Genomic DNA, 51824 nt, shown 5'->3' with positions numbered 1-51824 from the left:
CCAAAAGGCTTTGCCCCGGCGTACGGCACTTCGCTGAGGCTCAGTGTTCCCTCGCTACGGTGTCCATCCGGGGGCATCGCCTACGGTTTGCTTCGCTGCACCTCCTCTCGATGAATGCGGCTTCGCCGCACGGCGCTGCGCGCCTACCCCCGGATGAACACCTACGCTCGGCCTGCCGATGGGGCAAAAGATCAAAAGCCAAAGCCAGATCAAGAGCCAGATCAAGTGCCCCTCACCCTAGCCCTCTCCCGGAGGGAGAGGGGACTGATCCAGGTGTTTGGGCGAGGTACACCGACTTGCGATACCGCGTTGAACGTGGATTTTGAGAGGCCCACCATCGGCCCCCTCTCCCTCCGGGAGAGGGCTGGGGTGAGGGGAAGCACCACCACAAATCCAAAGCCGACCACGCCCCGCTCCTCACCACTCAATAGGCCGAGTGTCAGCTCGCCTGCTCTTGATCTTGATCTGTAAGGCGACGTCGGAAGGCTGAGTGGAGGGATTGATCCGGGGGTGGGAGCGCAGCGACCGTTTGGCGCAGCCAAACACAGCGAGAGGAGGTGCAGCGAAGCAAACCGTAGGCGCTGCGCCCGGATCGATCCCGCAGCGAAGGAACCCCGAGCCCCAGCGAGCGGGCCGCACGTAGGAGCAAGCCCTTTTGGTTACTTTTGGGGCGTTTGCCAAAAGTGACCCGCCGTAAGGGCGGAACCCCAAGCAGCCGTTACCGCAGCAACGGATATGCCCCCCAAACCCAATCAATCAATCAATCAATCAATCAATCAACCGAACGCACACTACTCCGATACATAAACACCAAAGCCAGCGCCAAACAAACCATCGCCAGAATCCGCGAGCCAGAAAGCTCAATCGCCGGGTTGCCGAGCCAACCGAAATTATCGATCAACATCCCCATCCCCAACTGCCCGACAATCACCGCCACCGTCGCCACCGCCGTGCCGACCCGAGGCACCGCGCCAACCATGACAATCATGTACACCACACCAAACAACGCGCCGCTGAGCTGCCACTTCGGCACATCAAGCAACCCCACCGAATGCGCCGGCTCGAAAAACAAAATCAGCAACCCGGTCACCACAGCCCCAACGGCAAACGTCAGCAGACTGCTGCGCAACACCCCAACGGATTCACCCAAACGACCATTGATTGCCGCTTGAACACTCAACACCGCGCCTGCCGCGACTACCACGGCCAACAAAATAATCAGACTCATCATCAACCCCGAGCAATCAGAACAAGTGCCGCCACAATCAACCCCAACGCCAGCCAGCGCTCAGCATTGACCTTCTTGCGCACCGCGCCGAACCAGCCGAAATGGTCGATCAACACACTCTTGCCGACCTGCCCGGAGAGGATCGCGATCATCGTCATGGCGATACCGATGTGCGGCGTGGCCAGCGTCAGGACCACCACGTAGATCGGCCCGAGAAAGCCGCCGATCAACTGCCAGCGCGGCAACGTGTTCAGCGCCGGGCCTTTCTGCGGGCCGGCGAATAGAAGCAGCAAAAACAGAATCGCCGAGCCCACACCAAAGATGCTCAACGTCGCCCACAGGTGCCCGACCTGCACACCCAACGGCCCGAGCAATCCCGCCTCCACCGACAAGCCCATGCCCGCCAGGATCACCAGCGGCAGCAGCAACAAGCGCAACCACGACCTCGCCACCGGCGCTTCAACAGCCACTTCATCCAATGTTTGCATAACCAACTTCCACAGATTAACGATGGCGCGGATTATCGGCTGGTGTCGCTGTGCAATAAATGGGAGCATCCGGACAACACCTTTGCGCAACACGCACAGCAGGGCAAACCATGCACGGGCTCAACGAACTCGGATTCAAGGCACTACGACTGTTTGTCGCGGTGCTCGACCACGGCAGCTTTTCCGAAGTCGCACGCCGCGAAGGCGTGGCGCCCTCGTCGATCTCGCGGCAGATCCAGTTGATGGAGCAGGCGCTCAATCAGCAATTGCTCTACCGCCACACCCGCGCCGTCACACCGACCGAGGCCGGGCGCATGCTCGGCCATCATGCGCGGCTGGTGCTGGTGCAATTGGAGGAAGCCGAACAGGCCTTGCAGGAACAGCAAAGCGAACCCACAGGCCTCGTGCGGATCAACGCCCCGGTGGTGTTCGGCCAGCGCCACCTCACCCCGTGGCTCGGCCAGTTGTGCACGCGCTACCCAAAGCTGCAACTGGATATCCAACAGACCGACCATTATGTCGACCCGTTGCAGGAAGGCGCGGACTTGCTATTTCGCATCGGCGCGCTGCACGACTCGAGCATGCAGGCGCGGATTCTGGCGCCGCACCGTTTTCAGGTCGCCGCCAGCCCGGCCTATCTCAAGCACCACGGCACACCGCAACACCCCGACGACCTCACCCAGCACCAGTGCCTGGCCTACAAAGGCGCGGCCGGTCTGCAGCGCTGGTTTTTCCGCCGCGAGGGCGAGGACTGGACGCCCTACTCGGTCAAAGGCCCGATCACCGGTAACCACGCCGACACCCTGACCCAAGCCGCCGAGCAAGGTTTGGGGCTGGTGATGTTTCCGTCGTGGTTGATTGGTGAAGCGGTGCGTGAAGGCACGCTGGTGCCGGTGCTGGGGGAGTATCAGGTGTCGAACAGCCTGGAGCCGCAGCAGATTGCAGTGCTGTGGCCGGGGAGCCGGAGGTTGTCGGTGAAGGTGCGCACGGTGATTGATTTCTTTGTCGAATGCTTTGGTGAAGTGCCCTATTGGGATCTTCCCTAAAAGCTGAAAATCAAAAGCCCCTCACCCTAGCCCTCTCCCCGAGGGAGAGGGGACTGACCGAGATGTCTCGCGCCTTACATCGACCTGAAATATCGAGTCGATTATGGATTCACAGCAGAGCTTTCAGGTCGGCGCATTTCTGCAAATATCCCCCAATCAGTCCCCTCTCCCTCGGGGAGAGGGTTAGGGTGAGGGGCTTTTCAAGCGGTCAGATACGGAACTGGCCAACCAGTTTTCCCAACCGCTGCCCAAGCTCCGCCAAACTACGCGAAGTCTGCGCACCCAACTGCGTTTCATCGGCGACGTTATCCACCGCCACCGCAATCTGATGCACGCTGCGGTTGATCTCTTCGGCCACCGCCGTCTGCTCCTCAGCCGCACTGGCAATCTGCGCGTTCATCGAGTTGATCGTCGCAATCAACGATGCCATCGCATCCAGCGAAGCGCCGGCCTGATTGGCTTGTTGCGAAGTGCCGTCACCGGCCTCGCTGGAACGGCGCATCGCCTCGACCGCTTGCTGGGTGCCAGCCTGCAAGCGATCGATCATGCCCTGAATTTCCTGCGTGCTGATCTGCGTGCGACTGGCCAACGCCCGCACCTCGTCCGCGACTACGGCAAAGCCGCGTCCGGCCTCACCAGCGCGCGCTGCTTCAATCGCGGCGTTCAGCGCCAGCAGGTTGGTTTGCTCGGCAATCGAACGAATCACCCCGAGCACACCGACAATCGACGTCACGTCCTGCTGCAGGCTGTCGAGCGAGACACCGCTGCTGCGAATGTCATCGACCAAGGCATGAATCTGCTTGATGCTGCCAGCCACCACGCGTTTGGCGCTCTGGCCTTCTTCGTCGGTCTGCTGGGCGGCGACGGCGGCGTTCTGTGCGCTCTTGGCGACTTCCTGCGCGGCGGCGGACATTTCATTGATCGCCGTGGCGACCTGGTCGGTTTCGTGGCGTTGACGCTCCATCGCCTGATCCGAGCGCTGCGCCTGATCCGATACCTGCGTCACCAGCCCGGTGAGTTGCGTGGTCATTTCGGTGATCTGCCGCACCAGGCCGTGGATCTTGTCGACGAAGCGATTGAACGAACCGGCCAGTTCGCCGAGTTCATCCTGGCTGGTGATGTTCAAGCGGCGGGTCAGATCGCCCTCGCCTGCGGCGATGTCGTCGAGGTTGGCTTTCATCAGGGTCAACGGACGCAGAATGGTATTGGCCAGCAGCATCCCCGCCGCCGCGATCACCAACAGCACCACCACTGCCACGCCGACGATGCTCAGCACCACGCCTTGCATGCGTTCCTGCACTTGTGCTTCGACCTGTGCGACTTGCGCTTCAATGCCGTCGAGGTTGACCGAGGTGCCGACTGCCATGTCCCACTTCGCCAGGTATTCGGTGTAGCCGAGTTTCGGCACCAGTACCTTGGCATTGCCAGGCAGTGGCGAGCTGTACTGCAGATAGTGCGTGCCGTCCTTCGCCACTTTCACCAGCCCGAGATTGACGTAAACGCCGTTCGGATCGCGGTTGTCCTTGAAGCTTTTGCCCACGCCTTCGGGGTCATTGGCCTTGAACAGGCGCACGGTCTCGGAGTCGTAGCCGAAGAAGTAGCCGTCCTTGCCGTAGCGAATACCCGAAAGCAACTTGATCGCCTGCGCCCGCGCCTCGTTGTCACCCGGCGCGGCCGCGTCGTACAGCGGTTTGATCGTGGTCATGGCCACGGCGACGTAACTTTGCAGAGTGGCTTTGGCATCGCCGAGCAGGCGCTCGCGGGTCTGTTCGACCTCTTTGTGCGCTTGTTCCTGGAGGATGAACAGCGTGGTCAGGCTGATGACCAGCGCAAAGAGCAATACCGGTAGAACGGCAAGGGACAGGACTTTAGCCTTGAGGCTCAGGCGCATTGTGGGAGCTCACTCTTTTGATTTTATTGGCGTGGTTAAAGGCTTTAACGGCACGCCAGATCAAAAGTTGAGCTTCGGTATGAGGATCGTTCCCACGCTCTGCGTGGGAATGCAGCCCCGGACGCTCTGCGTCCAACAACTTGACGCAGAGCGTCACAAGAGGCATTCCCACGCAGAGCGTGGGAACGATCACCCGCGGGGTTCAGAGAACCATCGCGGCCACCCAGCCGAATGCCAGCAGCGGCAGGTTGTAGTGCAGGAACGTCGGCACCACGGTGTCCCAGATATGGTGATGCTGGCCGTCGATGTTCAGGCCGGAGGTCGGGCCGAGGGTCGAGTCCGAAGCCGGCGAACCGGCATCACCCAATGCGCCAGCGGTGCCGACGATGCACACGATCGCAATCGGGCTGAACCCCAGCTGCACGCACAACGGCACGAAAATCACCGCCAGGATCGGTACGGTCGAGAAGGACGAGCCGATGCCCATGGTCACCAGCAAACCCACCAGCAACATCATCAACGCGCCGATGCCCTTGCTGTGATTGATCCATGCTGCCGAGGCTTGCACCAGCGTCTGCACTTCCCCGGTGGCTTTGATCACTTCACCGAAACCGGAAGAGGCGATCATGATGAAGCCGATCATCGCCATCATCTTCATGCCTTCGGTGAACAGATCATCGGTCTCGCGCCACTTGACGATACCGGAGGCCGAAAAGATCAAGAAGCCGACCAGCGCCCCGATAATCATCGAGTCCAGCAGCAACTGCACAATAAACGCGGCGGCAATCGCCACCCCGGCAATCGCCAGGCTCAGCGGGTTGTACTGCACTGCGACCTGTTCGACCTGCTCGATTTTCGCCAGGTCATACACGCGCTTCTTGCGATAGCTGATAAAGGCAATGCCCAGCCCGACCAACATGCCGAACGCCGGAATGCCCATGGCGTGGGTGACATTGATGCCGCTGATGTCGACGCCGCTGCGCGCAACATTCGCCAACAGAATTTCGTTGAGAAAGATGTTACCGAAGCCTACCGGGAGAAACATGTACGGCGTGATCAGGCCGAACGTCATCACACAGGCGATCAAGCGGCGGTCAAGTTGCAGCTTGGTCAGTACATATAAAAGCGGCGGCACCAGCAGCGGAATGAACGCAATGTGGATCGGCAGGATGTTCTGCGAAGCGATCGCCACCACCCACAACAGGCCGATCAGCAGCCATTTGACACTGCCGCCGCCGGTCGCATGCTGGCGATCAACCATGGCCAACGCCTTGTCGGCCAGCGCATGGGCCAGGCCAGACTTGGCAATCGCCACGGCGAAAGCGCCGAGCAACGCGTAGGACAACGCCACGGTGGCGCCGCCGCCCAAGCCGCTGTTGAAGGCCTTGAGCGTGGCGTCGATACCCAGACCACCGGTCAGGCCGCCGACCAGCGCGCCAACGATCAAAGCGATCACGACGTGCACGCGGGACAGGCTGAGAATCAGCATGACGCCGACTGCCGCTATGACTGCATTCATTTCATTTCCTCGAAAAACACTGCGGTGGAAAACCGACCGCCAGACAGAATGAGTCCGCCAATCTTAATCGGCGGATTTGCAAAGAGGGTCTTATTAGAAGGGCGCGCACTGTGCCGCAGCGAACTCCCCTTGTCAAAGCCACGCCCCTGTAGGAGCTGCCGAAGGCTGCGATCTTTTGATGTTGTTTTTAAAGGCAAGATCAAAAGATCGCAGCCTTCGGCAGCTCCTACAGGGTCAACCTGTGGCAATTGTGTTTCAAGGATAAAGAAAGCCGATTTGCGGCCGTTACAGTGCAAAGTCTCAGATATTTATCGAATAAGGACGTCTCCATGTCGCTCAGACAACTTTCCATCCAATGGAAAATCACCTTGCTCGCCGGGCTCTGCCTGGCCGGTATCGTGACCCTGTTGGTCGGTCTATCGCTGTATCGCATGGAGCACAGTTCCGAACTGGTAAAAGCTTCGAGCATGGAAATGCTCACCGAGTCGGCGCAAGCGCGCATCGAGTCGCAAGGTGAAGTGCAGGCCGCCGGCATTCGCCAGCAGTTCATGGACGCCTATCAGTACGGCCACGGTTTCTCGCGGCAGGTGCTGTTCCTGCGCGAACAGGCCGAGAAGCGTTTCCTCGATGCCTTCGACCTGCGCGAAGACATGACCCGTCAGGTCAAATCGGCGCTGCAAGCCAACCCGGACTTGCTCGGCCTGTCGCTGGTGTTCGAAGCCAACGCGCTGGACGGCAAGGACGAACTGTTTGCCGGCCAGGCTGAACTGGGCAGCAACGACAAGGGCCGTTTCGCGCTGTACTGGTCGCAGCCGACCCCGGGCAAAGTCACCTCGATGGCGTTGCCGGAAAGCGATATGGCCGACACCAGCACCGGCCCCAGCGGGCAGGCGGCCAATGCCTGGTTCACCTGCCCGCGCGCCACGCTCAAGCCATGTGTGATCGAACCGTACTTCTATGTCATCGACGGCCACAACGTGCTGATGACCAGCATCGTTTTCCCGCTGATGGTCAACGGCAAAGTCATCGCCTCGCTGTCGGTGGATATCAACCTCAACAGCCTGCAAGCGATCAGCCAGAGCGCGAGCAAAAAGCTCTATGACGGCCAGACCGCCGTGAGCATCATCAGCCCCGCCGGTCTGCTCGCCGGTTACAGCCCGGACGCGAGCAAATTGAGCCAGCGTCTGGATGCCGTCGACAAAGTCAGCGGTGCCGAGTTGCTGAGCAAGCTCGCCTCCAGCAGCAGCGTCAGCAGCCTGCACAGCAACGGCCAGTTGAAAGTGCTCTCGCCGTTCCAGCCGATACCGGGCGGCCCGGCGTGGGGCGTGTTGCTCGATGTGCCTGAGAAAGTCCTGGTCAGCCGCGCCGAAGCGCTCAAGCAACAACTGGACGCGAGCAATAATTCCGGCACGTTGATCGAATTGAGCCTTGGCGTGCTGGCTGCGTTGATCGGCCTGTTGCTGGTGTGGCTGATGGCGCGCAGCGTGACCAAACCGATTCTCGGCGTGGCGCACATGCTCGAAGACATCGCCAGCGGCGAAGGCGATCTGACCCGCCGGCTGGCCTACGACAAGCAGGACGAACTCGGGCAATTGGCCGGTTGGTTCAACCGCTTCCTCGACAAGTTGCAGCCGATCATCGCCGAAGTGAAACGTTCGGTGCAGGATGCGCGCAACACCGCCGACCAGTCTTCGGCCATCGCCACCCAGACCAGCGCCGGCATGGAGCAGCAATACCGTCAGGTCGATCAGGTGGCCACCGCGTCCCACGAAATGAGCGCCACCGCGCAAGACGTCGCGCGCAGTGCTGCACAGGCCGCCGAAGCCGCCAAGGATGCCGATCGCGCCACCCGTCAGGGCCTGACCGTGATCGACCGCACCACCGCCAGCATCGACACCCTCGCCGCCGACATGAGCGCGGCGATGGTGCAGGTCGAAGGTCTGGCCGCCAACAGCGAGAAGATCGGCGCGGTGCTGGAAACCATCCGTGCCATTGCCGAACAGACCAACCTGCTGGCGCTCAATGCGGCGATCGAAGCGGCCCGTGCCGGTGAAGCCGGACGTGGTTTTGCCGTGGTCGCCGACGAAGTGCGCAACCTCGCCCGCCGCACCCAGGAATCGGTGGAAGAAACCCGCCAGGTCATCGAGCAATTGCAGAGCGGCACGCAGGATGTGGTCGGTTCGATGGGCAACAGCCATCGTCAGGCCCAGGGCAGCGTCGAACAGGTGGGCCAGGCGGTGACCGCGCTGCGCCAGATCGGTGATGCGGTGACGGTGATCAGCGACATGAACCTGCAGATTGCCAGCGCCGCTGAAGAGCAGAGTGCGGTGGCCGAGGAGATCAATAACAACGTGGCGACGATTCGTGACGTGACCGAGTCGTTGTCCGGGCAGGCGAATGAGTCGGCGCGGGTGAGTCAGTCGCTCAATAGTCTGGCGAATCAGCAGCAGCGTTTGATGGATCAGTTTCGCGTTTGATTCAAAGGTTGCGGGGTGTCAGCTGGATTCCCCCCTCACCCCAGCCCTCTCCCCCCAAGGGGGGCGAGGGGGAAAGGGAGCCGATCTCCATGTCATTCAAAACCTGAGTTCGACTCGGTATCTCCGGTCACGGGGAGGCTTTCAAGACCTGAGCTCACCCGGCATCTCCGGTTATCGGAAGGCTTTCAAAACCTGAGTTCGACTCGGTATCTCACGTCGGCGTACCTCTCCCAAACAACTCGGTCAGTCCCCTCTCCCTCTGGGCGGTCCGACGTTTCGGGAGGGTTAGGGTGAGGGGCTTCTAAAGGTTCACCGCCGAGGCAACTCGATCACCACCTTCAAGCCGCCCCACTCACTCTCTCCCAACACCAGCAACCCGCCCCAGGTCTCGACAATATCGCGGACAATCCCCAGCCCCAGGCCATGCCCGTGGGTCTGCTCATCCAGCCGCGTGCCCCGGCTGAACACCTCAGTGCGCTGCTCTTCAGGAATCCCCGGGCCGTCATCTTCCACGCTCAAGGCAAAGCCGTCCGTACGTTCGATCACGCTCAGGCGCACTTCGGCATCCGCCCACTTGCAAGCGTTGTCCAACAGATTGCCGAGCAACTCGAGCAAATCCTCACGATCCCACGGCAGCTGCTGCCCTGCCGGCGCGACATAACTCAACGCCAGATGCTCGCCATGAATCATGTTCAGCGTGGCCAGCAATCCCGGCAACTCCGCATCACAATCGAACAACGCACCGGGTAGCGCATCACCGGACAATCGTGCCCGATTGAGCTCGCGATTGAGCCGCTGCTGCACCTGTTCCAGTTGTTCCTTGAGCAGCTTGCGCAGTTCAGGATGGGCATCGAGTTTTTCGCTGGAGGCCAGGCTCAACAGCACCGCCAACGGCGTTTTCAGCGCATGCCCAAGATTGCCCAAGGCATTGCGTGAACGCTTGAGGCTGTCTTCGGTGTGCGCGAGCAAATGGTTGATCTGCGCCACCAACGGTTCCAGCTCCACCGGCACTTGATCGTCCAGCTGTGAACGCTGACCCTGCTGCAATTGCGCGATCTGTTCGCGAGCCTTCTCCAGTGGGCGCAAGGCGCGTCGCACGGTCAATCGCTGCAAGAACAGAATCAACAACAATGCCGCCAGACCGAGCCCTAGGCCGATCTGACGCATGCGCTGGAAGCTCTCGTTGACCGGCGTGTAATCCTGCGCGACGCTGATCGAGATCGACTGGCCCAGTCGCCGATAGTCCGAACGCAGCACCAGCAACTGCTGTCCGTCCGGCCCCAACTGCAGATTGCTGTGCAGCCCGGGATGATCCAGCAGCGGCAGATCCTGATCCCACAACGAGCGCGAACGCCAATGACTGTCGGCAAAATCGATGCGGAAGTAATGCCCGGAAAACGGTCGCTGATAAGCCGGCGACAAATGTCGTTCATCCAGTTGCAAACCGTTCGGGCCACGCACCAGTGCCACCAGCAGACTTTCGCTGTCGTTGCGCAGACCGGCTTCGAGGTAGCGCTGCAAACCGACCTCGAACAGCCACAGACTGGTTTGCGCCAGCACCACGCCGACGATCACCATCACGCTGATCAAGCCCAGGCTCAAGCGGCGCTGGATTGACCTCACGAAGCTTGCCCGCCGAACAGGTAACCCTGGCCGCGACGGGTTTCGATCACGCTTTTGCCGAGCTTGCGGCGCAGGTGATTGACATGCACTTCGAGAACGTTGGAGTCACGTTCGGTTTCACCGTCATAAAGGTGTTCGGCGAGATGGCTTTTGGAAAGGATCTGCTCAGGGTGCAGCATGAAATAGCGCAGCAGGCGGAATTCGGCAGCGGTCAGCTGGATGTCGGCACCATCGCGAATGACGCACTGGCGGCCCTCGTCCAGATGCAACCCGGCAGACTTCAGCGTCGGTTGATTGGCCTGGCCCTTGGAGCGGCGCAACAGCGACTGAATGCGCAAGTACAACTCTTCAGGATGGAACGGTTTGGTCAGGTAATCATCGGCACCGGCCTTCAGCCCTTCGATGCGCTCGGCCCAGGAGTCGCGTGCGGTGAGGATCAGCACCGGGATCGCCAAACCGTTGGCACGCCATTGGGCCAGCACTTCAAGCCCCGGCACCCCGGGCAGGCCGAGGTCGAGAATGATCAGGTCATACGGCTCGCTGCTGCCCTGATACAACGCATCACGACCGTCCGCCAGCCAATCCACCGCATAGCCTTGGCGTTGCAGGCCGGCGAGCAGTTCGTCAGCCAGCGGTACGTGGTCTTCCACCAATAGCAAACGCATCGATCAATCTTCCTTGTCTTTCACAAGTTCGCCGGTAGCGGCCTTCAGGTGCAGCTCGCGGGCCACGCCTTCGGCAGTCAGCAATTCAACTTCATAAATATAGATATCGTGTTTTTCTTCCAGCTCGACTTCCAGCAGCTTCGCGCCGGGATAGCGATCCATCGCCTGCTGCAGCACTTGCTCCAGCGGCAGGATCACGCCCTGCTTGCGCAGATTGAGGGCTTCGTCCGGACCGAGGTCGCGGGCCATCGCCGTCGAGCAAAACAACACCAGCACCCACGCCGTGCGGCGGGTGGCGCGAACATTAACCTTCATTACGTATCCTGATGATCCTTGAGAACCTGCCCGGTCACCGCGTCTAATTCCAGATCCCATTCCAGCCCCTGCGGGTCACGTACCTCGATCTGGTAGATGTACTTGCCGTACTGTTCTTCCAGCTCGGTATCGGTGATCGTCGAGCCCGGATGTTTGCTCAGCGCGGTGGCATTGAGCTTCTCGAAGGAGACGATAGTACCAGCGTCGCGCAGACGCAGGGCCTCATCAGGGCCGAGATCGCGGGCGTGAACGGTGCTGGCAGTGAAGCCGATGATCGCGGCAATGGACAGGGCAGTCAGGGTTTTCATGGTGTCTCCGTATTTTTTATGTGCAGCTTTACGGTGGGCACCTTAGCGATTTGAACTTAACTGAAACTGAATTGCCATCATTGCTCCAGCTCAACATATATCCCCATGTAGGAGTGAGCCTGCTCGCGATAGCGGTGTGTCAGTTAGCACTTATTTGACTGATAAACCGCTATCGCGAGCAGGCTCACTCCTACAAGGTTTTGTAACATGTGCTTATAATTGTTCGCTTGCTAACGATTGAGACCGGTATGACCGCCATCCACATCAAATTCCCCGCCCTCACCCTCAAGGCCGGCCCGCGTGCCATGGCGCGGATTCGGGCGCAGGGCCTGAACGCTGCCGATGTCGGCACCCTGCCCGGCGCCGCTGGTGGGCCGAAGGCTTTGGGCATTCAGGGACTGGATCTGGCATTGTTCGGTGAATGGCTGCCGGGCGCGCCGCGCGAGCGTTCGCTGATCGGTGCCTCGGTCGGCTCCTGGCGTTTTGCGAGTGCCTGCCTGCCGAATGCCGCAGAGGGTATCCGCCGTCTCGGCCAGCTGTACGCCGAGCAGAATTTCAATAAAGGCGTGACCATGGCCGAGATCAGCCAGAGCTCACAGCGCATGCTCAATGACCTGCTCGATGGCCGCGACGAGAGCATCCTCAGCAACGCCGATTACCGTCTGAACATCATGGTGGTGAAAAGTCAGGGTCGCTTGGCCGATGACCATCGCGGTCGCCTCGGGTTGGCGCTAGGGTCGGTGATTGCCGACAACCTGCGCGGTCGCGCACGGCTGTCGCGGCACTTCGAACGGCTGATCATCCACGACCCGCGCTTGGCGCCGCCGGTCAACGCACTCAACGATTTCCCGTCGCGTTTCGTCACGCTCAATGCCGGTAACTTGCGCCAGGCCCTGCTGGCCTCGGGTTCGATTCCGATGGTCATGGAAGGCGTGCGTGATCTGCCGGGCGCCGGTGCGGGAACCTTCCGCGACGGTGGCTTGCTCGACTACCACCTCGACTTGCCCTACAGCGGCGACGGCATCGTGCTCTATCCGCACTTCACCGACCGGGTGGTTCCCGGCTGGTTCGACAAGACCCTGCCGTGGCGCAAGGCCTCGGTGGAGCGCCTGCAGGACGTGCTGTTGCTCGCGCCATCAAAGGAATATCTGGCACGCCTGCCCTACGGCAAACTGCCCGACCGTAACGACTTCAAGCGCTTCATGGGTGATGCGCCGAGCCGGCAGAAATACTGGCACGCGGCGATGGACGAGAGCCGGCGCCTGGGCGATGAGTTCCTCGAACTGACTGCCAATGGTCGCCTCGCCGAGCGCTTGCTGACCCTTTAGTCAGCACGGTCAAAGACAAGCTGGTAAACTCGCCGCCTGCCCGAATCGCTGCGGCGAACGCCATCTGAACAGAGCCGAAATTACCGTGGAAATCTTCAAAGAGTTTACCTTCGAATCCGCCCACCGCCTGCCGCACGTCCCGGACGGCCACAAGTGCGGACGTCTGCACGGTCACTCGTTCAAAGTGGCGATTCACCTCAGCGGCGACCTCGATCCGCACACGGGCTGGATCCGTGACTTCTCGGAAATCAAGGCGATCTTCAAGCCGCTGTACGAGCGTCTGGATCACAACTACCTGAACGACATTCCTGGTCTGGAAAACCCGACCAGTGAAGTGCTGGCCAAATTCATCTGGAATGAAATGAAGCCCTTGCTGCCGGAACTGAGCGCGATCCGTATTCACGAAACGTGCACCAGCGGTTGTATCTATCGCGGTGAATAACGCATCGCGAATTGCCTCTTGTAGGAGTGGTGTTTTGCCAGAGAACAGCCTTCACGGCTGTTTTTTTACGCCTATGCTTTTTGGCTCCCACCCGCCAAGAGGACAGGCCCATGACAGACTGGCTGCTGGATCAGGTCTTTGACTTCAACGGCCGACAGATACGCTACGCCATACGCGGCGACGGCCCGCCGCTGGTGTTCGTGCATGGCACGCCCTTCTCGTCCTGTGTGTGGCATCGGATCGCGCCGCACTTTTTCGCCACGCATCGCGTGCATTACTTCGACCTGCTGGGCTATGGACGCTCCGAGCAACCCGACGCCGATGTCTCCCTCGGCGTGCAAAACCAACTGTTGGCGCAGTTGCTCGACCACTGGAATATTAAAAATCCCGACGTCGTCGCCCACGACTTCGGCGGTGCCACCGTGCTGCGTGCGCATCTGCTCAACAACAAGGATTACCGCAGCCTGACGCTGATCGATCCGGTGGCATTGTCGCCGTGGGGTTCACCGTTCGTGCAGCATGTGCGTCAGCATGAAGCGGCGTTCAGCGGCCTGCCCGATTACATCCAGCGCGCCATCGTGCCGACTTATATTCGCGGGGCGATCCACCGGGATATTCCTGATGACGAACTCGCGCCCTACGTGCGGCCGTGGCTCGGTGATCCGGGGCAAGCGGCGTTCTATCGGCAGATTGCGCAAATGGACGAGCGCTATACCCGTGAGGCCGAAAGTTTGTACCCGACGACTCGCTGCCCAGTGCAGATTCTCTGGGGCGAAGAAGACCAGTGGATTCCCATCGAGCGTGGCCGCGCATTGCACCAAATGATCCCCGGCTCGCAATTCCACGCCATCGCCAACGCCGGCCACCTCGTTCAGGAAGATGCCCCCGAAGCCATCGTTGCCGCCCTGATGCGCTTCCTCTGACAGGCCCCAAATGCCCCTGACACCGATCGTTCCCACGCTCTGCGTGGGAATGCCTCAACGGACGCTCCGCGTTCGGCTTTGGAGTGGGACGCGGAGCGTCCCGGGCTGCATTCCCACGCAGAGCGTGGGAACGATCTAAAAGATCGCAGCCTTCGGCAGCTCCTACATTGGGCTTTAGCGTGTTCAGGTGCACTGTTTTCGCGCCGACTGGCGTGTCTCGTCTATACATAACCCGCGCCATCCGGCATTTGGCACGACCACTGCAACCCTCCCCCGCGTCTCCTCTATTCCAGCAAGGACCGCCCCATGACGCAGCACGCTCCCGGCAACGATTACCCCCTCAGCGAAGTCCCCATGCATGCGCGCAAAGGCCTGGCCTCCACGGCGATGGTGTTACTGGGCTTCACGTTTTTCACCGCGACCATGTTTGCCGGCGGCAAGCTCGGCGTGGCGTTTGGTTTCGCCGAGATGATGGCGGTGATCATCGTCGGCAACCTGCTGCTGGGTCTTTACGCGGCAGGCCTCGGCTACATCGCCTTCAAGAGCGGCCTCAACTCGGTCCTGATGGGGCGCTTCTGCTTCGGCGAAGTCGGCAGCAAACTCAGCGACCTGATTCTCGGATTCACCCAGATCGGTTGGTACGCCAGGGGCACCGCGACCGCCGCAGTGGTGCTTGGCAAATCTTTCGATCTTAACGAAGGCACGGTACTCGGCTTGATGGTGCTGTTCGGTCTGGTGTTCTGTGCCACCGCGTACGTCGGTTATCGCGGGCTGGAGATTCTTTCGTACATCGCGGTGCCGGCGATGATGTTGCTGCTGATGCTTTCGATGTGGGTGGCGACGGTGAAAGTCGGTGGTTTCGAGGGTTTGCTCAGCGTCGTGCCAAGCGGTTCGCTGGACTGGTCAACCGCGATCACCCTGGTGTTCGGCACCTTCGTCAGCGGCGCCACGCAAGCAACCAACTGGACACGTTTTTCGCGCTCGGCAAAAGTCGCGGTGCTGGCCAGCCTGATCGGTTTTTTCATCGGCAATGGCCTGATGGTGCTGATCGGCGCCTACGGCGCCATCGTCTATCAACAACCGGACGTGGTTGAAGTGCTGCTGTTGCAAGGTTTCGCCATGGCCGCGATGGCCATGTTGCTGCTGAACATCTGGAGCACCCAGGACAACACCATCTACAACTTCGCCGTCGCCGGTTGCAACCTGCTGCGCACTGGCCGGCGCAAGACCGTGACCCTCGCCGGCGCAGTGATCGGCACCCTGCTCGCCTTGCTGGGCATATACGACATGCTGGTGCCGTATCTGATTCTGCTCGGCACGGTGATTCCGCCGATTGGCGGGGTGATCATGGCGGACTTTTTCTACCGCTGGCGCGGGCACTATCCGCGTTTGGCCGACGCACGGTTGCCGGCGTTCAACTGGCCGGGGCTCGGGGCCTACGCGGTCGGTACCGTTGCCGCATTCAACTCGCCGTGGGTCGCGCCGCTGGTAGGGATCGCTGCTGCCGCGCTAACGTATGTCATCGTCACCGGCGTGCTCGGCGCTCGTAGCGCGGCCGCGCCACTACAAGACTTATAAAAAAGGATTCGCCTGATGCACATCATCAACGCCCGACTGCGCAACCAGGAAGGTTTGCACCAATTGCACCTTGAAGACGGCCTGATCCGCAGCATCGCCCGGCAGACCGAAGCGCCGACGCTGGGCCCGGAAGACCTCGACGCCGGCGGCAATCTGGTGGTGCCGCCCTTCGTCGAGCCGCACATTCACCTCGACGCCACCCTCACCGCTGGCGAGCCGCGCTGGAACATGAGCGGCACGCTGTTCGAAGGCATCGAGTGCTGGGGCGAGCGCAAGGTCACCATCACCGAAGAAGACACCAAGACCCGCGCCAAGAAAACCATTCAGACCTTGGCAGCGCACGGCATTCAGCACGTGCGCACCCACGTCGATGTCACCGACCCGCAACTCACCGCACTGAAAGCCATGCTCGAGGTGCGTGAGGAAAGCCGCCACCTGATCGACCTGCAAATCGTCGCGTTCCCGCAGGAAGGCATCGAGTCGTTCCGCAATGGCCGCGAGCTGATGGAAGAATCGATTCGTATGGGCGCGGACGTGGTTGGCGGCATTCCGCATTTTGAGTACACCCGCGATCAGGGCGTCAGTTCGGTGAAGTTTTTGATGGATCTGGCCGAGCGCACCGGTTGCCTGGTCGACGTGCATTGCGACGAGACCGACGATCCGCATTCACGCTTTCTCGAAGTGCTCGCCGAGGAAGCGCGCAGCCGCGATATGGGCGCGCTGGTCACCGCCAGCCACACCACGGCGATGGGATCCTACGACAACGCCTACTGCGCGAAACTGTTTCGTCTGCTCGGGCATTCCGGGATCAGTTTTGTCTCCTGCCCGACCGAAAGCATTCACCTGCAAGGGCGCTTCGATAACTTCCCGAAACGCCGTGGCGTCACCCGTGTGAACGAGTTGCTCGAAGCCGGGATGAACGTGTGTTTCGGCCAGGATTCCATCGTCGATCCGTGGTATCCGCTGGGCAACGGCAACATCCTGCGCGTGCTCGAGGCCGGGCTGCACATCTGTCACATGCTCGGCTATCGCAATCTGCAAAGTGCGCTGGATCTGGTCACCGACAACAGCGCCAAAGCCATGCATCTGGGCGAACGTTACGGGCTGGAACAGGGGCGCCCGGCGAATCTGTTGATTCTGTCGGCGGACAGCGATTACGAGGTGATCCGTAGTCAGGGCTTGCCGCTGTATTCGATTCGCGCAGGCAAAGTGCTGATGAAACGGCAGATGCCGGTGGTGGAGTTCGTCTAAGGTGAAGAGACCGGCGTCGCAATGACGCCGGCAACCCCCTGCGATGGATGCTCCTTCAGGCTGAAGTTCGTGCGTAGTTGATCAGCCGCCATCCTCATTTTCTTGAGGATTACCCCATGAACAACCAACCCTCGCCCATGGCCTCGCTGTACCACGAAGGCCGACAGACCTTTACCGAACTTGTACCCGATGGCGGCGCTCGCCTCGACGCACTGTTTCACACCGTGCCCGCGCTGGGTGAATTGGCGGTTGGCGTGGTCTACGGGCATTTGCACGCCCGCCCCGGCCTCGACCCGCGCTTGAGGGAAGCGGTTTCGTTTGCCGCAATCGTTGCGTCAGGCATGGTCGGCCCGCCATTGAGTGTGCACCTCAAGACAGGACTGGCTTCGGGGTTGGCGCCCGGTGAAATGACCGAAGTGCTGTTGCAAGCCTCGGCATTCGCGGGGTTTCCTCGGGCGGTGAGTGCGGCGGAACAACTCAATCGGCTGTTCGACGAGGCCGGGCTGGCATCACCGCCTGCACCGACGCCGCGAGCATTGCTGCGGTTGACGGTGCAGGGTGATCAGGTGGGGTCGGTGACGTTGTTCAAGGCTCACTGACGAGGTGAATTTGCGGGCCCCATCGCTGGCAAGCCAGGCTTCCACAGGGTTTTGGGGGGAACACATGATTCGTGTCCACCTATGAACCCTTGCAGGAGTGAGCCTGCTCGCGATTGCGGTGAGTCAGGCAGCATATGATTTGAAGGGTAGCCCGCTATCGCGAGCAGGCTCACTCCTACAGTGGATTATTGGCATACCGAGTTTTTGTGTTCAGCACAAAACCCTGTGGGAGCCTGGCTTGCCAGCGATGGCGGTTTCGAATTCAGCCGATCAACCGCGCCGTACCAAACAACCTGACACGCACCCGCTCGCCATCAATTTCTTCCAGCAGAATCGGTGCCGTGCCACCGGGCATGACCACCTGCACTTCTCCTGCTTCGACCCAACCCAGGCGCCATGCCGCAGACGCTACCGCACTGGCGCTGGTGCCTGATGATGCGGTCGGCCCCTCGCCACGTTCGAAGACTCGCGCGATGATTCGCTGCGCAGACTCACGAACCGCCCATTGCAGATTGACGCCCGCCGGACACGGTTCGCCAGCGCCGGTCGGCATGGCGTAGGCGATTTGCGTCAGACCTTCGTTCAGCGGTGATTCACGCATCTGATCATTGCTCGGCAACGCCGCACCGTCACCAAGCAGTGTCACGCAATGCGGATTGCCGATGCGCACAAACTGGCTGTGTTCCCAGCCGGGATCAAGTGCCGCCAACGGCTGAACCCTGCTGACTTCTCGTCCATTGAAATCGACACTTTCAACGTTCTGCGCACCCACCGCACGCGGCCCGAAATCCGCTTGCCCGAGATCGAGCCAGAAACCTTGCACACCTTCAACTTCGGCAGGTTTCACCGAGGTTGCCACCGCCTCACCTTTGTCGTGATGAACGCGCAACAACGCGCCCGCTTCCGGCAGCAATCCCTGTTCGCTCAGTGCCTGAGAGAAAATCGTCAGACCGTTGCCACTGCGCTCGGCAAGGGTGCCGTCGGTGTTGACGATCAGTACATCGAACGGCGGTGAGGTCTGGAACGGGCCGATCAGCAGGCCGTCGCTGCGGTGGGATTTGCTGTTGGCTGGGCGCTGGCCCTCGGGCCAGTCGCAGCAGAGCTTGATGGCCGCTGCGCTCCAGGACCGACGGGAGGACGCACATTCGGCAGCTTTTGCAGGCAGATCAATGCCCGCCTGACGCAGTGCTGCGGGCGAAACCACGCCGTAGATATTGCCCCGTGCATCGTAGAACTGTGTCATCACCCTTTATCCCTGTTGCAGAAGAAACTCACTGTAAACCGCCATCTAATGTAGGAGTGAGCCTGCTCGCGATAGCGGTGTGTCAGACAAAAAAATATCGACTGACACTACGCTATCGCGAGCAGGCTCACTCCTACAGGGTACGATGTTGTCTGTGCTTCCTCGAATGACGAGCGATCGAACCTCGTCGCCGAATCACTGTCCTTCGGGGACGCGAAGTTTTTTGCCAAGGATCGATATGACCAGCCTCAACGCCCAAGCCACCTTCGTCCCCGGACGCCTGCAACAGATGTCCACGCGCATCGCCTTTTTCATCGCCGGGCTCGGCATTGCCGCGTGGGCGCCGCTGGTGCCGTATGCCAAGGCCCGCGCCGGGCTTGATGAGGGCACGTTGGGCTTGTTGCTGTTATGCCTCGGTGTCGGTTCGATTCTGGCCATGCCCTTGGCGGGGATTCTGGCTACGCGCTTCGGCTGTCGACGCGTTGCAACTGGCGGCACCCTGCTCATCTGCGCAGCGCTGCCGTTACTGGCCACGGTGTCGTCGATACCGGCATTGATCGCCACGCTGTTCATGTTCGGCGCAGGCCTGGGCACGGTGGACTCGACGGTGAACCTGCAAGCGGTGATCGTCGAGCGCGCCAGCGGCAAGAACATGATGTCGGGCTTTCACGGCTTGTTCAGCCTCGGCGGGATTGTCGGCGCGGCGGGCGTCAGCGCCCTGCTCGGCCTGGGTTTGACGCCGCTTGCGGCGATGCTGGTGGTGGTTGTGGTGCTGATCGCCGCGCTGTTCAAGTGCGTGCCGCACATGCTGCCTTACGGCAGTGAAAGCTCGGGACCGGCATTCGCCATTCCCCACGGCATCGTGCTGTTTATCGGCGGGATGTGCTTTATCGTCTTTCTGACCGAAGGCGCGGCGCTGGACTGGAGCGCGGTGTTTCTGGCGCAGGAACGCGGGATCGACACGGCGTATGCAGGGCTGGGTTATGCGGCGTTTGCATTGACCATGACGGCCGGACGTTTGATGGGTGACCGGATTGTGCGGATTGTCGGGGCAACGCGGATCATCTTGTTTGGTGGTCTGTTGGCGGCGGCCGGTTTGTTTCTGGCGACGTTTGCACCGAGCTGGGAAGCGGCGTTGGTCGGTTATGCGCTGGTCGGCGCCGGCTGCTCGAACATCGTGCCGGTGCTGTACACGGCGGTGGGCAAGCAGACGGTGATGCCGGAGAGCATCGCGGTGCCGGCCATTACTACGCTGGGCTATGCGGGGATTCTGGCGGGGCCGGCGGTGATCGGCTTTGTCGCCCATGCCAGCAGTTTGAGTTTTGCCTTTGGTTTGATGGCGGTGCTGCTAGTTGCAGTAGCCATCGGCGGTAAAGTCCTTAAAGTCTAAAAGCTTCGCGAGCAGGCTCGCTCCCACAGGTTTCAGTGATCCATGTGGGAGCGAGCCTGCTCGCGAAGAAGACGCCGCGCTTTATCAAAAACCGACGCTGGCCTGCACAAAGAACGTGCGCGGCGCGCCGACATACATCCCCGAGTTGTTGTCGCTGGAGCGGGTGAAATACTGCTTGTCGAAGATATTCTTCACCCCGGCGCCGAGCTTCAGGTTCGACACCTGCGGCCCGAAGTCATAACCCCCGCGTACGTTCCAGGTCACGTAACCCGGAATGTCGCCGTACTGCCCATCCGCCGTACCCTCGGTGATGTAGTTGCCGTTGAAGCTGCCATCGGCATTCACACCGGTGCCCGGCGAGCGCTGCTTGGACTGGGCGAAACCATCAATGTTGTAGGTCCAGCGGTCGATGTCGTAACGCAATCCGACGGTTGCCACCTGGCGCGAATAGAACGGCAGATCACGGCCCTTGAAGCCCGCAATCTCGCCTTCATAAGTCGCACGGGTGTAAGTCAGACCGGCATTGGCGGTCAGACCGTCAAGACGCGGATCGAGCGCAGCCATGTCGTAATGCACCGAGGCTTCGATGCCCTGGTGTTTGGTCGCGCCGAGGTTGGTCCAGCCGACGTCGTTGCTGATGTATTGCAGTTCGTCATCGAAGTCGATGTAGAACAGCGTCACTTCACCGCCCCACACGTCATCGTTGTAGCGCGTGCCGATTTCGTAGGTCTTGGCCTTTTCCGGCTCCAGGCCGTTGGCAGTGTTGTCCCCCGATCCGCCCTGACCCAGCTGGAAATACTGCAGGCTGCCAAACGAGGTTTCATAGTTGGCAAACAGTTTCCATGCGTCCGACAGGTGATACATCACGCTCAGCGCCGGCAGCGGTTCGTTGCTTTCGATACTGCGATTTTTCTCCGGCACGCGTTTGCCGGCGGTATCGAGCACGGCGCGATCGTGCCAGTCGGTGCTGATGTGTTCGAAGCGAATGCCCGGCGTGATCGTCCAGTTGCCGACATCGATTTTGTTGTCGACGTAGACCGAGTTGGCCTCGGTGCCGCCGGTGCGATCCTGGAATACGTGACCGTCGGACGTCGGCGTCACCACCGGCTGGTTGTTGACCAGCGCCAGACGACTCGACTGCTCGTGCATCGCCTCTTTCAGGTAGCGATAACCGACGCTGACTTCCTGCGTGGTCGGGCCGACATCGAAGACGCGCGACACCCGTGGCTCGATGCCCAGCGTGTAGTACGAACGCGGATAGGAACTGAGGGTTTTCTGATCGCGCGCAGCGATGGTGCTGCCTCGAAAACTGTCGGTGTAGTACGTCAGAATCTCCGCCTGAGTGCGCTCGTCGATCTGCCGGATCCATTTGAACGACACGTCCTTGCGTCGACCGCTGAACTGGTCGTAGTCACGCACCGAATCGTAGGGTTTATCGTCGTACTGCTTTTGCGTCAGGCCGCCGGGCATGTCAGCGCTGGCGTCGTAGTAGTGGAAGTTGAGGCTGAAATCGTCCTGATCGGTTGGCGCCCAGTGGGTCTTGAGCAGCACGTCGTCGATGTCGTTGCCGTTGTTGCGCTCGCGGTAACCGTTGCCGTTGACGCCCGAGTACAACAACGCCACGCCCATGCCGTTGTCCGCAGTGCCGCCGAGGAACGCGCTGTCGATGTGTTTCCAGCCACCGTACTGCGTGGTCTCCAGGGTGGTGCCGATTTCACCGGTGGCTTTTTCCGGAATCGCACGGGTCACGAAGTTGATCACGCCACCGACGTTTTGCGGCCCATAACGCACGGAACCGGCGCCGCGCACGACGTCGATGCTGTCGAGGTTGCCCGAGGAGATCGGCGCCATCGACAATTGCGGTTGGCCATACGGTGCGAACGCGGCAGGTACACCGTCGATCAGCACGGTGGAGCGTGGCGACAGACGCGACGTCAGACCGCGCACGCCGACGTTGAGGGAAATATCACTGCCGCCAGTGCCGTTGGAGTCCTGCACCTGCACGCCCGGCACACGCTTGAGCACGTCGCTGACGTTCATTGCGCCTTGCTCGACCATCGCTTCGCGGCGAATCACCGTACGCGCGCCAGGGTGATTCTGCACCACAGCGGCGTTGGCATCACCGAGCCAGTCACCAACCACCTTGATGTCGGTCACACCCAGCTCCAGCGGGCCATTGCTGGCGGCGGAAGTTGCCGCGGGCGACAAGGTCACCGAACCTTCGTTGATCTGATAATCCAGACCGCTGCCTTGCAGCAACTGGCGCAGCGCCTGCTCCGGCGAGATGTCGCCCTCGACCGCCGGGGCCTGTTTGCCGGCGACCAGATCAGGACTGAAAAACACTTGCAGCGAGGTTTGCTGGCCCAGCTCACTCAAGGCCTGGCCCAGCGGCTGGGCGCGGATATGAATCGCTTCACCGGCAAACGCCAGCGGCATCGCAGCATTGACCGCCAGCGCGAGGGCCAGCGGTAACCAAGGGGATTTTTTGTTGTTGGCAGTGGTGTTTTTCACGTCGAACGTAGTCCTGTGGATCGCAAGAGTGTGCGGCTGTTAATGCAAACCAGTTGCAGTTGAACAGGAAGACGATGAACTCGAAAAAAACCTGAATTTTATTTTGAAATTATTTCCTGACTGCCATCGGCATGCGTGCGAACAGCCACTGGCAAGATGTTCGGCAGGGCTTTGAGCAAGGCGTCGGTGTTGTCGGATTTGAACACGCTGGTCAGGCGCAGGCTGGCGACCGCAGGATTGCTGACGGTCAACGGTTGCTCGCGATAACGCGACACTTCTGCCGCCACTTCACTGAGACTGGCGTTGTTGAACACCAGTTTGCCGCTGCGCCAAGCGGTGAGTTCTGCCGGGTTGACCGCATAAGCTGCCGCGACGTTGCCTTGAGCGTCGATAAAGCTGCCGAGGCCGGCGGTCAGGCTGATGAATTGGTTGTCCGGAGCATTGCGCCCCTGCACTTTCACCGTGCCCTGCTCCACCGCCACGCGGGTTTGCGTGACGTCGCGACGAACATCGAAACGTGTGCCGGTAACGGTGACTTTGCCGCTGCCAGCCTCGACCACAAACGGTCGCGACGTGTCGTGCTCGACGCTGAACATTGCCTCGCCTTCGCTCAGTTCGATAACCCGGTGATCGTTGTCATAGCGCACCTGCAAGCGGCTGCGACTGTTCATATCGATCAGCGAACCGTCCGGCAGCGCGACATGCTTGCGCTCGCCCAACGCCGTGGTGAACTCGGCGCTGTACCCCTGCGGGTGATTCAATCCGCTGAACAAGCCGAGCCCGAGCGCTACCGCCAGCACACTGGCGGCCACGGCATAACGCATCAATGGGCGGCGTTCGCGGCGACTCGGCGGCGCCTCGACCAGCGCTTTCAGGCGTGGCGCCGGCAGCAAATCAGCGGCCGTCCACAGCCCCTGCAACAACTGAAACTCGTCACGGTGTTGCGGATGTTCATTGAGCCAGGCGTCAAAGCGCTGCTGCTCGTCGACATCAACGGTCGGCTCCTGCAAACGCACAAACCAGCGCGCCGCGTCATCACGCACCGTTGTTTGCCCGCACGCGCAATCACGAGTCTCCATCATGGAATGTCCTGTCCGGCCGGGAATATAAAGACACACAGCCCCCTGCAGGAGCTGCCGAAGGCTGCGATCTTTTCAACGGCACACCCCATCACGACTGCAACCCGTCCAGTCGATCACGCAGATGCCGCAGGGTGCGGATCATATACTTTTCGACCATGTTCTTGGACAGGCCCAGGCGTTCGGCAATTTCCGCCTGGGTCAGGCCTTCGATCTTCTGCCAGACAAAAATCTTCCGGCAATTGACCGGCAACTCGCAAAGCGCGCGCTCGATGGAATCGGCCAGCTGGATCGCATGCATGTAATGCTCCGGGTCGCCGGACGACGACGCACTGTGATCGAGCGCCTCCGACTCCATGGCGCCGCGCCGATCCTCACGCCGATAACCATCGACGGCGATATTGCGCGCGGTCTGATGCAAATACGCCCGTGGTTGCTGCACCGCCGCCGAATCCGACTCGAGCACCCGCACAAAGGTGTCGTGCGCCAGATCCTCGGCCTGCGCGCGATTGCGCAGGCGACGAGTCCAGGTGCCGATCAACTCTTCGTAATGCTCGAAAAAGCCGGGTCTGCGGGGACGCATGGGGGTATGGGTGGTGTGCTGAGGAAAGGGGCGTGAATAGTAATGCTTCCTATTAAGGCGAAGCAATGGATTCCTTGGGAAGCCGATAAAGTCAGCCTCCTCAATAAAAAACCCCGGGATGGAATCCTGAAATTGCTTGGTTCTTATGGCGTCATACGAGCGAGTCTGAGCGCACTTCCGTGCTCAACCATCAAGTCTGCGAAGACGAAAACTGCATAACCCACTAAAAAACCAATTACACCTAATGTCCATTGGTTATGGACCGACAGAACAGGAGGGTCTGCAAAAATGAAAGAAATCACCAGCAGGAACAAACACGATGCGAATACACCTATGGAAAGCACAGTGAAAACAAACCAGACCCAGAATCCGGCGACCGTCCATGAAGACACTGAAAACCAGTTTCCGTCGGTTTTGACCAGCGCAAGGCCTCGAACGTACCGCTCCACCGCTTTGCCAAAATTGCCCTTGTCAGTACCCAGAACATTACGAATCTGCTTGGGGTCTGCATTGATCGGCCCCCAAGCTTGCTGAAAACTGCGCTGCAAAGGTACATCGGTCATTGAGGCAAAGGTCTGATAAAGCGCCGTTTGCAATTGAGACTGTCCGTGAGCTTTGCGACTTTTCAACCGGCGGGCTTTGACCGAATGGGGTTGCCACCATTCGAACAGAATCATTGCGACGCCCAGTCCGATGAAAATCAATCCGATAATTCTTGAGACACCTAAGTCGTCCGGCACCACAGGCCACGGTGTGTGCTCCTGGTAGGCGCGCAGTGCTTGTGCCGCGAACACCATGTAATCAAGTAGTCCGGGTGCCCAAAACAGCATTCCAAGGCTGATGAGACTCCTGCTGGGTTTAGCCCTCAACCAATTGAAAAGCATTTTAATGACCGGCAGTACGTCCTGCCTCCAATCGATCCTTGAGCTCATCGAACATCCCTTATCTGAAAATTTGATCCGGTGGACCTTCTATATCGTGCCACTTAGTGTGTTTCTTGAATCGTCAATGTGAACGAGCCTGCTCGCAAAAGCGCCATATCAGTCAGGCATTTCGCTGACTGAACTGACGCCTTCGCGAGCAGGCTCGCTCCTACAGGGTTTTTCGCTGGGGATCAGCCTTTTTCGTCGATGCCCGCTTGCAGGGTCTGGCTGTCCAGATGACCGCTGAGGGTAACCGGCCCGATTTTCAGGTTGCCGTTTTCAAGGGAGACCTTCGGTGCGTTTTCCTCGGTTTTGTGCGGCAGGTCGAGGCCGGCTTTGACGCCGTAGTCACGGTTGTTCAGGTCGCTGCTGCTGACCTTCGAAGCGCCGAGATCGACCTTTGCTTCTGACGAGGTGATCCGCGCGCCGGTCAATTGCGTGGCGCCGCCGACGGCAAGGTTGACCCCTTGGTTGCCGCTGATGCCGGATGCCTGCGCAACACTGTCCTTGTGTGCGTATTCGCCCTGCGCTTTCAGCGTTGGCTTGTAGTCGGTGCCGGCAAGTTTGCCTTTGTCATCGGCTGGGGTTTTCTTCGCGGTCAGGCCCAGATCGACATCGACCTTGGCCTGGGTTTGCGAGTCCTGACGGCTCTCGACGGTCAGATCACCGGCGACCTTGCCGCTGACATGGTTCGCGTCGATGCGCGCGCCCGCCAGTTGTGCGTCACCCGCACTGTTCAACAGCACTGTGTCAGCCTTGATCTGGCTGTTCTGCTGCGTGGTGCCTTGCTGATAATCGACAGCGACCTTGGCCCCGGCATTAAAACCGTGATCGCTGCTGGCCTTTTCGTCGGCAGCGGTGGGCGTGCTTTTGCTCAGGTTGCCGCCGGCGTTCAGCGCGACGTTCCAGTTGTTGCGGTTATCGGTGGACTGCGCCGACTCCTGCACGTAACCGCCCTTCTGCGCGTCGATGCTGACGTTTGGCGCGCTGACTTGCGTGCCTTGCAGGTGCACCGAATCGCCGCTCAAGGCGATTGCGCGCTGACTGTTGAGCTGACCACCGGTCAGGGTCTGCGCGTTCTCGTTGACTCGACCGATGTTGAAGTTGGCGCTCAGATTTGCGCCCTGATCACTGCTCTTCTCGCTGCTGCTCTTGCTGCCGCCGCCCTTCAGTCCACCGCCGAGATTGCTGCCGGAAGCGATGTGGGTATCGCTGGCTGCTTGCAGATCGAGTTTGCCTTCGGCGTGCAAATCGATGGCGCCGCTGCTGTCGATTTTCGTGCCTTGCTGGACCTGATTGCCAGCGCTGCTCAACTGCACGCCGTTGCCGCTGATGCTTGCCACGTGCGCCTGAGTGTCAGTGGTTTGCTTGCCGCTGTGATCGAGTTGGAAGCCGGCGCCGAGATCGACGTTGGTACCGTCAGTGCCCGGCAAGGTTCCGACCGTCAACGAGCCATTGCCGCGCAGGTTGCTGTCGCTGCTGTGCTGGCGACCATTGGCCTGGTTCAGCGCCAGATCACCACCGCTGTGGATGTTCACGCCCCCCTCTCCGCCATCGAAACGGCTGCCGGCGAATTGTGCATCGCCAGCGGTTTTGATGTTCACGCCCTGACTGCCGGCATAACCGCCGACCACCGCAGTGGAACTGTCTTTGCTCGAAGTGCGACTGCCACCCGCGCCACTGCCGGCGACATTCACGTCTTCACCGGTCTTGGTGTAGACGCGCACATCGACCTTGGCATCCACGGCGTTATCAGTGCTGCTGTGGGTGTTGCTGACAGCATCGGCGACCAGTGTGTCGGCGCTGATGTTCACTGTGCCGGCGCTGGCGTTGTACTGGCTGCCTTGATCATGCAATGTGCCGGCGACTTTCACTTCGACGTTGCCGCCATCAAAACGGCTGACCACGGCGTTGTTGGTCTGCTCGGTTTTAGTCGCGCTGCCATGACCGATCGCGACGTCGATACCGACATTCGGCTGACCGAGATTGGCCAAAGCATCCTTGTCCGGCACCTTGCCGTTCAAGACCTCTTTGACCACACCGGCAATCGGTCGGGCGATGTCTTTGTACTCGACATTGGCGCCGATGTCCGCCGACCAGTTGCTCTCGGCGTGGGTGCTGCTGTCGCTGTTGCTGGCCGCGCGGTTGTCGACTGCATTGGCGACAACCTGCAGACCGTTGCCTGCCTGCAGTTGTGCACCTTCGGTGGCGAGTTTGTCGGCATTGATGCTCAGGCCACCGCTGCTCTGCAGGTCAGTGGTTTGCGCCGTGCTTTTGCCGGTCGAGTCTTGCACGCTGCTGTGGGCGAAATCGACGCCACTGCCCGCGCGATCAAGACCGCCGGTGTAGTAGAAACCGCCGCCGGTGCTGGATGTGTCAGAGCTGGTTTTGTGGCTGTCCTGTTCGGCCAGCAACGAGACGTTCTTGCCACTCAGCGTGGTATCACCCGCCGTGGATTTCACCTGTGCGCCTTTGAGCGTGACGTCACCGCCCGCCTTCACCTGCACGCTGCCACCGCTGAGGCTGGAAGCTTGCTGAGTGACGTCGGTGCTGGTCACTGTCTGCTGTTTGGCTTCGTAGTGAACGCCGGCACGATATTGCTCTGGCGTCTGCTCTTTGGCGTAGGCATCAAAGCCACGCGTTTCAGTGATCGCACTGCTGTCGTGAGTGTTTTGTGCGGAATGCACATTGACATTCCCCGCCGCGTCGGCCGTTAACGCACCGCCCGCCTTGACCGTCGAGCCTGCCACTGCAAGGTCTTTGGCGCTCTTGAGTTTGAGGTTGCTGTCGGACACCAGTTCGCTGCGCACCGTGGTGCTGTCATTGCTGTTCTGCCGCGACTCGTCTTTGCTGATACCGAAGAACTTGCTGTCTTTGTCGTGATTGTTGCTGTGGCGGGTGTCCTGTACGCCATCGATCACCAGCGAACCCTTGTCGCTGATCACACTGGCGTCGCTGCCGCCGCGCACTTGACTGCCGCTGATGCGCACGTCGTCAGCCTTGACGATCAGCTTGCCGGCGGCGTTGATTTTGCTGCCCTGATGGTGGGTCTGTCCCTTGTCGGCATCGCCGGTCTTGCCGAAGAAACCGCCACCGACCAGGTCGCCGGAATAGCGAGTGTCGCTGCTGCGATCAGTCCGCGTGGCAGTGGTGATTTCCACTTGTTTGCCGGCCAGTTGCAGGTCGCCGCTACTGGTCAGTTCAGCGCCTTCGGAGCGCAACAATGCGGCAGTTTGCAGGGCGATATTGCCGGCCTTCAACTGGCTGGTGATATTGCGCTGTTCTTCGCTGCTGTTGTTCCAGTCGGCTTTCCACAGATGCTTGCGATGGTTGCCCTGATCGGTCTGGGTATGGCTTTCGGTGGCGGCGCTCAGGCGCAGATCGCCGCCACTTTGCACACTGAGATTTTTCGCCGCTTCGACCTTGGCGGCTTTCAGTTCGGTGTCTTTGCCGGACGACAGTCTGGCGTCGCGGCTGGCAACGATCTGACTGCCATGCTGGCGGGTTTCGCTATCGGTCTGGGTGCGGTCGTAGGTTTCCCAGGTGATGCCGATGGTGCTGTTGTTCCAGCTTTCACGCTTCTCCTGAAGCTTGCGGCTCTCGACCGTGGTCAGGGTGAGGTTGCGTCTGGCGTCGGCAATCACGTCACGGCCGCTGACGTCGGTGGCGGCCAGGGTCAGGTCTTTGCCGCTGTGCAGGCCGACATCGCCGTGACTGCTACGGATACCGGCGCGGGTGACATCAAGGCTGTTGGGCAGCGCTTCACCGCTGACCGTGAGGTCGCCGGCAGAACGAATCTGCACGCCATCGCGTCCGGCGACCTGCACCGCACCCACGCGCACGCCGGCACCTTCGGCGGTGCTGACGATATTGATCCGTCCGGCCTGCATGGCGCCGAACAGGCTGGCGTCGATGCGTCCGTCGGCAGTGTTGCCCGCCGGGTCTACGGTTTTCACTTGGCCACTGGCGTAATCGACCTGATTGCGTCCGACCGTGAGGTTGAGGCTATCGCGAGCACTGATCGCGCCCTGGCTGTCGATACGCGGGGCAATCAGGTTGATCGAGCCCTCAGCGTTACGCAGGCCGCCGCCCTGAATCTGCAACTGACCGCTGGCGTCGCGGGTGTTCAGGCTTTGCAGTTTGCCGTCGATCAGCTCCGGACGACCGACCACCAGGTTGGCGTTCGGCGTGTTGATGAAACTGCCGCCATTGACCGAGATGCCGTTAGGGTTGGCCAGCACGTAATCGGCGGCACGGCCGAAGATCTCCTGCGCGCCGTTGATCGCGGACGGATTACGGCTGATCACTTCGTTGAGGATCACGCTCGCCGCTTGCCCCTGCAGTTGCGGGTTGGCCGCCAGTTGCCCGGCCAGCTGCGATTGCCCGGCCTGCAAGGCGTTGTTCAGCACAAGGCCCTGACGGTCGACGTTGTAGTCGAGGAACTGGTTATGCGACAGGCCCGAACCGTTGGGCGCGACGATGTTGACGATGGGCACACCGCCCTGGGTTTGCAATTGCGCGGTGCCGCCCGGCCCCGGCGCGACCACGACGCCGCCGGCGATCGCGTTCGGCAGGTGCACGGCGAAGAACAGGCTGGCGATTGCCCAGCGCAATTTGCCCCGAGGCGAAAGATGAAATGCAAAGGTGTGTGCTGGCATAAAAACGTCTCCATGTGAGTACGGCATCACGTCGCGCGTTTTAATCTTGGCCGTGGCTGACGCGCTCAGTTCCGACGGCTGTTGGTTCACTGCGTTATCGATTCAGGTCGCGGTCATATCTGCACCCCGACACGCATCAGCCAGGTTTGCGGCTCGTGCTGCAGACCGTCGGGGGTGTTGAGGGCACGTTGGTAATCGACGTCCACTTGCAGGTTTTTCCAGCCCAGATTCAGACCGAGGCTGGCGCCACTGAGGCGTTGCCCGTGGGCGCCGTGATCGGCTTTGATCCAGCCGTTGTCGAGGCCCATTCGCGGGGTGATCTGTATTGGCCATTCGCTGCGCAGCGGCAGGCGCAGGGTGTTGCGCCAGATCGTACCGCTGGCACCCGAGGCACTGCTGACGCGATAACCGCGCACTGCCGAATCGTCGGTGCCGAGCAACTGTTCGATGGCCGGTAGCGGGTCCGGGCTGTACTGCACGTTAAGCTGGCTCTGCCACTGCCACGCCTGCGCGCCGAACTGACCATTGCGCCATTGACTGAGGCTGGCGCGGTACTTGCGAAACTGTGCCTTGGGCAGGTTATTGACCGATTGCCGGGAGTCGTCATCGGCACCGAACCAGCGCAAACCCTGGGCGTAGTTGATGTCGAGGTTCCACACCGCGCGGTCGAGCCAGAACAGATTGAGTCCGGCTTCGGCCACGGTCAGGGTCGGACTCTGAATGCCCAACCGGATGTTTTCCAGATAGCTGTCGACATCCTTGTGTGCCAATTGCAGGTTGGCGCTGAGCTGGCGACTCTGGTCGCGCCACAACACGCGGTCCGCACGCAGGCTGACCTGATCGGTGATGCCGCGGCTGTGAAAGGTCACGCTGGGCAACTTGAACGGCGCGCGATATTCGGCGTGGCTGGCGAACGCGCTGTAGGTCCAGTAACCGTAAGGAATCGCGTAATACAGGCTGGCATTGCGACTGTAGCGGTCGCCCCGATTGAGTGTGTCGCTGGCGCTGAGGCTCAATAAATCGTTGAGCTCCAGCGGGCTGTCGAGGCTCAGGCTGACGGCGTCGCGGTCACGTCCGGTGCTGGCGCTGCCGAGGTTGTCGATACCGGCATTCAAGGCCCAGCGTGACGGCGCAGCGCTGCGCGAGCGCAGGATGATCCGCGAGGCGCCGGGCTCACTGCCAGGGGCGATGTCGGCGGTGAGGTCTACCGAGCGCAGCCGATTCAATTGATCGAGGCCCTGCTCCAGATCGCGAAGGTTCAGCGGTTCGCCGAGCATGTTCGGGAACGCACCGCCAAGGGACACCGGCAAACTCTGATCGGCCAGTTCGATCGACTCGATGTAGCCTTCGTCAACACGAATATCCAGTGATTGCCCCGCCACCGGTGCGCTGAGCAGATACGGGCGGCTGGCGATGTAGCCCTTTTCCACGTAGATCGCAGTGATCGTCGCGAGCAGATGATTGATCTGCCTGACGCCCATGCACGGCGCCAGCAACGGTTGGATGCGTGCATTGAGTTTGTCGCTGTCGATCAGCGTGACGCCACCGATGCGCGTGCCGCTCAACGGCCAGCAACGTTCATCAGGGGTAACGGTTGGTGCGAGCGCAGGGGTCGCTGGCGCCGACCCGAAAGCTCCGCGCTCCAGTTGACGTTTGCGTTGTTCCAGTTGCAGTTGTTGCAGATCGCGCTGTTGCTGTTGTTGCTGGCGCAACACTTCCTGGCCCGGCGCGACAGGTTCGGCAGCTTCAAGCGAGGAGGCACAGACACTCAACACAAAGGCCGACAACAGCGGGCAACGCGTGGAACAACGACGAAAAACAGCGCGAAACGAAAACGGCACGCAACTTCCTTGCGATCATCAAATGGCGTAATGCCACCCTATCAATAATCGTGATAGTCGGAGCCCTCCTACACAAATGCAAGACGCTTCCTACAGCGCTTACACTTCTTAAACAATTGCTTTGCCTGGCTTTATCGTCAGCAGCAACACCACGGCGCTACCCGCTATCAGGGTTTCCCCGAGGGTTTGAGCGGCGCCTGCGAGCAGCAATCCGACGCCGATCAGCAGGTAATTGTGTCTGCTGCCGCCGTCGCGGGCGGCGTGGATTGCGCCGGGTGTCAGCCATCGCGCGGTGATGCAGCAGAGTGTCGATTACCGCTCCATCTACTGATCCCCGAACTGTGCGCCACGCTGCCGCAACAAATCTGCGTTCAAAGCCATGACTGGCAGTACACCGGGCCACTGGCTCAAGTGAGCAACTGACGATCGGCGTCAGAAATAATTTGCCACTAAATATTACCTGCGTCATATTACAACCGTAATAACGACCCGATTGATCAGGTAATCCGCCATGACCAGCATGCCCACCCTCGAACCTGTTGTGGTTAAGACCAGACCGCCCCTGCTTAAACGCTTGCTGCTGCCGGGCGGCGGATTGCTCGCGCTGATCTTCGCCGGGGTCTACGCCGTGCATTGGTGGGGCGCCGGGCGTTTTCTCGAAGAAACCGACGATGCCTACATTGGTGGCGATGTCACGGTGATCGGGCCGAAAGTCGCCGGTTACATCGACGAAGTGCTGGTCAGCGACAACCAGCACGTCAAGGCTGGCGACGTGCTGATTCGTCTCGACGCCCGCGACTATCGCGCCAACCTCGCCAAAGCCGAAGGTGCCGTCGCCGCCGAAGAAGCGCTGCTGGCCAACCTCGACGCCACCGAACAACTGCAACAAGCGGTGATCGGCCAGGCCCGCGCCGGCATCGACGCCGCCGGCGCGGAAACCGCGCGCTCGCGGGATGACAACGCACGCTACAAGCGCTTGGTGACCACCAATGCCGTGTCCGTGGAAAGCGCACAACGCGCCGACGCCACCTTCAAAACCGCGCAAGCCCTGAGCGCCCGCGCCCAGGCCGAACTGCTCGCCGCGCAACGCCAACTCGCGGTGATCGACACCCAGAAACAACAGGCCCGCGCCGCCCTTCAACAAGCCCGCGCCGAACGTGATCTGGCGCAACTGAATCTCGGCTACACCGAACTGCGCGCGCCGGTCGATGGGGTGATCGGCAACCGCCGCGCGCGGGTTGGCGCCTACGCGCAGGCCGGTTCGCAGCAACTGTCGGTGGTCCCGTCCAGCGGGTTGTGGGTCGATGCCAATTTCAAGGAAGACCAACTGGCGCGGATGAGGCCAGGGCAACGCGTGAGCATCCGCGCCGACGTGCTGTCGGGTCAGGAATTCCACGGTCGTCTCGACAGCCTCGCCCCTGCCACCGGTTCGCAATTCAGTGTGCTGCCGCCGGAAAACGCTACCGGTAACTTCACCAAAATCGTCCAGCGTGTACCGGTGCGAATCCTCCTTGATCCGGCTGATGGCGTCCTCGGGCACTTGCGTCCAGGCCTGTCCGTCACCGCTGAAGTCGACACCCGCGCGCAACCGGAAACCAGCGCCGTGGCCGTTGCGCGATGAGCACCGCCCTCACCGCCTCTGCGCAACCGTTCAACGCGGCGGACATGGCGACCGCGACCAAAGTGTTCGCCTTCGCGACCATGTGCATCGGCATGTTTATCGCGCTGCTGGATATCCAGATCGTCTCGGCATCGCTGCGCGATATCGGCGGCGGGCTGTCCGCCGGTACTGACGAAACCGCTTGGGTGCAGACCAGTTACCTGATCGCCGAAATCATCGTGATTCCCTTGTCGGGCTGGCTGTCGCGGGTGTTCTCGACGCGCTGGCTGTTCTGCGCTTCGGCGGTCGGTTTCACTCTTGCCAGCCTGCTCTGCGGCATCGCCTGGAACATCCAGAGCATGATCGCTTTCCGTGCCCTGCAAGGTTTTCTCGGCGGTTCGATGATTCCGCTGGTGTTCACCACGGCGTTCTTTTTCTTCACCGGCAAACAACGGGTGATCGCTGCGGCCACCATCGGCGCGGTCGCTTCGCTGGCGCCAACCATGGGCCCGGTGATCGGCGGCTGGATCACTGATATTTCCTCGTGGCACTGGCTGTTCTATATCAACCTGGTACCGGGGATTTTCGTTGCTGTGGCAGTGCCGATGCTGGTGAAAATCGACCAGCCGGAACTGTCGCTGCTCAAGGGCGCGGATTATTTGAGCATGGTGTTTCTTGCGCTGTTTCTCGGCTGTCTGGAATACACCCTCGAAGAAGGCCCGCGCTGGAACTGGTTCAGCGACCAGACCATTCTCACCACGGCGTGGATCAGCGGCCTCGCGGGATTGGCCTTCATCGGCCGCACCTTGCACGTGGCCAATCCGATCGTCGATCTGCGCGCCTTGAAGGATCGCAATTTCGCCCTCGGCTGCTTCTTTTCATTCGTTACCGGCATCGGCCTGTTCGCGACGATTTACCTGACGCCGCTGTTTCTCGGCCGGGTGCGCGGCTACAGCGCACTGGACATTGGTCTGGCGGTTTTCTCCACTGGCGTGTTCCAGATCATGGCGATTCCGCTGTATGCCTTTCTGGCCAATCGCATGGACCTGCGCTGGATCATGATGGTCGGTCTGGGTCTGTTTGCCGTGTCGATGTGGGAGTTCAGCCCGATCACCCACGACTGGGGTGCCGGCGAGTTGATGCTGCCGCAAGCGTTGCGCGGGATTGCCCAGCAACTGGCAGTGCCGCCGGCGGTGACGTTGACCTTGGGTGGATTGGCACCGGCACGTTTGAAGCATGCGTCGGGGTTGTTCAACCTGATGCGCAATCTGGGAGGGGCGATTGGCATTGCAGCGTGCGCGACCATTCTCAATGACCGCACCAACCTGCACTTCACCCGCTTGGCCGAACATTTGAACAGCAGCAATGAGGCGATGAATCAATGGCTGGCGCAGGTCGGTGGCAACCTCGCGACACTGGGTCAGAGCGGTGACGTCGGCGTCACCGCCAGCCTGCACCAGTTATGGCTGTTGACCTACCGTGAGGCGCAAACGCAGACCTACGGTGACACTTTCCTGATGATCATGGTGTGCTTCGTCATCGCCACGGCGATGGTGCCCTTGATGCGCAAGGTGCAGCCACCGACCGCGCCAAGTGCGGATGCCCACTGACCCACCTTCCCCCTGTAGGAGCTGCCGCAGGCTGCGATCTTTTGATCTGTTTTTTCAGAAGCAAGATCAAAAGATCGCAGCCTTCGGCAGCTCTTACGGGGTTATGCGTTGAGGCTTAAGCCTGTGGGGTTTTGCGAAAGCCTACGGCCAGGCGGTTCCAGCTGTTGATGGTGCTGATCGCGACGGTCAGGTCGACCATTTCTTTCGGCGAGAATTGCGCGGCGACCACTTCGTAATCTTCATCCGGGGCGTGGGTCAGGCTCAGTTGCGTCAGTGACTCGGTCCACAGCAGCGCGGCACGTTCGCGCTCGCTGAAAAACGGCGCTTCACGCCATGCGGTGACCGCAAACAGACGACGCGGCGTTTCACCGCCCTTGATCGCATCGGCCGTGTGCATGTCGATGCAGAACGCGCAGCCATTGATCTGCGAAGCGCGCAACTTGACCAGTTCGACCAGGGTCTTTTCCAGCGGCAGCTTCGCGACCGCGGTTTCCAGGGCAATCATCGCTTTCAGGGCGTCTGGGGAGGCGGTGTAGAAATCGGTACGAGCTTTCATGGCGGTATTCCGGGGAATGTGAATGTGTGGCCTAAAGTAGTCCCGCAACGCCGCCGGACAAATAGCCAATCTCCCGGAAGACGAGTAGACCACTCACTTGCCCGGTTCCCGCAAGGCGCTCAGACCTTATTGCGCAGCCATTGCAAAAAACCCTTCCTGGCGACCACCGCCGGTGCGTCCGCCGTCAAGGCCTGGGCCTTGTGCAAACGGTAATCGAGCAAGGCTTTCATCGCATCGTTGATGTCGTGACGAGCATCCAGACACGGTTTCAGGTAAGTCTTTTCGATACGGTACAACGCACAGAAGGTTTTTGCGGCAAACGTCGCCGGCACGGAAGTGTCGGAGAGAATGCCCGCCTCCCCGATGACCTCGCCGGGCCCCATGCGCCCGGACTCGAACGGCGCACCATGACGAATCAAGGTCACCGTGACCACGCCGGATTCGATGATGAACAAATGATCGCTGACCTCGCCCGCCTCAAGGATCGTCTCGCCGGCGCGAAAAGTTTTCAGCGTCATGTTCTGGCTGAAGGTGTCTTTCTCTTCCTGACGCAACGTCGAGAAAATCGGCGAACTGTCGAGCAGCGCGCGCGGCCGCGACAGGTTGCTGGGCGCATTGCTTTCATCGCTCGACAGCAGATTGAACCCGGACGCCTGCAAGTGCCGGTAAGCCAGGTCGAACAGCTGATTGCGCACCACGCGTTTCTCGCCCATCGAGGCGACAAACCCGCTGATCTCGTATTCCGCACCGCTATTGCTGGAGTTTTTCAGCGCCACGCTCGGCGCAGGTGTGTCGAGCAATTGCCGACAACCCTGCATCGCCCGCTCCAGCGCATCGATCACCGAATTGGGCCGGGCATGCGGACTGACCTGCACACTGACCGAGACGCCAAACATATTGCTCGGCCGACTGAAGTTGATGATCTTGGCCTTGGCCGCCAGCGAGTTGGGAATCACCGCCATGCTGCCCTGGCTGGTTTGCAGACGCGTAGCGCGCCAGTCGATGTCGGTGACCCGACCTTCGGTACCGTCGATGGAAATCCAGTCATCGAGTTGATAAGGCTTGGTGGTGTTGAGGACGATGCCGGAGAACACATCGCTCAACGTACTCTGCAAAGCCAGACCGACAATGATCGCCAACGCACCAGACGTCGCCAGCACGCCTTTGACCGGCAGATCCAGCACATAGGCCAGCGCGGCAATGATCGCGATGAGGAAAATCACCGCGCCGAGCAAGTCCTGCAACAGCCGCCCGGTATGACCGACTCGCTGCATCATCACCGCGCCGATCAACACCGTCAGGGTGCGCGCGCCGAACAGCCACCAGCCAATCTGCAACCCGGTCGCCGCCAGATGCAGCGGCACGTTGTCGGCCCACGGTGCCGGCTCCATCGGATTGAGGCCTTCGTTGAACAACAGCACGCTGAACAGCGTGAAAATCAGCACCCGCACCAGCAGTTTCCACTCGCTGCCATGGGAGGAGATCAGGCGCCACAGGCCCAGATCGAGGAGGATCAGGATCAACGCGCAGAACAACGGATGTTCGGTCAGCAGAGACAGCATCAAACAACTCCGACGGGGGCCAATCGCGAGAAGATCGCACAGATTGAGCAAGTGTAGGAGCAATTGATTTCAGCGGATGAACGCCCGCGCAAAAACACCACAAAACCCATGTAGGAGCTGCCGCAGGCTGCGATCTTTTGATCTTTAAAAAACAACATCAAAAGATCGCAGCCTGCGGCAGCTCCTACACAGGTTTACGGGGTGACAGATTACTTACCGTTGGTCAGGCTGTTGTAGCTGGTGAACAGGTTGCGGTAGTCGGGGATATGGTTGGAGAACAGCGTGCCCAATCCTTCGATGTCGTTGCGCCAGTCGCGATGCAGCTCGCAGGCCAGACCGAACCAGGTCATCAATTGCGCACCGGCCGTGGACATGCGGTTCCACGCCGATTCGCGGGTCAGTTCGTTGAACGTACCGGACGCGTCAGTCACCACGAATACATCGAAGCCTTCTTCCAGCGCCGACAACGCAGGGAATGCCACGCAGACTTCGGTGACCACGCCAGCAATGATCAACTGCTTCTTGCCGGTCGCCTTGATCGCCTTGACGAAATCTTCGTTATCCCAAGCGTTGATCTGCCCTGGGCGAGCGATATACGGCGCATCCGGGAACAGCGCTTTCAGCTCAGGCACCAGCGGGCCATTGGGGCCGGTTTCAAAACTGGTGGTGAGGATCGTCGGCAGCTTGAAGTACTTGGCCAGATCGGCCAGCGCCAGCACGTTGTTCTTGAACTTGTCCGGGTCGATATCGCGCACCAGCGACAGTAGCCCGGCCTGATGGTCGACCAGCAGCACCGCAGCGTTGTTCTTGTCCAGACGTTTGTATTGAGTGGTCATTGCAGTAATCCTCGCGGGTTGAAGAGGCCGGCCGGTGGTCGGCCTCAGGAGACTCGATCAGCGCTGGGAATCCAGCACTTCGTGTTCGTTCGCGACTTGCTGAGCCTTGAGGTAGCTCTCGATCAGCAATTGATAATGCGGCATGGCCTGGGCGTAGACGGCCGCCCACTGCTCGGCATCGGGACGGTTCCACGAGCCTTGCAGCTCGGAAAGCGTAGCCATGATGTCGATCGGCACCACCCCGGCCTGGGCCAAACGGGCGACGGTCAGATCAGTGGCCAGTTTCGAGTGATTACCGGACGCATCGACAACGGCGAACACCTTGTAGCCTTCATGCACGGCAGCGATGGACGGGAACGCCAGGCAAACGCTGGTCAACGTGCCGGCGATCACCAGGGTTTTCTTGCCGGTAGCTTTGACCGCCGCATGAAACTCAGGATTGTCCCAGGCATTGATTTCGCCTTTGCGCGCCACGTATTGCGCATGCGGCGCCGCTTCGTGAATCTCCGGAATCAGCGGCCCGTTCGGCCCTTGCGGCACGGAGGCCGTGGTGATGACCGGCATTTTCAGCAGGGTCGCGGCCTTGGCCAGCGCGATGGCATTGGCGCGCAGTTGCGGCACGTCCATGTCCTTGACGATCTGGAACAGACCGCTCTGGTGATCGATCAGCAGCATCGCTGCGTCGCTGGCATCAATGGTCGGTTTCTGGCCGTCGAAGTTCGCGGCATTGACTGTGTTCATGTGCGTGTCCTCTTTTCTTTAGGCAACAGCCATCCCTGGCCTGCGAACCGGCCTACGCGTCCTGTGTAGAGCGGAGTGGTTGTGCGTTAAGCGTGCATCTGGCCGAAGCGGCCGGACTGGAAGTCGGCGAAGGCCTGGTGAATTTCCTGCTCGGTGTTCATCACGAACGGGCCGTGGCCGACGATCGGTTCGTCGATCGGCTCGCCGCTGAGCAGCAACACCACCGCGTCCTGGCTGGCCTCGAGGGTCAGTTGATGACCGTCACGTTCGAACAGCGCCAACTGCCCTTCACGCACCGCTTCCACACCGTTGACCTGCACCGAGCCTTTCAATACCACCAGCGCGGTGTTGCGGCCTTCGTGCAGCTCCAGCGTCAGCAACTTGCCGGCGTTCAGGCGCAGATCCCATACGTCGATTGGCGTAAAGGTGCGCGACGGGCCGGTGTGGCCGTCGAACTCACCGGCAATCAGACGCAGGCGGCCGGCGTTGTCCTTGAGCGCGATGCTCGGGATGTCGCTGTCGAGAATGGTCTGGTAGCCCGGCGCGGCCATTTTGTCCTTGGCCGGCAGGTTGACCCACAGCTGCACCATTTCCAGTTTGCCGCCGGTCTTGGCGAAGTTTTCCGAATGAAACTCCTCGTGGAGGATCCCGGACGCGGCCGTCATCCATTGCACATCGCCCGGGCCGATGACGCCGCCACTGCCGGTCGAATCGCGGTGCTGCACTTCGCCTTCATACACGATAGTCACGGTTTCGAAACCACGGTGCGGATGCTGACCAACGCCACGCCGTTCGGTGGTCGCGGTGAAATCGGCGGGACCGGCGTGATCGAGCAGCAGGAACGGGCTGATGTGTTTGCCCAGGTTGTCGTAGGAAAACAGCGTGCGAACCGGGAAACCATCGCCGACCCAATGGCCGCGCGGGCTGGTGTAGATACCGATGATGTTTTTCATGGTTGTCTCCAATGGGGGTGAGTGATGCGATGGATTAAGCTTAAATCCATGACCTTTAATGCACTAGACTGCAAAAATCGGCCTTAGCGTTCTATCTGGAGAACGATGGTGGAAGACCTCAACACTCTCTATTACTTCACTCAAGTGGTCGAACACCACGGTTTCGCCGCTGCCGGGCGCGCGCTGGACATGCCCAAATCAAAACTCAGCCGGCGCATTGCCGAGTTGGAAGAACGCCTCGGCGTGCGCCTGCTGCACCGCACCAGCCGTCATTGCTCATTGACCGAGATCGGCCAGGCCTATTACCAGCGTTGTCTGGCCATGCGCATCGAAGCCGAGAGCGCCGCCGAGCTGATCGAACGCAACCGCTCCGAACCGCAAGGCCTGGTACGCCTGAGTTGCCCGACGGCGCTGCTCAACTCGTGGGTCGGGCCGATGCTCACGCGCTACATGCTCAAGTATCCGCTGGTGGAGTTGTTCATCGAAAGCACCAATCGCCGGGTCGACTTGCTTCATGAAGGGTTCGACATCGCGCTGCGCGTGCGTTTTCCGCCGCTGGAAAACACCGACATGGTCATGAAGGTGCTGGGCAACAGCACGCAATCGGTGGTCGGTAGCCCACAGTTTGTCGAACGCCTGTCGTCACCGCCCTCGCCCGCTGACCTCAATGGTTTGCCGAGCCTGCACTGGGGCGCAGCGCAGCGTGAATATCAGTGGGAGTTGCTGGGGCCGAATGACAACACGGCGCTGATTCGCCATACGCCACGGCTGGTCACCGATGATTTGATCGCGTTGCGTCAGGCGGTAATTGCCGGGGTTGGCGTGGCGCATTTGCCGAGCGTAGTCGTGCGAGAGGACATTGCCGCCGGGCGCGTCGTGGAGTTGATTCCGGGCTGGGCACCGAAATGCGGGGTGGTGCATGCGATCTTTCCGTCGCGGCGCGGGTTGTTGCCGTCGGTGCGTACGTTGATTGATTTTCTCGGCGAGGAATTTGCGCACAGCGATATAGCCTGAGACCGAGTCGCGGCCATCGCGAGCAGGCTCACTCCTACAGGAGACCGCGTTCCAATGTAGGAGTGAGCCTGCTCGCGATAGGGCCAGCCCAGACAACAAAAATCACTGAGTGGATTCATGACTTCTGCTCAACAGTGCTTTGCCCCACCAGCGGTTTTTCTCAACGATGCAGACGCGGATACTCCTGCCCATTCCCACTGCAACCCTTGGAGTCCTGCATGTCTGTTCCCGCTTTCGGTCTTGGTACGTTTCGTCTGCAAGGCCAGGTCGTCATTGACTCAGTGAGCACTGCCCTCGAACTCGGCTACCGGGTCATCGACACCGCGCAAATCTACGAAAACGAAGCCGATGTCGGCGAGGCCATCGCCGCCAGCGGCATCCCGCGTGAAGAGCTGTTCCTCACCAGCAAGATCTGGGTCGCCAACTTCGCCAAGGATCGCTTGATCGACAGCCTAAAGGACAGCCTGCAGAAATTGCAGACCGACTACCTCGACCTGACCTTGATTCACTGGCCCTCGCCGGAAAATCAGGTGCCGGTGGAAGAATTCATGGGCGCGCTGCTGGAGGCCAAGCGCCTGGGCCTGACCCGGCAGATCGGTGTGTCCAACTTCACCATCGATTTGATGAAGCAGGCGATTGCTGCGGTCGGTGCAGAAAACATCGCGACCAACCAGATCGAACTGCATCCGTACCTGCAGAACCGCAAAGTAGTTGAGTTCGCTCAGCGCCAGGGCATCCACACCACGTCGTACATGACCCTCGCCTACGGTGAAGTGCTGAAAGACCCGCTGATCCAGCAGATCGCCGAACGTCTGCACGCCACCCCGGCGCAAGTGACCCTGGCGTGGGCGATGCAATCGGGTTACGCGGTGATTCCGTCGTCGACCAAACGCGCCAACCTGCAAAGCAACCTTGCCGCCACGGCGCTGACCTTGAGCGATGCCGACATGGCGCTGATTGCCACGCTGGATCGCGGCCATCGCCTGACCAGCCCGAAAGGCATTGCGCCTACCTGGGATTGACTCGGCACCCGTCAGCTTTGCAGGCGTTGCGCGAGGCCGGCCATGGCCTCGCGCAACGCATCGCTCGACGTATCCAAAGGCGCCGCGTGCGCTTCGCGGCACGCCTGTTCAAGCTCGATACACGCCGCCACCACCCGCGCGGCCCCGACCATCTGCGCCCCACCCTTGATGTGATGAGCCAGTTCGCGAAGCCCTGCGCGATTCTGCTCTTGCTGCAACAGATCCAGACGTTGCAGATCGAGGTGCAAGCTGTTCAGCACCTCCTTGCGTAAATGCTCGATCAAGCCACGATCATTCCCGGCCATTTGCTCCAGGGTGCTCAGATCGATCTCCGCCAATGCTGGCGCCGCGCTGGAGGCCGCCGCGATGTCGCAATGACTGGCCGCCATCAATGCCTGCGCCAGATCGTGCAAGCGGATCGGTTTGAACAGGCACTCGTCCATGCCGGCCTTCAGGCAGCGCGTCCTTTCCTCGGCCTGCGCGTTGGCGGTAAAACCAAGAATCAGGCAAGGCTTGCGCCCGGCAATCGCTTCTTCTTCACGAATGGCCTGCGCCAGTTGATAACCGTTACGCCTCGGCATATTGCAATCGGTGATCACCACATCGAACGCTTGCGTACGCCAGCGCTCAAGACCTTCATCACCGTTTTCGGTGTCGACCGTGCGATGGCCGAGTTCACTCAACTGCCAGCACAGCAGCAGACGGTTCACCGGGTGATCGTCCACCACCAGCACACTCAGAGAACACGCAGCAGAAACGACGGCTTGCGGGGGTGCCGGGGTCTGAGCGAGGGCGGCCAACAGCGTCAGTTCAAGACTGACTTCGACTTGCGTTCCCTCACCCGGCGCGCTGTCGAGTCGCAGCGTGCCGCCCATCATTTCGCAGAGGCTGCGACTGATGACCAGGCCCAGCCCGGAACCGCTGCGTGCCGACTGCGAGTGATTGCTCGCCTGCACGAACGGGCTGAACAAGCGCCGCCGATCGTCGTGGCTGATCCCGACCCCGCTGTCCTCGATCCGCACTTTCACGGCTAGTGTTTCTGTTACCGCTGCGCTCACCACCAGCCGCAGACTGACCTCGCCTTCTTCAGTGAACTTGATCGCATTGCTCAGCAGATTCGACAGCACTTGTTTGAACCGCGTCGGATCAATCAGCACATCAACGTTGCTGCGGGGATCCAGTTCGATGTGCCACAGCAAGCGCTTCTGCCGCGCCAGCCCTTCAAACACCCGACACACTGACCCCACCAGTTCGCGCAGGTTGGCGCGTTCGGGCGCGAGGGACAAATGCCCGGACTCGATCCGCGCGATGTCGAGAATGTCGCCGATCAAGGCCAGCAATTGTTGCCCGGCGTTGGACGCCACCTGAATCGCCAAGCGGTCGGTCACGCCTTCTTCTGCGCGCTTGAGGGCCAGTTCGAGCATGCCGATCAAGGCATTCATCGGTGTGCGGATTTCGTGGCTCATGGTCGCCAGAAAGGTAGTTTTCGCCCGATTCGCATCGTCTGCTGCGTCCTTGGCTTCCTGCAATTGCTGCAACCATTGCTGGCGTCGGCGGATCTGCTGGCGCTGAAAAACGATCCAGGCCAGCGCGAGTGCCAGCAAGACCGCCGCACCGGCGAACCCCAGCAGAATCTCGCGGCGATGTTGTAACCAGTAACTGCCATCCACCACCACATCGTGGCTCCAGCGTTCAACCAGTTCGTCCATCTGTTGCGGGGCGATGCTCAACAGCGCCTTGTTCAGGATCGAATGCAGTGCCGGCATTTGCGGGGATGTCGCCAGCGCAATGCGCGCCGGTTGATCACCGACCGTGCCGGTGATGCGCAGACGTTCGCGGTAATGGCGCGCGATCAGAAAGCGCGCCACCAACAGCGAGCTCACCGTGGCGTCGACTTGACCTTTGGCAATCAATGCCATGCCCTCCGCGGGACTTTTGACCTCGACCAGACGCAGACGCGGCACGCGGCCCAATAGATAACTGCGCAAAGGATGGCCGCGATAAATGGCCAGCCGTTTTCCGGCCAGGTCATCAAGATGGAGTGGCCCCTGAACAGTGATCGCACTGACCAGCACAAACGGATTGTTCAGGTAGGCGCGGGTAAATTGCAGTTCGATTTCACGCTCGCTGCTCGGCGTCACCACCGGCAACACATCCAGCTCCCCGGCCTTGAGCTGTTCGATCTGACGATCCAGCGATGCCCCGCGCACGATCTCGAAGTTCAACCCGCTGCGCTGACTGATCAAACTCAGCAAATGCGCGGACAACCCGCTGAAGCGGCCGTCGGCATCGAAAAACGTCAGCGGCGCAAAATCGTCGATGGCACCGACCCTCACCCGTGGATGCTGGTCCAGCCAGGCCTGCTCACTGGCACTGAGTTGCACCCGTGATTGTTCAGCCATCTCGGCAAGGCCAACGCTCCAGCGCTGCTCGATGCGTTGGCGATGCTCCATGGGAATGGCGGCCAGCACCTTGTCGACGATGCGTTTGAGGCGTACATCGCTGCGCAACAAGGCAAAAGCGAACGAATTGGCGTCCAGCCCTGACGGGCCGGCTAATTGCAGGTCGTTGCGATAATTGGTGTTGATCAGATAGTTGGCACTGATGAAGTCGCCCAGATACACATCATCCGCGCCGAAGGCCACCGCACCGAGCGCATCCATTGCCGAAGGGTAACGCTGCACACTGGCATAGGGATAAAACCCCTGCACATTCGCCAGCGGCAAATAGTCCTCGACCATGGCCAGACGCTTGCCGGCCAGATCGCTCGGCAATTGTTCTTCGAGCCGGGTCACCAGCATCGGCTGATCTTCAGCGTAGGCACGGGACAGGATGACGGCGGGGTCGGCGGCTTCAAAACTGTTGGACGTGCCCAGCAGATCGAGATCGCCGCGTTTAAGTGCCGCCATCACCGCGTCACGGTTGGCAAAACGCTGGACTTCGATGCGCACGCCGAGTAATTGCGCCAGCAGATCTGCGTAATCGGCAGTCAGCCCCTCGAGTTCCTGTTGATTGCGGGTAATTTCGAACGGCGGGTAATCCGGCCCGGAAATCCCCATGCGCAGCACCGGGTGCTGACGCAGCCACTGGCGGTCCTGCTTGTCCAGTCGCAGCTGGACGTTTGCCAGGCCAGTACGGGTCAATACCTGCAGCACCTGCGGCGCGTCACCCGCCCAACTGCTGGCGATCAGGCTCAACCACAGGCAGACAATCCAGCATCCGTGCCTCATGTGCGCTTGCTCAGATCACATGATTGCGCTTGGCGAACTCGCGCAAGAGCACCAATGAGTACACCCCGAGTTTTTTCATCAGACGGGTTTTATAGGTGCTGACGGTTTTGTGGCTCAGGTGCATGTCCGCGGCAATCGCCTTGTTCGATTTGCCCCGCGCCAGTTGCTCGAAAATGCTCAGTTCACGATCGGAAAGCTGATCGACCATCTGCTTTTCCGTAGTCTGCACCGCGTTCAACACACTGAGGTTTTCCGGCATCGAGGAAAAATAGGTGTAGCCCGACATCAGCGCCTGAATGGCTTTGTGCAGATGGTGCAACTGATTGGTTTTGGTCACATAGCCCATGGCCCCGGCACGCAGACAGCGCTCCTGATAAAACAGAGGGTCGTGAGAACTGAAGATCAGAACCCGGCAACGAGGATCATTGGCCTTGATGCGTGCCAGCACCTCCAGCCCGTCGAGTGCCGGTAAACGCAGGTCGAGTATCACCAGTTGCGGCTTGTGTTCACGAAAGAGCGACAGCACCTCGTTGCCGCTGGACGCCTCGTATATCTGCTTGAATCCTTCGGCTTGCAATACGATCCGGATGGCGGCGCACACCACTGGATGATCGTCGACGATCAGCGCTGACTTCATGGCCACTCCCAGTACAAAGTCTGACGAACAGGCCACCGATTGGGGCTGCTCCGGACTCAGTGGCTGCGCAGGGACTGTTACACGTAACGGCGCGCAAATCACCTGTCAGATCTGACAGGTGCAGGAAGTGCTTTTCTATGCATGCGCAGCGCTCTGCACCAACGGATTTACCCTGGGGGCTGATAACGTCTGTGCCCGTGCCGGAGCGTCGACCAGCGCCATCAACTGCTCGATCAACTGTTTTGATGGCAGTGACAAATGGCTGATCTGTACATTTTCCTGAGCGAAGCCGGAAGCCAGCTGCAACGGCGCCGTTTGCTCGTTGTAGATCAACGCCTGACGAACCTGCGGGTTATCGAGGAAAAAACCCAGCAGATCCAGTGAGCCTGCAGCGAGTTCGGCGTTGATGACCACCACATCGAAGGGCTCGCAACCGTAGTCCACCAGAGTCAGCAGCTCGGTAAGGTTCTGCACCGGAGCAATGCGGTAATAATTGAGGCCATTGAACAGTCGCTCGATTTTCATCCGGTGAAAATGCTGAGGGTCTGCGATCAGAATGCGCAGGGCTTTATTGATCATGATCGATCTCCCGGGGTCACGGTTTCTGGGTGCGGCAAGACTACGCAAGCTGCGTAGCGGGTTCTGTAGGAATAATCCGAAAAAAAAGGTTACTCATCCGAGTCATGCCCATCACTGTGCTGTCGCCAGGTCAGCGATCAAAGGGCCGAGTGTCTGCCGATCCGGTATACGGATCAGGGTCAAATAGCGTCGATCAGCGCTGTATATCGCCTGCGCGCCTGCCTCGCCGCGACGTTTGTCGTAAATAACGGCATGACGAATCTGCAGGTTGCATTGAAAAAAACGCAAAGGATCGTCTCCACCTACCGCTATCAGCTCAGCGTTGATGATCAGCAGGTCACAGTGCTCAAACGGATCGGACGAGTAATGCGTCGTACCCAGCAGCTCACGAAACGAATACACCGACGCGTACCCGCGATAGCCGAGTTCGTCGAGGCATTTGCCGATTCGCACATGCAGCGACCGTTGCTCGTCGGCAATAAGGATTCGCCAGCGTTTGTAGGACATTGTCTTTCACAGCCCAGGAAAATCACGCTCATCACGTGAATGACAAGGCTAAGCAAAAGGAGCCGTGACGCCTGTAGGACGAATCTTAAAAATGAATGGAGAACAGCCGAGAGCAAGCAAAAAAGCCACACCCGGTATGACCGGATGTGGCGGTGCTACTGAACGGACGAGCCCGGTTCATTCCGTGGTACTCGGACTCCAGAACGCCTGCACCACCAGCGCCGATGTGGAAATCCGCGCAACCAGTGCGTCGAGTTCATCACCATCGACCGACGTCGTCGCCAGCGTCGCTTCAATCTCGATTTCATCGGCGCCAAACGCATGCACATCAACATCACTGGCCGGGTAGTTGCTGCGCTCCAGTTCGGCTTCGAGCAAGGCGAACACGGCAGTTTGCTGTGAGCGTCGGGCGATGACATAGACGATGTTGGTGACTTCCGCCGAGACCACGTCCAGTGGCTGACGGTTGATGTTGTTGACGATCGGCCGCAGCAAAGTGTTGGCGGCGAGGATGAACAGCGTGCCGAGCACGGCTTCGGCAAGCAGATCGGCACCGGCACAGGCGCCCACCGCCGCCGAAGTCCACAGGGTCGCGGCGGTATTGAGACCGCGCACGTTGCCTTCTTCGCGCATGATCACCCCGGCGCCGAGAAAGCCGATGCCGGAGACCACGTAGGCAACCACGCGCACCGCGCCTTCAGCGCCGGCGAGACGGTTGGCCATGTCGACGAAAATCGCTGCACCGACCGCGACCAGCACATTGGTGCGCAGGCCGGCGGTGCGTTGCCGGTACTGGCGCTCGAAACCGATCAGACCACCGAGGATGAACGCGGCGCTGAGGCTGACGAGGGTGTCGAGCAGCGAATCGAGGTTGAGGTTGTTGATGGCTTGCATGATGAAATCCTTGAGAACACAAATTCCCCCTGTGGGAGCGAGCCTGCTCGCGAAAGCGGAGTGTCAGCCACTACAGCTGTGGCTGAAAAAACGCCTTCGCGAGCAGGCTCGCTCCCACAGGGGAACGGTGTTGGCCGTGCGGTTATTGCCAGCCGAACCGGCGGATGTAGAACCCTTTCACCGCCTGGGTCAGCGCCATGTACGCCAGCAGGATCACCGGCAGGAACACGAAGTACAGCGACGGCAGCGCCTGCAATTTGAAGTAGTGCGCCAGCGGCCCCATCGGCAGGAAGATGCCAACCGCCATGATGATTCCGGTCATCACCAGCAGCGGCATGGCTGCACGGCTTTGCAGGAACGGAATCTTCGGCGTGCGGATCATGTGCACGATCAGCGTCTGGGTCAGCAATCCGACCACGAACCAGCCGGACTGAAACAGGGTCTGGTGATCCGGGGTATTGGCATCGAATACGTACCACATCAAGGCGAACGTGGTGATGTCAAAGATCGAACTGATCGGGCCGAAGAACAGCATGAAGCGCCCGACGTCGCCCGGCTGCCAGCGTTGTGGTTTTTTCAGCATCTCCTCATCGACGTTATCGAACGGAATGGCAATCTGCGAAATGTCGTAGAGCAGGTTCTGCACCAACAGGTGCATCGGCAGCATCGGCAGGAACGGAATGAACGCACTGGCGACCAGCACAGAGAACACGTTGCCGAAGTTGGAGCTGGCGGTCATCTTGATGTACTTGAGCATGTTGGCGAAGGTGCGCCGCCCTTCGAGCACGCCCTCCTCCAGCACCATCAGGCTCTTTTCGAGGAGGATGATGTCCGCCGCTTCCTTGGCGATGTCCACCGCGCTGTCCACGGAAATGCCGATGTCGGCGGTGCGCAGTGCGGGTGCGTCGTTGATGCCGTCACCCATGAACCCGACTACGTGACCGTTGCCTTTGAGGATGCGCACGATGCGTTCCTTGTGCGACGGCGTCAGTTTGGCGAAGACGTTGGTGGTCTCTACGGCCACGGCCAGTTCGGCATCGCTCATGCGTTCAACGTCGTTACCCAGGAGCAAGCCCTGCTGAGCGAGACCGACTTCGCGGCAGATCTTTGCGGTTACCAGCTCGTTGTCGCCGGTCAGCACTTTCACTGCCACGCCATGTTCGGCCAGGGCCTTGAGCGCTGGCGCGGTGCTTTCCTTCGGTGGATCGAGGAACGCCACGTAACCGATCAGCGTCAGTTCCTGTTCATCGGCCAGGCTGTAAATTTCGCGACCTGCGGGCATCGAGCGGGCGGCCACCGCCACCACGCGCAAGCCTTCAGCGTTGAATGCTGCGGTGACCTGACGAATCCGGGTCAGCAATTCATCGCTCAAGGCTTCATCGACCTCGCCATGACGTACGCGGCTGCACACCGCCAAGACTTCTTCCACGGCACCTTTGCAGATCAGTTGATGTGGCTGGCCACGCCCTTCGACCACCACCGACATGCGCCGACGATTGAAGTCGAACGGGATCTCGTCGACCTTGCGAAATGCCGTGCCGACTTTCAGTTCACGGTGGACTTCCACGTGTTCCAGTACAGCGACATCGAGCAGGTTTTTCAGGCCGGTCTGGTAGTAGCTGTTGAGGTAAGCCATTTCCAGCACGTCGTCGGAATCGGCGCCCCAGACATCGACATTGCGCGCCAGGAAGATCTTGTCCTGGGTCAGCGTGCCGGTCTTGTCGGTGCACAGCACGTCCATGGCGCCGAAGTTCTGGATTGCGTCGAGACGTTTGACGATGACTTTTTTGCGCGACAGAAACACCGCGCCTTTGGCCAGCGTCGAGGTGACGATCATCGGCAGCATTTCCGGGGTCAGGCCGACGGCAACCGACAACGCGAACAGCAGTGCTTCAGTCCAGTCACCCTTGGTGAACCCGTTGATGAACAGCACCAACGGCGCCATGACGAACATGAAGCGGATCAACAGCCAGCTGACTTTGTTGACACCTTGCTGGAACGAAGTCACTGCGCGATCGGTTGCGCCGACACGCTGCGCCAACGCGCCAAAATAGGTGCTGTTGCCAGTGGTGAGAATCACCGCCACCGCCGTACCCGACACGACGTTGGTGCCCATGAACAGGATGTTGTCCAGCTCCAGCGGATTGCGTGTATCGCGATCAGCCTGACGCGGAAACTTCTCTACCGGCATCGATTCTCCGGTCATCGCCGCTTGGCTGACGAACAGATCCTTGGCACTGAGCACCCGGCAATCGGCAGGAATCATGTCACCGGCCGAGAGCACGATCAGGTCGCCCGGCACCAATTGCTTGATCGGCAATTCGCTGCGCGGCGCGTCACGGCGCATCACCGTGGCGGTGTTGCTGACCATGGCTTTCAGCGCATCGGCGGCCTGGTTGGATTTGCTTTCCTGCCAGAAGCGCAGCAGCGTCGACAGCACCACCATGGAGAAAATCACCACGGCGGCCTTGAGGTCTTCGGTCAGCCACGAGACCACTGCCAACAGGGTCAGCAGCAGGTTGAACGGGTTCTTGTAGCAGTGCCACAGGTGAATCCACCAAGGCAGCGGCTGCTCGTGCTCGACTTCGTTGAGGCCGTATTGCGCACGCAGCGCATCGACTTCGAAATCGGTAAGCCCATCGGAGTGGGTGCCGAGTGACGACAGTAAACCAGCGGTGTCGCAATGCGCGGCATCGACCAGGGTGTTGGCCAGAGTGGGTGGGACTTCACGGCTGACCGTGGTGTCGTTGATCGATTCCAGCAGCGCCAGACGACGGAAATGCCGGGCGATGTGGCGGGTCCGCAGAAAACCTGCGAAAAATTCCTTGAGCGTAAGTTTCATGGCTGTTGCCCCTATGGTCAGCCGGGAAACCGTCAAGCAGGTACGGCCGCGCCTCGTGCGCCGGAAAAACCGGCACGGCAAGGCCTGGCGCGCCGGTCAGAAAAGACAGGCGTGTCGATAGGGCTGCGATCACGACAATAAAGTCGCAATCACGCTCTGTTCAGCGTCGATGAGAAGGAACGTCCAGACATGGCCCAGGACGGGTCATGCACGGGATGCCGCTGCTCGCTTTACGGCGAGACAACGGCAGAGAAAGGCTGCGCGTTATCTTGCCGAGAATCTGCCGGTCACCGAGACCGGCCGACAACTGTCACTCGAACAAGTACCCACTGTGGGTCTCCGCTATTGATGAAAACGCGCGAAGCTTACGCCCCGATGATTGGAGAGTAAACCCGCAAAAGGCCGTGTGTCGGGGAATGTGGGGGATGTTCAGGAAGGGTTCAGGATGATCGTTCCCACGCTCTGCGTGGGAATGCAGCCCAGGACGCTCCGCGTCCCTATCGAAGGCCGAACGCGGAGCGTCCGTAGAGGCATTCCCACGCAGAGCGTGGGAACGATCTCGATGTAGGAGCTGCCGAAGGCTGCGATCTTTTCGCCTTTTAGCTGGCCGTCGCCAACAGCAGATCCGCCATCGAACGATGCCCACGATGCTTGCCATGCTCATACAAAGAACCGGCAATCTCGTCCGCGCGGATCGGCAACACCGACAGCAACGTGTCGCTCAGACCATGGCTGGCCTGGCAGAAGCCCTGCATGTAGATGCCGGCCTTGCAGCGCTCGTCGGTGATCAGTTTGTAGTTGCGATCAACCTCGAAGTCGCCCAGGTACTCTTCCAGCGGTGCCAGCAGTTTACGGTGCATCTGCCGCTCGTAGCCGGTGGCCAGAACAACCGCGTCGTAGTTGCGCACGGTGACTTCGCCGGTGGCGTTGTTGCGCACGGCCAACGCGATACCGTTTTCGGTAGCGGTAGCGCTCTCGACGGTGGTCAGCGTGCGGAACGCGTGACGGGCAATCCCGGAAACCTTCTGACGATAGAAGATGCCGTAGATGCGCTCGATCAGGTCGATGTCGACCACCGAATAGTTGGTGTTGTGGTACTCGTTGACCAAGCGCTCACGCTCGGCGCTGTTCTGCTGGAACACCAGGTCGGTGAATTCCGGCGAGAACACTTCGTTGACGAACGGGCTGTCGTCCGCAGGCTTCAACGCCGAGCCGCGCAGGATCATGTCGACCTGCACCGACGGGAACGAATCGTTCAGATCGATAAAGGCTTCCGCCGCGCTCTGCCCACCACCGATGATCGCAATGCTCATCGGCTGGTTGTTCACGCAC

39 protein-coding genes and 4 pseudogenes (1 of these 43 running past the window's edge) are annotated in these 51824 nt (G+C 60.3%); 15 read left to right on the top strand and 28 right to left on the bottom strand.

The genetic code is table 11. The features are described from left to right. Positions 1-772: 772 nt before the first annotated feature. Both CQ009_RS18480 and CQ009_RS18475 read right to left on the bottom strand, forming a co-directional pair. Positions 773-1228, bottom strand: a complete 456-nt coding sequence (locus CQ009_RS18480; RefSeq protein WP_064388299.1) for a DMT family transporter — start codon at positions 1226-1228, stop codon at positions 773-775. A gap of 2 nt (positions 1229-1230) precedes the next feature. Next, complete coding sequence (locus CQ009_RS18475; RefSeq protein WP_064388290.1) at positions 1231-1716, bottom strand: DMT family transporter; 486 nt, start codon at positions 1714-1716, stop codon at positions 1231-1233. Positions 1717-1826: 110 nt separating this feature from the next. Between CQ009_RS18475 and CQ009_RS18470 the strand changes: the two genes are divergently transcribed. Continuing rightward, positions 1827-2762 carry a LysR family transcriptional regulator gene (locus tag CQ009_RS18470; RefSeq protein ID WP_105708032.1) on the top strand — a complete coding sequence of 312 codons (936 nt, stop codon included), beginning with the start codon at positions 1827-1829 and terminating at the stop codon, positions 2760-2762. A gap of 208 nt (positions 2763-2970) precedes the next feature. On the opposite strand, the pseudogene CQ009_RS30470 reads toward CQ009_RS18470, so the two are convergent. The 3 genes and pseudogenes from CQ009_RS30470 to CQ009_RS18455 form a co-directional block, all read right to left on the bottom strand. Then, positions 2971-3564 (bottom strand): annotated as a pseudogene (locus CQ009_RS30470) (methyl-accepting chemotaxis protein); the annotation flags it as partial. A gap of 312 nt (positions 3565-3876) precedes the next feature. Beyond that, positions 3877-4653: pseudogene (locus CQ009_RS30465) on the bottom strand (cache domain-containing protein); the annotation flags it as partial. Between the two features lie 202 nt (positions 4654-4855). Then, on the bottom strand, positions 4856-6172 hold the full coding sequence (locus CQ009_RS18455) for a Na+/H+ antiporter family protein (protein ID WP_105708028.1): 1317 nt from the start codon (positions 6170-6172) through the stop codon (positions 4856-4858). A gap of 329 nt (positions 6173-6501) precedes the next feature. Between CQ009_RS18455 and CQ009_RS30460 the strand changes: the two are divergent. Further along, positions 6502-7791: pseudogene (locus tag CQ009_RS30460) on the top strand (HAMP domain-containing protein); the annotation flags it as partial. A 102-nt stretch (positions 7792-7893) separates the two neighbouring features. Next, the gene (locus CQ009_RS30455) at positions 7894-8649 is read left to right on the top strand and encodes a methyl-accepting chemotaxis protein (protein ID WP_371920172.1); all 756 of its coding nucleotides are present in this window, start codon (positions 7894-7896) and stop codon (positions 8647-8649) included. A 309-nt stretch (positions 8650-8958) separates the two neighbouring features. Here CQ009_RS30455 and CQ009_RS18445 read toward each other — a convergent pair whose 3' ends face one another. Genes CQ009_RS18445 through CQ009_RS18430 form a run of 4 tightly spaced genes read right to left on the bottom strand, consistent with a single transcriptional unit; the run spans position 8959 to position 11560 of the window. Beyond that, positions 8959-10272, bottom strand: coding sequence for a sensor histidine kinase (locus tag CQ009_RS18445; protein ID WP_064389849.1), 1314 nt, complete (start codon positions 10270-10272; stop codon positions 8959-8961). Then, on the bottom strand, positions 10269-10937 hold the full coding sequence (locus CQ009_RS18440) for a response regulator transcription factor (protein WP_064389848.1): 669 nt from the start codon (positions 10935-10937) through the stop codon (positions 10269-10271). The genes CQ009_RS18445 and CQ009_RS18440 overlap by 4 nt, the downstream gene beginning before the upstream one ends. 3 nt (positions 10938-10940) lie before the next feature. Continuing rightward, entirely contained in the window at positions 10941-11252 is a 312-nt protein-coding gene (locus CQ009_RS18435) for a PepSY domain-containing protein (protein WP_064389847.1), read from the bottom strand. Next, complete coding sequence (locus tag CQ009_RS18430; RefSeq protein WP_064389846.1) at positions 11252-11560, bottom strand: PepSY domain-containing protein; 309 nt, start codon at positions 11558-11560, stop codon at positions 11252-11254. The genes CQ009_RS18435 and CQ009_RS18430 overlap by 1 nt, the downstream gene beginning before the upstream one ends. A gap of 248 nt (positions 11561-11808) precedes the next feature. Between CQ009_RS18430 and CQ009_RS18425 the strand changes: the two genes are divergently transcribed. The 6 genes from CQ009_RS18425 (at position 11809) to CQ009_RS18400 (ending at position 17681) form a co-directional block, all read left to right on the top strand. Further along, complete coding sequence (locus CQ009_RS18425; protein WP_105708026.1) at positions 11809-12888, top strand: patatin-like phospholipase family protein; 1080 nt, start codon at positions 11809-11811, stop codon at positions 12886-12888. 85 nt (positions 12889-12973) lie between these two features. Further along, positions 12974-13330 (top strand): 6-carboxytetrahydropterin synthase QueD, encoded by a 357-nt coding sequence (gene queD / locus CQ009_RS18420; RefSeq protein ID WP_003223505.1) that lies wholly within the window; start codon positions 12974-12976, stop codon positions 13328-13330. Between the two features lie 110 nt (positions 13331-13440). Next, entirely contained in the window at positions 13441-14253 is an 813-nt protein-coding gene (locus tag CQ009_RS18415) for an alpha/beta fold hydrolase (RefSeq protein WP_105708024.1), read from the top strand. 306 nt (positions 14254-14559) lie between these two features. Next, positions 14560-15831 carry a cytosine permease gene (codB, locus tag CQ009_RS18410; protein ID WP_105708022.1) on the top strand — a complete coding sequence of 424 codons (1272 nt, stop codon included), beginning with the start codon at positions 14560-14562 and terminating at the stop codon, positions 15829-15831. Between the two features lie 15 nt (positions 15832-15846). Beyond that, positions 15847-17082: a cytosine deaminase gene (gene codA / locus CQ009_RS18405; protein ID WP_064389841.1), complete on the top strand. Its 1236-nt coding sequence runs from the start codon at positions 15847-15849 to the stop codon at positions 17080-17082. 116 nt (positions 17083-17198) lie between these two features. Next, entirely contained in the window at positions 17199-17681 is a 483-nt protein-coding gene (locus CQ009_RS18400) for a carboxymuconolactone decarboxylase family protein (protein ID WP_064389840.1), read from the top strand. Positions 17682-17943: 262 nt separating this feature from the next. On the opposite strand, the gene CQ009_RS18395 is transcribed toward CQ009_RS18400, so the two are convergent. Then, positions 17944-18924: a diaminopimelate epimerase gene (locus tag CQ009_RS18395; RefSeq protein ID WP_105708020.1), complete on the bottom strand. Its 981-nt coding sequence runs from the start codon at positions 18922-18924 to the stop codon at positions 17944-17946. Between the two features lie 238 nt (positions 18925-19162). Between CQ009_RS18395 and CQ009_RS18390 the strand changes: the two genes are divergently transcribed. Then, entirely contained in the window at positions 19163-20314 is a 1152-nt protein-coding gene (locus CQ009_RS18390; protein ID WP_064389838.1) for an MFS transporter, read from the top strand. Between the two features lie 84 nt (positions 20315-20398). Here CQ009_RS18390 and CQ009_RS18385 read toward each other — a convergent pair whose 3' ends face one another. The 6 genes from CQ009_RS18385 to CQ009_RS18360 form a co-directional block, all read right to left on the bottom strand. Beyond that, the gene (locus CQ009_RS18385) at positions 20399-22825 is read right to left on the bottom strand and encodes a TonB-dependent receptor (RefSeq protein ID WP_105708018.1); all 2427 of its coding nucleotides are present in this window, start codon (positions 22823-22825) and stop codon (positions 20399-20401) included. Between the two features lie 98 nt (positions 22826-22923). Continuing rightward, the gene (locus CQ009_RS18380) at positions 22924-23907 is read right to left on the bottom strand and encodes a FecR family protein (RefSeq protein ID WP_105708016.1); all 984 of its coding nucleotides are present in this window, start codon (positions 23905-23907) and stop codon (positions 22924-22926) included. 88 nt (positions 23908-23995) lie between these two features. Next, complete coding sequence (locus CQ009_RS18375) at positions 23996-24487, bottom strand: sigma-70 family RNA polymerase sigma factor (RefSeq protein WP_064389835.1); 492 nt, start codon at positions 24485-24487, stop codon at positions 23996-23998. Between the two features lie 143 nt (positions 24488-24630). Next, positions 24631-25419, bottom strand: a complete 789-nt coding sequence (locus CQ009_RS18370) for a hypothetical protein (protein WP_105708014.1) — start codon at positions 25417-25419, stop codon at positions 24631-24633. Positions 25420-25601: 182 nt separating this feature from the next. Further along, on the bottom strand, positions 25602-30068 hold the full coding sequence (locus CQ009_RS18365; RefSeq protein ID WP_105708012.1) for a hemagglutinin repeat-containing protein: 4467 nt from the start codon (positions 30066-30068) through the stop codon (positions 25602-25604). Between the two features lie 113 nt (positions 30069-30181). Continuing rightward, a complete protein-coding gene (locus CQ009_RS18360) occupies positions 30182-31909 on the bottom strand; it encodes a ShlB/FhaC/HecB family hemolysin secretion/activation protein (protein WP_105708010.1) in 1728 nt (575 codons plus the stop codon). Positions 31910-32141: 232 nt separating this feature from the next. Here CQ009_RS18360 and CQ009_RS30255 point away from each other — a divergent pair. The 3 genes and pseudogenes from CQ009_RS30255 to CQ009_RS18340 form a co-directional block, all read left to right on the top strand. Further along, positions 32142-32281, top strand: a pseudogene (locus CQ009_RS30255) (AraC family transcriptional regulator); the annotation flags it as partial. Positions 32282-32420: 139 nt separating this feature from the next. After that, complete coding sequence (locus CQ009_RS18345) at positions 32421-33530, top strand: HlyD family secretion protein (protein WP_105708008.1); 1110 nt, start codon at positions 32421-32423, stop codon at positions 33528-33530. After that, positions 33527-35119: a DHA2 family efflux MFS transporter permease subunit gene (locus CQ009_RS18340; protein WP_105708006.1), complete on the top strand. Its 1593-nt coding sequence runs from the start codon at positions 33527-33529 to the stop codon at positions 35117-35119. The genes CQ009_RS18345 and CQ009_RS18340 overlap by 4 nt, the downstream gene beginning before the upstream one ends. 115 nt (positions 35120-35234) lie before the next feature. Here CQ009_RS18340 and CQ009_RS18330 read toward each other — a convergent pair whose 3' ends face one another. From CQ009_RS18330 to CQ009_RS18310, 5 genes are all read right to left on the bottom strand, one after another. After that, positions 35235-35675: a carboxymuconolactone decarboxylase family protein gene (locus tag CQ009_RS18330; RefSeq protein ID WP_064389829.1), complete on the bottom strand. Its 441-nt coding sequence runs from the start codon at positions 35673-35675 to the stop codon at positions 35235-35237. 119 nt (positions 35676-35794) lie between these two features. After that, the gene (locus tag CQ009_RS18325) at positions 35795-37237 is read right to left on the bottom strand and encodes a mechanosensitive ion channel family protein (RefSeq protein WP_064389828.1); all 1443 of its coding nucleotides are present in this window, start codon (positions 37235-37237) and stop codon (positions 35795-35797) included. 209 nt (positions 37238-37446) lie between these two features. After that, the gene (gene ycaC, locus CQ009_RS18320; RefSeq protein WP_105708004.1) at positions 37447-38073 is read right to left on the bottom strand and encodes an isochorismate family cysteine hydrolase YcaC; all 627 of its coding nucleotides are present in this window, start codon (positions 38071-38073) and stop codon (positions 37447-37449) included. A gap of 57 nt (positions 38074-38130) precedes the next feature. After that, positions 38131-38814: an isochorismatase family protein gene (locus CQ009_RS18315; protein WP_064116839.1), complete on the bottom strand. Its 684-nt coding sequence runs from the start codon at positions 38812-38814 to the stop codon at positions 38131-38133. A gap of 86 nt (positions 38815-38900) precedes the next feature. Further along, positions 38901-39767 (bottom strand): pirin family protein, encoded by an 867-nt coding sequence (locus CQ009_RS18310; RefSeq protein WP_064389826.1) that lies wholly within the window; start codon positions 39765-39767, stop codon positions 38901-38903. A 105-nt stretch (positions 39768-39872) separates the two neighbouring features. On the opposite strand from CQ009_RS18310, the gene CQ009_RS18305 reads away from it, so the two are divergent. After that, complete coding sequence (locus CQ009_RS18305) at positions 39873-40781, top strand: LysR substrate-binding domain-containing protein (RefSeq protein WP_105708002.1); 909 nt, start codon at positions 39873-39875, stop codon at positions 40779-40781. A gap of 218 nt (positions 40782-40999) precedes the next feature. After that, on the top strand, positions 41000-41803 hold the full coding sequence (dkgB, locus tag CQ009_RS18300) for a 2,5-didehydrogluconate reductase DkgB (protein ID WP_105708000.1): 804 nt from the start codon (positions 41000-41002) through the stop codon (positions 41801-41803). 11 nt (positions 41804-41814) lie between these two features. Here the strand turns inward: dkgB and CQ009_RS18295 are convergent, their stop codons facing one another. The 7 genes from CQ009_RS18295 to CQ009_RS18260 all read right to left on the bottom strand — a co-directional run. Then, positions 41815-45033 (bottom strand): transporter substrate-binding domain-containing protein, encoded by a 3219-nt coding sequence (locus tag CQ009_RS18295; protein WP_105707997.1) that lies wholly within the window; start codon positions 45031-45033, stop codon positions 41815-41817. 10 nt (positions 45034-45043) lie between these two features. Next, positions 45044-45670 carry a response regulator transcription factor gene (locus CQ009_RS18290; RefSeq protein ID WP_064389822.1) on the bottom strand — a complete coding sequence of 209 codons (627 nt, stop codon included), beginning with the start codon at positions 45668-45670 and terminating at the stop codon, positions 45044-45046. A gap of 135 nt (positions 45671-45805) precedes the next feature. Next, positions 45806-46249: a chemotaxis protein CheY gene (locus CQ009_RS18285; protein WP_064389821.1), complete on the bottom strand. Its 444-nt coding sequence runs from the start codon at positions 46247-46249 to the stop codon at positions 45806-45808. Between the two features lie 111 nt (positions 46250-46360). Beyond that, positions 46361-46756 (bottom strand): hypothetical protein, encoded by a 396-nt coding sequence (locus CQ009_RS18280; RefSeq protein ID WP_105707995.1) that lies wholly within the window; start codon positions 46754-46756, stop codon positions 46361-46363. 177 nt (positions 46757-46933) lie between these two features. Then, the gene (locus CQ009_RS18275; RefSeq protein WP_007913384.1) at positions 46934-47650 is read right to left on the bottom strand and encodes an MgtC/SapB family protein; all 717 of its coding nucleotides are present in this window, start codon (positions 47648-47650) and stop codon (positions 46934-46936) included. A 142-nt stretch (positions 47651-47792) separates the two neighbouring features. Then, positions 47793-50492 (bottom strand): magnesium-translocating P-type ATPase, encoded by a 2700-nt coding sequence (gene mgtA / locus CQ009_RS18270; RefSeq protein ID WP_105707993.1) that lies wholly within the window; start codon positions 50490-50492, stop codon positions 47793-47795. A gap of 599 nt (positions 50493-51091) precedes the next feature. Then, positions 51092-51824, bottom strand: partial view of a lysine N(6)-hydroxylase/L-ornithine N(5)-oxygenase family protein gene (locus CQ009_RS18260; protein ID WP_105707988.1) — the 3' portion only. The gene runs 602 nt beyond the window's last position; only the last 733 of its 1335 coding nucleotides appear in the window; its start codon lies off the right edge, out of view — the gene reads right to left on this strand; its stop codon occupies positions 51092-51094.

The sequence above is a fragment of the Pseudomonas sp. MYb2 genome (genome assembly GCF_002979955.1).
GTDB lineage: Bacteria > Pseudomonadota > Gammaproteobacteria > Pseudomonadales > Pseudomonadaceae > Aquipseudomonas.
Note: the sequence above shows the minus strand (reverse complement) of the source record. Positions and strands in the feature narration are given on the sequence as shown.

Excerpts from the sequence above, each read along its gene's own strand:
- CQ009_RS18480 (WP_064388299.1), bottom strand. The coding sequence starts at position 1,228 with ATGAGTCTGATTATTTTGTTGGCCGTGGTAGTCGCGGCAGGCGCGGTG.
- CQ009_RS18475 (WP_064388290.1), bottom strand. The coding sequence starts at position 1,716 with ATGCAAACATTGGATGAAGTGGCTGTTGAAGCGCCGGTGGCGAGGTCG.
- CQ009_RS18470 (WP_105708032.1), top strand. The coding sequence starts at position 1,827 with ATGCACGGGCTCAACGAACTCGGATTCAAGGCACTACGACTGTTTGTC.
- CQ009_RS18455 (WP_105708028.1), bottom strand. The coding sequence starts at position 6,172 with ATGAATGCAGTCATAGCGGCAGTCGGCGTCATGCTGATTCTCAGCCTG.
- CQ009_RS30455 (WP_371920172.1), top strand. The coding sequence starts at position 7,894 with ATGGAGCAGCAATACCGTCAGGTCGATCAGGTGGCCACCGCGTCCCAC.
- CQ009_RS18440 (WP_064389848.1), bottom strand. The coding sequence starts at position 10,937 with ATGCGTTTGCTATTGGTGGAAGACCACGTACCGCTGGCTGACGAACTG.
- CQ009_RS18435 (WP_064389847.1), bottom strand. The coding sequence starts at position 11,252 with ATGAAGGTTAATGTTCGCGCCACCCGCCGCACGGCGTGGGTGCTGGTG.
- CQ009_RS18430 (WP_064389846.1), bottom strand. The coding sequence starts at position 11,560 with ATGAAAACCCTGACTGCCCTGTCCATTGCCGCGATCATCGGCTTCACT.
- CQ009_RS18425 (WP_105708026.1), top strand. The coding sequence starts at position 11,809 with ATGACCGCCATCCACATCAAATTCCCCGCCCTCACCCTCAAGGCCGGC.
- CQ009_RS18415 (WP_105708024.1), top strand. The coding sequence starts at position 13,441 with ATGACAGACTGGCTGCTGGATCAGGTCTTTGACTTCAACGGCCGACAG.
- codB (WP_105708022.1), top strand. The coding sequence starts at position 14,560 with ATGACGCAGCACGCTCCCGGCAACGATTACCCCCTCAGCGAAGTCCCC.
- codA (WP_064389841.1), top strand. The coding sequence starts at position 15,847 with ATGCACATCATCAACGCCCGACTGCGCAACCAGGAAGGTTTGCACCAA.
- CQ009_RS18400 (WP_064389840.1), top strand. The coding sequence starts at position 17,199 with ATGAACAACCAACCCTCGCCCATGGCCTCGCTGTACCACGAAGGCCGA.
- CQ009_RS18395 (WP_105708020.1), bottom strand. The coding sequence starts at position 18,924 with ATGACACAGTTCTACGATGCACGGGGCAATATCTACGGCGTGGTTTCG.
- CQ009_RS18390 (WP_064389838.1), top strand. The coding sequence starts at position 19,163 with ATGACCAGCCTCAACGCCCAAGCCACCTTCGTCCCCGGACGCCTGCAA.
- CQ009_RS18380 (WP_105708016.1), bottom strand. The coding sequence starts at position 23,907 with ATGATGGAGACTCGTGATTGCGCGTGCGGGCAAACAACGGTGCGTGAT.
- CQ009_RS18375 (WP_064389835.1), bottom strand. The coding sequence starts at position 24,487 with ATGCGTCCCCGCAGACCCGGCTTTTTCGAGCATTACGAAGAGTTGATC.
- CQ009_RS18370 (WP_105708014.1), bottom strand. The coding sequence starts at position 25,419 with ATGAGCTCAAGGATCGATTGGAGGCAGGACGTACTGCCGGTCATTAAA.
- CQ009_RS18365 (WP_105708012.1), bottom strand. The coding sequence starts at position 30,068 with ATGCCAGCACACACCTTTGCATTTCATCTTTCGCCTCGGGGCAAATTG.
- CQ009_RS18345 (WP_105708008.1), top strand. The coding sequence starts at position 32,421 with ATGACCAGCATGCCCACCCTCGAACCTGTTGTGGTTAAGACCAGACCG.
- CQ009_RS18340 (WP_105708006.1), top strand. The coding sequence starts at position 33,527 with ATGAGCACCGCCCTCACCGCCTCTGCGCAACCGTTCAACGCGGCGGAC.
- CQ009_RS18330 (WP_064389829.1), bottom strand. The coding sequence starts at position 35,675 with ATGAAAGCTCGTACCGATTTCTACACCGCCTCCCCAGACGCCCTGAAA.
- CQ009_RS18325 (WP_064389828.1), bottom strand. The coding sequence starts at position 37,237 with ATGCTGTCTCTGCTGACCGAACATCCGTTGTTCTGCGCGTTGATCCTG.
- ycaC (WP_105708004.1), bottom strand. The coding sequence starts at position 38,073 with ATGACCACTCAATACAAACGTCTGGACAAGAACAACGCTGCGGTGCTG.
- CQ009_RS18315 (WP_064116839.1), bottom strand. The coding sequence starts at position 38,814 with ATGAACACAGTCAATGCCGCGAACTTCGACGGCCAGAAACCGACCATT.
- CQ009_RS18310 (WP_064389826.1), bottom strand. The coding sequence starts at position 39,767 with ATGAAAAACATCATCGGTATCTACACCAGCCCGCGCGGCCATTGGGTC.
- CQ009_RS18305 (WP_105708002.1), top strand. The coding sequence starts at position 39,873 with ATGGTGGAAGACCTCAACACTCTCTATTACTTCACTCAAGTGGTCGAA.
- dkgB (WP_105708000.1), top strand. The coding sequence starts at position 41,000 with ATGTCTGTTCCCGCTTTCGGTCTTGGTACGTTTCGTCTGCAAGGCCAG.
- CQ009_RS18295 (WP_105707997.1), bottom strand. The coding sequence starts at position 45,033 with ATGAGGCACGGATGCTGGATTGTCTGCCTGTGGTTGAGCCTGATCGCC.
- CQ009_RS18290 (WP_064389822.1), bottom strand. The coding sequence starts at position 45,670 with ATGAAGTCAGCGCTGATCGTCGACGATCATCCAGTGGTGTGCGCCGCC.
- CQ009_RS18285 (WP_064389821.1), bottom strand. The coding sequence starts at position 46,249 with ATGATCAATAAAGCCCTGCGCATTCTGATCGCAGACCCTCAGCATTTT.
- CQ009_RS18280 (WP_105707995.1), bottom strand. The coding sequence starts at position 46,756 with ATGTCCTACAAACGCTGGCGAATCCTTATTGCCGACGAGCAACGGTCG.
- CQ009_RS18275 (WP_007913384.1), bottom strand. The coding sequence starts at position 47,650 with ATGCAAGCCATCAACAACCTCAACCTCGATTCGCTGCTCGACACCCTC.
- mgtA (WP_105707993.1), bottom strand. The coding sequence starts at position 50,492 with ATGAAACTTACGCTCAAGGAATTTTTCGCAGGTTTTCTGCGGACCCGC.